Annotated in this window: 50 protein-coding genes, 2 tRNA genes and 1 riboswitch (1 of these 53 running past the window's edge); of the genes, 25 read left to right on the top strand and 27 right to left on the bottom strand. The window is 67.7% G+C overall.

Features of this window, described 5'->3' with window-relative positions; translation table 11 throughout:
* A protein-coding gene (gene hrpA, locus FFS10_RS08775; RefSeq protein ID WP_249931220.1) for an ATP-dependent RNA helicase HrpA crosses the window boundary here: on the bottom strand, window positions 1-3,360 show its 5' portion. The gene continues 477 nt to the left of window position 1, outside the view; 3,360 of the gene's 3,837 nt are visible here — the first part of the coding sequence; the start codon lies at window positions 3,358-3,360; the stop codon falls past the left edge of the window.
* Between the two features lie 144 nt (window positions 3,361-3,504).
* Here hrpA and argA point away from each other — a divergent pair, with 144 nt between their 5' ends.
* Complete coding sequence (argA, locus tag FFS10_RS08770; RefSeq protein ID WP_137893635.1) at window positions 3,505-4,854, top strand: amino-acid N-acetyltransferase; 1,350 nt, start codon at window positions 3,505-3,507, stop codon at window positions 4,852-4,854.
* 15 nt (window positions 4,855-4,869) lie between these two features.
* Here argA and FFS10_RS08765 read toward each other — a convergent pair whose 3' ends face one another.
* The 6 genes from FFS10_RS08765 to FFS10_RS08740 form a co-directional block, all read right to left on the bottom strand.
* Window positions 4,870-5,379: a disulfide bond formation protein B gene (locus tag FFS10_RS08765; RefSeq protein ID WP_171016050.1), complete on the bottom strand. Its 510-nt coding sequence runs from the start codon at window positions 5,377-5,379 to the stop codon at window positions 4,870-4,872.
* A 2-nt stretch (window positions 5,380-5,381) separates the two neighbouring features.
* Complete coding sequence (locus tag FFS10_RS08760) at window positions 5,382-6,470, bottom strand: sulfate/molybdate ABC transporter ATP-binding protein (protein WP_137893631.1); 1,089 nt, start codon at window positions 6,468-6,470, stop codon at window positions 5,382-5,384.
* Window positions 6,471-6,481: 11 nt separating this feature from the next.
* Window positions 6,482-7,387, bottom strand: a complete 906-nt coding sequence (cysW, locus tag FFS10_RS08755; RefSeq protein ID WP_137893629.1) for a sulfate ABC transporter permease subunit CysW — start codon at window positions 7,385-7,387, stop codon at window positions 6,482-6,484.
* On the bottom strand, window positions 7,384-8,265 hold the full coding sequence (gene cysT / locus FFS10_RS08750) for a sulfate ABC transporter permease subunit CysT (RefSeq protein ID WP_137893627.1): 882 nt from the start codon (window positions 8,263-8,265) through the stop codon (window positions 7,384-7,386). Before cysT ends, cysW begins: the two co-directional genes overlap by 4 nt.
* Window positions 8,266-9,258 carry a sulfate ABC transporter substrate-binding protein gene (locus FFS10_RS08745; protein ID WP_137893625.1) on the bottom strand — a complete coding sequence of 331 codons (993 nt, stop codon included), beginning with the start codon at window positions 9,256-9,258 and terminating at the stop codon, window positions 8,266-8,268.
* 275 nt (window positions 9,259-9,533) lie between these two features.
* On the bottom strand, window positions 9,534-10,466 hold the full coding sequence (locus FFS10_RS08740) for a LysR family transcriptional regulator (protein ID WP_137893623.1): 933 nt from the start codon (window positions 10,464-10,466) through the stop codon (window positions 9,534-9,536).
* Window positions 10,467-10,602: 136 nt separating this feature from the next.
* Between FFS10_RS08740 and FFS10_RS08735 the strand changes: the two genes are divergently transcribed.
* On the top strand, window positions 10,603-11,250 hold the full coding sequence (locus FFS10_RS08735) for an FMN-dependent NADH-azoreductase (protein WP_137893621.1): 648 nt from the start codon (window positions 10,603-10,605) through the stop codon (window positions 11,248-11,250).
* A 93-nt stretch (window positions 11,251-11,343) separates the two neighbouring features.
* Here the strand turns inward: FFS10_RS08735 and FFS10_RS08730 are convergent, their stop codons facing one another.
* Window positions 11,344-12,120, bottom strand: coding sequence for a ferredoxin--NADP reductase (locus FFS10_RS08730; RefSeq protein ID WP_137893619.1), 777 nt, complete (start codon window positions 12,118-12,120; stop codon window positions 11,344-11,346).
* 393 nt (window positions 12,121-12,513) lie between these two features.
* Between FFS10_RS08730 and FFS10_RS08725 the strand changes: the two genes are divergently transcribed.
* Window positions 12,514-12,786 (top strand): oxidative damage protection protein, encoded by a 273-nt coding sequence (locus FFS10_RS08725; protein ID WP_137893617.1) that lies wholly within the window; start codon window positions 12,514-12,516, stop codon window positions 12,784-12,786.
* A 23-nt stretch (window positions 12,787-12,809) separates the two neighbouring features.
* A complete protein-coding gene (mnmC1, locus tag FFS10_RS08720) occupies window positions 12,810-14,615 on the top strand; it encodes an FAD-dependent 5-carboxymethylaminomethyl-2-thiouridine(34) oxidoreductase MnmC1 (protein WP_137893615.1) in 1,806 nt (601 codons plus the stop codon).
* Between the two features lie 23 nt (window positions 14,616-14,638).
* Here the strand turns inward: mnmC1 and FFS10_RS08715 are convergent, their stop codons facing one another.
* Genes FFS10_RS08715 through FFS10_RS08700 form a run of 4 tightly spaced genes read right to left on the bottom strand, consistent with a single transcriptional unit; the run spans window position 14,639 to window position 18,726 of the window.
* Window positions 14,639-15,706, bottom strand: a complete 1,068-nt coding sequence (locus FFS10_RS08715; RefSeq protein WP_137893613.1) for an ABC transporter ATP-binding protein — start codon at window positions 15,704-15,706, stop codon at window positions 14,639-14,641.
* 11 nt (window positions 15,707-15,717) lie between these two features.
* Entirely contained in the window at window positions 15,718-16,572 is an 855-nt protein-coding gene (locus tag FFS10_RS08710; protein ID WP_137893611.1) for a carbohydrate ABC transporter permease, read from the bottom strand.
* Window positions 16,569-17,447: a carbohydrate ABC transporter permease gene (locus FFS10_RS08705; protein WP_137893609.1), complete on the bottom strand. Its 879-nt coding sequence runs from the start codon at window positions 17,445-17,447 to the stop codon at window positions 16,569-16,571. The genes FFS10_RS08710 and FFS10_RS08705 overlap by 4 nt, the downstream gene beginning before the upstream one ends.
* A gap of 22 nt (window positions 17,448-17,469) precedes the next feature.
* Window positions 17,470-18,726 (bottom strand): ABC transporter substrate-binding protein, encoded by a 1,257-nt coding sequence (locus FFS10_RS08700; RefSeq protein WP_137893607.1) that lies wholly within the window; start codon window positions 18,724-18,726, stop codon window positions 17,470-17,472.
* A 197-nt stretch (window positions 18,727-18,923) separates the two neighbouring features.
* Between FFS10_RS08700 and FFS10_RS08695 the strand changes: the two genes are divergently transcribed.
* The 11 genes from FFS10_RS08695 to FFS10_RS08645 all read left to right on the top strand — a co-directional run bounded on the left by FFS10_RS08695 (window position 18,924) and on the right by FFS10_RS08645 (window position 30,081).
* Window positions 18,924-19,613, top strand: a complete 690-nt coding sequence (locus FFS10_RS08695) for a response regulator transcription factor (protein WP_137893606.1) — start codon at window positions 18,924-18,926, stop codon at window positions 19,611-19,613.
* A gap of 2 nt (window positions 19,614-19,615) precedes the next feature.
* Window positions 19,616-21,088, top strand: coding sequence for a sensor histidine kinase (locus FFS10_RS08690; protein WP_137893604.1), 1,473 nt, complete (start codon window positions 19,616-19,618; stop codon window positions 21,086-21,088).
* Window positions 21,089-21,137: 49 nt separating this feature from the next.
* The gene (locus FFS10_RS08685; protein WP_137893707.1) at window positions 21,138-22,130 is read left to right on the top strand and encodes a glucokinase; all 993 of its coding nucleotides are present in this window, start codon (window positions 21,138-21,140) and stop codon (window positions 22,128-22,130) included.
* A gap of 112 nt (window positions 22,131-22,242) precedes the next feature.
* The gene (locus FFS10_RS08680; protein ID WP_137893602.1) at window positions 22,243-23,034 is read left to right on the top strand and encodes a sulfite exporter TauE/SafE family protein; all 792 of its coding nucleotides are present in this window, start codon (window positions 22,243-22,245) and stop codon (window positions 23,032-23,034) included.
* 276 nt (window positions 23,035-23,310) lie between these two features.
* Window positions 23,311-25,095, top strand: coding sequence for a nitrite/sulfite reductase (locus FFS10_RS08675; RefSeq protein ID WP_137893600.1), 1,785 nt, complete (start codon window positions 23,311-23,313; stop codon window positions 25,093-25,095).
* 26 nt (window positions 25,096-25,121) lie between these two features.
* Window positions 25,122-25,505, top strand: coding sequence for a DUF934 domain-containing protein (locus tag FFS10_RS08670; RefSeq protein WP_137893598.1), 384 nt, complete (start codon window positions 25,122-25,124; stop codon window positions 25,503-25,505).
* The gene (locus FFS10_RS08665; RefSeq protein ID WP_137893596.1) at window positions 25,505-26,284 is read left to right on the top strand and encodes a phosphoadenylyl-sulfate reductase; all 780 of its coding nucleotides are present in this window, start codon (window positions 25,505-25,507) and stop codon (window positions 26,282-26,284) included. Before FFS10_RS08670 ends, FFS10_RS08665 begins: the two co-directional genes overlap by 1 nt.
* Window positions 26,281-27,240, top strand: a complete 960-nt coding sequence (cysD, locus tag FFS10_RS08660) for a sulfate adenylyltransferase subunit CysD (protein WP_137893594.1) — start codon at window positions 26,281-26,283, stop codon at window positions 27,238-27,240. Before FFS10_RS08665 ends, cysD begins: the two co-directional genes overlap by 4 nt.
* A complete protein-coding gene (locus FFS10_RS08655; RefSeq protein ID WP_137893592.1) occupies window positions 27,240-28,541 on the top strand; it encodes a sulfate adenylyltransferase subunit 1 in 1,302 nt (433 codons plus the stop codon). The genes cysD and FFS10_RS08655 overlap by 1 nt, the downstream gene beginning before the upstream one ends.
* Window positions 28,542-28,640: 99 nt before the next feature.
* Window positions 28,641-28,970: a ferredoxin FdxA gene (gene fdxA, locus FFS10_RS08650; protein WP_137893590.1), complete on the top strand. Its 330-nt coding sequence runs from the start codon at window positions 28,641-28,643 to the stop codon at window positions 28,968-28,970.
* 10 nt (window positions 28,971-28,980) lie between these two features.
* Complete coding sequence (locus FFS10_RS08645) at window positions 28,981-30,081, top strand: NAD(P)/FAD-dependent oxidoreductase (protein WP_137893588.1); 1,101 nt, start codon at window positions 28,981-28,983, stop codon at window positions 30,079-30,081.
* A gap of 66 nt (window positions 30,082-30,147) precedes the next feature.
* Here FFS10_RS08645 and FFS10_RS08640 read toward each other — a convergent pair whose 3' ends face one another.
* The 3 genes from FFS10_RS08640 to FFS10_RS08630 all read right to left on the bottom strand — a co-directional run bounded on the left by FFS10_RS08640 (window position 30,148) and on the right by FFS10_RS08630 (window position 34,753).
* A complete protein-coding gene (locus tag FFS10_RS08640; protein WP_137893586.1) occupies window positions 30,148-30,915 on the bottom strand; it encodes a hypothetical protein in 768 nt (255 codons plus the stop codon).
* Window positions 30,916-30,944: 29 nt separating this feature from the next.
* Entirely contained in the window at window positions 30,945-33,857 is a 2,913-nt protein-coding gene (locus FFS10_RS08635) for a WD40 repeat domain-containing protein (RefSeq protein ID WP_137893584.1), read from the bottom strand.
* A gap of 95 nt (window positions 33,858-33,952) precedes the next feature.
* On the bottom strand, window positions 33,953-34,753 hold the full coding sequence (locus tag FFS10_RS08630; protein ID WP_137893583.1) for a ceramidase domain-containing protein: 801 nt from the start codon (window positions 34,751-34,753) through the stop codon (window positions 33,953-33,955).
* Window positions 34,754-34,928: 175 nt separating this feature from the next.
* On the opposite strand from FFS10_RS08630, the gene FFS10_RS08625 reads away from it, so the two are divergent.
* A complete protein-coding gene (locus FFS10_RS08625) occupies window positions 34,929-36,404 on the top strand; it encodes a sigma 54-interacting transcriptional regulator (RefSeq protein ID WP_137893581.1) in 1,476 nt (491 codons plus the stop codon).
* Window positions 36,405-36,408: 4 nt separating this feature from the next.
* Here FFS10_RS08625 and thiD read toward each other — a convergent pair whose 3' ends face one another.
* From thiD to thiC, 5 genes are read right to left on the bottom strand one after another with little or no spacing between them, the layout of a single operon-like run.
* Window positions 36,409-38,028: a bifunctional hydroxymethylpyrimidine kinase/phosphomethylpyrimidine kinase gene (thiD, locus tag FFS10_RS08620; RefSeq protein ID WP_137893579.1), complete on the bottom strand. Its 1,620-nt coding sequence runs from the start codon at window positions 38,026-38,028 to the stop codon at window positions 36,409-36,411.
* Entirely contained in the window at window positions 38,025-38,855 is an 831-nt protein-coding gene (locus FFS10_RS08615; RefSeq protein WP_137893577.1) for a thiazole synthase, read from the bottom strand. The genes thiD and FFS10_RS08615 overlap by 4 nt, the downstream gene beginning before the upstream one ends.
* Before the next feature lie 34 nt (window positions 38,856-38,889).
* The gene (gene thiS / locus FFS10_RS08610; protein ID WP_137893575.1) at window positions 38,890-39,120 is read right to left on the bottom strand and encodes a sulfur carrier protein ThiS; all 231 of its coding nucleotides are present in this window, start codon (window positions 39,118-39,120) and stop codon (window positions 38,890-38,892) included.
* A complete protein-coding gene (locus tag FFS10_RS08605) occupies window positions 39,117-40,262 on the bottom strand; it encodes an FAD-dependent oxidoreductase (protein ID WP_171016047.1) in 1,146 nt (381 codons plus the stop codon). The genes thiS and FFS10_RS08605 overlap by 4 nt, the downstream gene beginning before the upstream one ends.
* 10 nt (window positions 40,263-40,272) lie before the next feature.
* Complete coding sequence (gene thiC, locus FFS10_RS08600; RefSeq protein ID WP_137893573.1) at window positions 40,273-42,156, bottom strand: phosphomethylpyrimidine synthase ThiC; 1,884 nt, start codon at window positions 42,154-42,156, stop codon at window positions 40,273-40,275.
* 63 nt (window positions 42,157-42,219) lie between these two features.
* Window positions 42,220-42,324, bottom strand: a riboswitch (TPP riboswitch).
* Window positions 42,325-42,450: 126 nt separating this feature from the next.
* On the opposite strand from thiC, the gene FFS10_RS08595 reads away from it, so the two are divergent.
* The 3 genes from FFS10_RS08595 to FFS10_RS08585 all read left to right on the top strand — a co-directional run bounded on the left by FFS10_RS08595 (window position 42,451) and on the right by FFS10_RS08585 (window position 42,979).
* Window positions 42,451-42,526 (top strand) — tRNA-Asn (locus tag FFS10_RS08595).
* Between the two features lie 27 nt (window positions 42,527-42,553).
* A tRNA-Asn gene (locus FFS10_RS08590) sits at window positions 42,554-42,629 on the top strand.
* A 164-nt stretch (window positions 42,630-42,793) separates the two neighbouring features.
* Window positions 42,794-42,979, top strand: coding sequence for a hypothetical protein (locus FFS10_RS08585; RefSeq protein WP_137893571.1), 186 nt, complete (start codon window positions 42,794-42,796; stop codon window positions 42,977-42,979).
* A 14-nt stretch (window positions 42,980-42,993) separates the two neighbouring features.
* Here the strand turns inward: FFS10_RS08585 and FFS10_RS08580 are convergent, their stop codons facing one another.
* On the bottom strand, window positions 42,994-44,112 hold the full coding sequence (locus FFS10_RS08580) for a TGL-type protein-glutamine gamma-glutamyltransferase (protein WP_137893569.1): 1,119 nt from the start codon (window positions 44,110-44,112) through the stop codon (window positions 42,994-42,996).
* A gap of 158 nt (window positions 44,113-44,270) precedes the next feature.
* On the opposite strand from FFS10_RS08580, the gene aat reads away from it, so the two are divergent.
* The 3 genes from aat to FFS10_RS08565 all read left to right on the top strand — a co-directional run bounded on the left by aat (window position 44,271) and on the right by FFS10_RS08565 (window position 46,678).
* Window positions 44,271-45,032 carry a leucyl/phenylalanyl-tRNA--protein transferase gene (gene aat / locus FFS10_RS08575; RefSeq protein WP_137893567.1) on the top strand — a complete coding sequence of 254 codons (762 nt, stop codon included), beginning with the start codon at window positions 44,271-44,273 and terminating at the stop codon, window positions 45,030-45,032.
* Complete coding sequence (locus FFS10_RS08570; protein ID WP_137893565.1) at window positions 45,029-45,781, top strand: arginyltransferase; 753 nt, start codon at window positions 45,029-45,031, stop codon at window positions 45,779-45,781. Before aat ends, FFS10_RS08570 begins: the two co-directional genes overlap by 4 nt.
* Before the next feature lie 81 nt (window positions 45,782-45,862).
* Window positions 45,863-46,678: an IclR family transcriptional regulator gene (locus FFS10_RS08565; RefSeq protein WP_137893563.1), complete on the top strand. Its 816-nt coding sequence runs from the start codon at window positions 45,863-45,865 to the stop codon at window positions 46,676-46,678.
* Between the two features lie 12 nt (window positions 46,679-46,690).
* Here the strand turns inward: FFS10_RS08565 and pbpG are convergent, their stop codons facing one another.
* The 6 genes from pbpG to FFS10_RS08535 all read right to left on the bottom strand — a co-directional run bounded on the left by pbpG (window position 46,691) and on the right by FFS10_RS08535 (window position 54,108).
* Window positions 46,691-47,725, bottom strand: a complete 1,035-nt coding sequence (pbpG, locus tag FFS10_RS08560; RefSeq protein WP_502702711.1) for a D-alanyl-D-alanine endopeptidase — start codon at window positions 47,723-47,725, stop codon at window positions 46,691-46,693.
* Between the two features lie 129 nt (window positions 47,726-47,854).
* On the bottom strand, window positions 47,855-49,393 hold the full coding sequence (locus FFS10_RS08555; protein WP_137893561.1) for a 2-isopropylmalate synthase: 1,539 nt from the start codon (window positions 49,391-49,393) through the stop codon (window positions 47,855-47,857).
* Window positions 49,394-49,615: 222 nt separating this feature from the next.
* Complete coding sequence (gene pssA, locus FFS10_RS08550) at window positions 49,616-50,431, bottom strand: CDP-diacylglycerol--serine O-phosphatidyltransferase (RefSeq protein ID WP_137893559.1); 816 nt, start codon at window positions 50,429-50,431, stop codon at window positions 49,616-49,618.
* Between the two features lie 141 nt (window positions 50,432-50,572).
* Window positions 50,573-51,589 (bottom strand): ketol-acid reductoisomerase, encoded by a 1,017-nt coding sequence (gene ilvC / locus FFS10_RS08545; RefSeq protein ID WP_137893557.1) that lies wholly within the window; start codon window positions 51,587-51,589, stop codon window positions 50,573-50,575.
* A gap of 127 nt (window positions 51,590-51,716) precedes the next feature.
* Entirely contained in the window at window positions 51,717-52,208 is a 492-nt protein-coding gene (gene ilvN, locus FFS10_RS08540) for an acetolactate synthase small subunit (RefSeq protein ID WP_137893555.1), read from the bottom strand.
* Between the two features lie 121 nt (window positions 52,209-52,329).
* On the bottom strand, window positions 52,330-54,108 hold the full coding sequence (locus FFS10_RS08535) for an acetolactate synthase 3 catalytic subunit (RefSeq protein WP_137893553.1): 1,779 nt from the start codon (window positions 54,106-54,108) through the stop codon (window positions 52,330-52,332).
* A 306-nt stretch (window positions 54,109-54,414) separates the two neighbouring features.
* Between FFS10_RS08535 and FFS10_RS08530 the strand changes: the two genes are divergently transcribed.
* The 3 genes from FFS10_RS08530 to FFS10_RS08520 form a co-directional block, all read left to right on the top strand.
* Window positions 54,415-54,981, top strand: a complete 567-nt coding sequence (locus tag FFS10_RS08530; protein ID WP_137893551.1) for an RNA polymerase sigma factor — start codon at window positions 54,415-54,417, stop codon at window positions 54,979-54,981.
* Window positions 54,978-55,424 (top strand): DUF3619 family protein, encoded by a 447-nt coding sequence (locus FFS10_RS08525; RefSeq protein WP_137893549.1) that lies wholly within the window; start codon window positions 54,978-54,980, stop codon window positions 55,422-55,424. Before FFS10_RS08530 ends, FFS10_RS08525 begins: the two co-directional genes overlap by 4 nt.
* A 5-nt stretch (window positions 55,425-55,429) precedes the next feature.
* A partial coding sequence (locus FFS10_RS08520) for a DUF3106 domain-containing protein (protein WP_137893547.1) occupies window positions 55,430-56,036 on the top strand: 607 nt, incomplete at its 3' end.

The following is a 56,036-nucleotide window of genomic DNA, read 5'->3' as shown; positions in this document are numbered from 1 at the left end:
GACGCGGCACTTAAAGTCGGACTCGTTGGCCGGCAGCGGATTGAGCAGGAAGGCGCGCTCCAGCGCCAGATCGAGGATCTGGCCGCGCAGCTCCTCCAGCGTGCCACCGCCCGTTCCGTCGGGCGCTCGCCCGACCTGCATGTAGGCCACGGCCATCTTCTGCAGGTCCGGCAGGTTCTTTTCCAGGTACTTGAGCGCATCGCGCACCTGCAGCGCGCACAGGCGGCGCAAGCCGACGCGGTGTTTCGCCGCGGCCACCTCGGGCTCGTCGAACACCTCGATGGCCACCGCGTCGCCCTGGTCCACCAGGGCCGGGAAGCCGATCAGCGTCTGGCCGCCCTTGCGGATCTCCATCAGCTCGGGCAGCTCGCCGAAGGTCCAGGCCTGGTGGCGCTGCTCGACCGAGGCAGGAGGCGCAGCGGGCTTGGCACCCTCTCCCTTTGGGAGAGGGCCGGGGAGAGGGCTGGCGGGCACCGCAGCCACGCCCTCACCCTGCCCTCTCCCAGAGGGAGAGGGTGAAGACACCTTGAGCGCCGCCAGCGCCTGGAAGGCCCCGCGCGCCTTGGCGCCCCATTCGGCCTTGAGCGCGCCGAGGTTGCGCCCCATGCCGAGCTGGCGGCCATGCTCGTCGGTCACGCGGAAGTTCATGAACAAATGGGGCGAGAGCATGTCGAGCTTGAAGTCGGCGCGCTTGACATCCAGGCTAGTGATCTGCCGCACCTGCTTGAGCAGGGCGTCGGTGAGGCTGCCGTGACCGAAGAGCTCGGGCGCGCCGAGCTGCTCGGCCAGGCGCGCGGCCGATTCGGGCAGCGGCACGAAGCGCGAGCGGGGTCTCTGCGGCAGGCTTTTCAGCAGGGCCTGGAGCTTGTCCTTGAGCATGCCGGGCACCAGCCACTCGCAGCGCTCCTCGCTGACCTGGTTGAGCACGAACAGCGGCACCGTCACCGTGAGGCCGTCGCGGGCGTCGCCCGGCTGGTGCAGGTAGCTGGCCCCGCAGTCCACGCCACCCAGGCGCAAGGTCTTGGGGAAGGCGCTGGTGGTGATGCCGGCCGCCTCGTGGCGCATCAGCTCTTCGCGCGTGAGCTGCAGCAGCCTGGGGTTGCGCCCGGCCTCGTCGCGGAACCAGGCCTCGAACTCGCGCCCGCTGCAGACCTCGGCCGGCAGCTGCTGGTCGTAGAAGGCGTAGATCAGCTCATCGTCGACCAGCACGTCCTGGCGGCGCGACTTGTGCTCCAGCTCCTCGACCTTGGCGATCAGCTTGCGGTTGGCCGCGAGGAAGGGCAGCGTGGTCTCCCATTGCCCGGCCACCAGCGCCTCGCGGATGAAGATCTCGCGCGCGCCCTGCGGGTCGACGCGGCCGAAGTTCACCCGCCGGCCGTTGTAGACCACGATGCCGTAGAGCGTGGCGCGCTCCAGCGCCACGACCTCGGCGGCCTTCTTCTCCCAGTGCGGATCGAGCAGCTGCTTCTTCAGCAGATGCCCGCCCACCTGCTCCAGCCAAGTCGGCTCGATGGCAGCGATGCCGCGGCCGAACAGGCGCGTGGTCTCGACCAGCTCCGCGGCGACGATCCAGCGCCCCGGCTTCTTGCTCAGGTGCGCCCCTGGATGGCGGTGGAACTTGATGCCTCGCGCACCCAGGTAGGCCTCCTCGTCCTCCTGCTTGCAGCCTATGTTGCCGAGCAGGCCCGACAGCATGGACAGGTGGATCTGCTCGTAGGTGGCGGGCGCGGCGTTAAGGCGCCATTTGTGCTCGGTCACCACGGTGAGGAGCTGGGTGTGGATGTCGCGCCATTCGCGCACGCGGCGGATGTTCACGAAGTTCTGGCGCAGCAGACTCTCGTACTGGCGGTTACTGAGCTTATGTTCATTGCCATGGCCGCCGCGGCTGTCATCCAGCCATTTCCAGAGCTTGAGGTAGCCGGTGAACTCGCTTTTTTCGTCGTCGAACTTGGCGTGCTGCTGGTCGGCCTGGGCCTGCGCGTCGAGCGGTCGGTCGCGCACGTCCTGCACCGACAGGGCCGAGGCGATCACCAGCACCTCCTCCAGCGCCTGGCGCTCGCGCGCCTCCACGATCATCCGGCCCACGCGCGGGTCCAGCGGCAGGCGCGACAGCTCGCCTCCAAGCCGCGTGAGCTCGTTGGCTTCGTCGACCGCGCCGAGCTCGGCCAGCAGCTGGTAGCCATCGGCGATGGCGCGGCGCGACGGCGCCTCGATGAAGGGGAAATCCTCCACCACGCCCAGGTGCAGCGACTTCATGCGCAGGATCACGCCGGCCAGCGAGCTGCGCAGGATCTCGGGGTCGGTGAAGCGCGGCCGGCCGGCGAAATCCTTCTCGGCATACAGGCGTATGCAGATGCCGTTGGCCACGCGCCCGCAGCGGCCGGCGCGCTGGTTGGCCGCGGCCTGGCTGATCGGCTCGACCAGCAGCTGCTCGACCTTGCTCCTGAAACTGTAGCGCTTGACGCGTGCCGTACCGACGTCGATCACGTAGCGTATGCCCGGCACGGTGAGCGAGGTCTCGGCCACGTTGGTCGCCAGCACGATGCGACGCCCGCTGTGGCTGTCGAACACGCGGTCCTGCTCGGCCTGCGACAGGCGGGCGAACAGCGGCAGCACCTCGGCGTTGCGCGTGAGCGCGTGGTGCGACAGGTGCTTGCGCAGGTGGTCGGCCGCTTCGCGGATCTCGCGTTCGCCGGGCAGAAAGACCAAGATATCCCCTGCCGCGTTGCCTTGCCAGAGCTCGTCGACCGCATCGGCAATGGCGTCGTTGAGGTCATGCTCGCGCGACTCCTCGAAAGGCCGCCAGCGCTGCTCCACGGGGTACATGCGGCCAGACACCATGATCACGGGCGCTGGCCCCTTGGCGGACGCAAAGTGGTCGGCAAAGCGCTGCGCATCGATGGTGGCCGAGGTCACGACGATCTTCAGGTCGGGCCGGCGCGGCAGGATCTGACGCAGGTAGCCGAGCAGGAAGTCGATGTTGAGGCTACGCTCGTGCGCCTCGTCGATGATCAGGGTGTCGTAGGCCTTGAGCAGCGGGTCGGTCTGCGTCTCGGCCAGCAGGATGCCGTCGGTCATCAGCTTGACCGAGGCCTCGCGGCTGAGCCGGTCCTGGAAGCGCACCTTGTAGCCCACCACCTCGCCCAGCGGGGTCTTGAGCTCCTCGGCGATGCGCTTGGCGACCGAGCTGGCCGCAATGCGGCGTGGCTGGGTGTGGCCTATCAGCTTGCCGCGGGTGCCGGGGGGCTGGTTCAGCCGCCCCCGCCCCATGGCCAGCGCGATCTTGGGCAGCTGGGTGGTCTTGCCCGAGCCGGTTTCGCCGCAGACGATGATGACCTGGTGGCGCTCGAGGGCGGCCATGATCTCCTCGCGCTTGCCCGAGACCGGCAGCGATTCGGGGAACTCGATGGAAAGAGGCGACAGGTCGGCGGACACGGGGGCGGGAACTTCGTGGAGAATCGGCGATTATCCCTGCCAGCGCCCCGCGCTCCCCTGCCTCTCGCCATGTCCACCGTCTTCAACTTCACCTTCGTGCCCTGGTTCCGCTCGGTGGCGCCCTATATCCACATGCACCGCGGCAAGACCTTCGTGGTCGGGGTGGTGGGCGAGGCGATTGCGGCCGGCAAGCTGCAGCACATCGCCCAGGACCTGGCCCTGATCCAGAGCATGGGCGTGAAGATCGTGCTGGTGCACGGCTTTCGCCCCCAGGTCAACGAGCAGCTCAGGGCCAAGGGCCACACGCCCAAGTACTCGCACGGCATGCGCATCACCGACGAGGTGGCGCTGGACTGCGCCCAGGAGGCCGCCGGCCAGCTGCGCTACGAGATCGAGGCGGCCTTCAGCATGGGCCTGCCCAACACGCCCATGGCCGGCTCCACGGTGCGCGTGATCTCGGGCAACTTCATCACCGCGCGCCCGGTCGGCATCGTCGACGGCGTCGACTTCCAGCATTCGGGCGTGGTGCGCAAGGTCGACGTGGCCGGCATCCAGCGCACGCTGGACGCGGGCAGCATGGTGCTGCTCTCGCCGTTCGGCTTCTCGCCCACCGGCGAGGCCTTCAACCTCGGCATGGAGGAAGTCGCCACCTCGGTGGCCATCGCGCTGCAGGCCGACAAGCTGATGTTCGTCACCGAGGTTCCGGGCATACGCATCAAGTCGGACCAGCCCGAGAGCGAGGACAACCCCATCGACACCGAGCTGCCGCTGGCTGCCGCCGAGCAGCTGCTGGCCAGCAAGCCGGCCAGCCTGCGCCCCACCGACACGGGCTTTTACCTGCAGCATTGCGTCAAGGCCTGCAAGGCCGGCGTGGCGCGCAGCCACATCATCCCGTTCGCGGTCGACGGCTCGCTGCTGCTCGAGATCTACGTGCACGACGGCATAGGCACCATGGTGGTCGACGAGAAGCTCGAGGAGCTGCGCGAGGCCACGGCCGACGACGTGGGCGGCATCCTGCAGCTGATCGAGCCGTTCGAGAAGGACGGCACCCTGGTCAAGCGCAGCCGCACCGAGATCGAGCGCGACGCCGACCACTACAGCATCATCGAGCACGACGGCGTGATCTTCGCCTGCGCCGCGCTCTACCCCTACCCCGAGGCCAGGACCGGCGAGATGGCCGCGCTCACGGTCTCGCCCCAGAGCCAGGGCCAGGGCGACGGCGAGAAGATCCTCAAGCGCATCGAGCAGCGCGCGCGTGCCATGGGCCTCGCGAGCATCTTCGTGCTGACCACGCGCACCATGCACTGGTTCATCAAGCGCGGCTTCGTGCCCGCCGACCCCGACTGGCTGCCCGAGGCGCGCAAGCGCAAGTACAACTGGGACCGGCGCAGCCAGGTCCTGGTCAAGAAGCTGGCCTGAGGCGCAACGCCGGCTTCAGCCCGGCCGGCGCAGCTTGCGCGCAAGCAGGCCCAGACCCGCCAGGCCGAAGCCGACGAAGCCGACGAAGGACCAGTTGGCAATCGAGCCGCCGAGGAAGGTCCAGTCGATCTTGGTGCAGTCGCCGCTGCCCTTGAAGATCATGGGGATGGCGCGCTTGAGCGGGAAGGTCTCGATCATGCCGTAGAAGTCGCGCCCGCAGGTCACGATCTCGGGCGGGTACCACTGCAGCCAGCTCTGGCGCGCCGCGACGAAGGCGCCGAAGCCGGCGGCGGCCAGCATCAGCGCTGCGCCCGCGAGGTGCACGCCCCGCTTGCCGCTGCTGGCCGACAGGCCGGCGATCAGCGCGACCGCGATCAGGGCGTAGCGCTGCACGATGCACATTGGGCAGGGCTCCAGCCCCACCACATGCTGCAGGTACAGGCCGAAGGCCAGCATGGCCACGCAGGCCAGGGCGATGGCGGCGAACACGCGCCGCGGGTGGGTGTCAAACCAGTCGAGCAAAATCCTCATCCTTCCACGAACACGCGGGCGCGCCTGGGCGTCAGCACCAGGGTCTCGCCCTCGCGCAGCGCAAGCTCCCGGAACTGGGCCGCGGGCATCTGCGCCTCGATGACCTCGGGGTCCACCGACTGATTCGCGTCCACGCGGTTTAGTTCCAGCCGCGCGATCGGGCCGACCACGATGGCGCGCGCGAGCCGGGCCACGATGCCCGTGGCCCCGGGCGTGTAGCGCCGAACCTCGAGGTCGTGCGGCCGCACGTAGGCGAAGGCCTTGGCGTCCTGCGCGTCGAGGTGCTCGGGCGAATCGAGACGGATCGCGTGGTGGTCGGCGCCGATCAGCACCTCGCCCTCATGGGCGCGGCCATGAAACAGGTTCACGTCGCCCAGGAAGCCGTAGACGAAGGGGCTGGCCGGATGGTCCCAGACCTCCTGGGGCGAGCCGATCTGCTCGACCTGGCCGGCATTCATCAGCACCACGCGGTCGGCCACCTCCAGCGCTTCCTCCTGGTCGTGCGTGACGAAGATGCTGGTGACGTGCAGGTCGTCGTGCAGGCGGCGCAGCCAGCGCCGCAGCTCCTTGCGCACCTTGGCGTCGAGCGCGCCGAAGGGCTCGTCCAGCAGCAGCACCTTGGGCTCCACCGCCAGGGCGCGCGCCAGGGCGATGCGCTGGCGCTGGCCGCCCGAGAGCTGGGCCGGGTAGCGCTCGGCCAGCCAGTCCAGTTGCACCAGGCCCAGCAGCTCGTGCACCTTGGCCTTGATCTGCGCCTCCGAAGGACGCTGGCCGCGCGGCTTGACGCGCAGGCCGAAGGCCACGTTCTCGAACACCGTCATGTGGCGGAACAGCGCGTAGTGCTGGAACACGAAGCCGACCTGGCGCTCGCGCACATGCACGTCGGTCGTGTCCTCGCCGGCGAACAGGATGCTGCCGGCATCGGCCGTCTCCAGCCCGGCGATGATGCGCAGCAGCGTGGTCTTGCCGCAGCCCGAGGGGCCCAGCAGGGCCACCAGCTCGCCGGAACCTATGTCCAGAGAGACGTCGCGCAGCGCGTGAAAGTCGCCAAACTGCTTGCTGACGTTGCGGATTTCGATGCTCATCTTGTATTCCTTCAGCGGGCGGCGCCCGGAACCGGCGGCGCAGACAGCGGCCGTTCGGGCGGCAGCTCGGCCGCCGCCTTCCATTCGCGCTCTTGCCGCCACTCGACCACCGACTTGATCACCAGGGTGACCAGGGCCAGCAGCGCCAGCAGCGAGGCCACGGCGAAGGCTGCCACCGACTGGTACTCGTTGTAGAGGATCTCCACGTGCAGCGGCATGGTGTTGGTCTGGCCGCGGATATGACCCGAGACCACGGACACCGCGCCGAACTCGCCCATGGCGCGCGCGTTGCAGAGGATCACGCCGTAGATCAGGCCCCACTTGATGTTGGGCAGGGTCACATGCCGGAAGGTCTGCCAGCCGCTGGCCCCGAGCACGATGGCGGCCTGTTCCTCCTCGCTGCCCTGGGCCTGCATCAGCGGGATCAGCTCGCGCGCCACGAACGGGAAGGTGACGAACACCGTGGCCAGCACGATGCCGGGCACGGCGAACAGGATCTTGATGTCGTGCGCCGCCAGCCAGGGCCCGAACCAGCCCTGGGCGCCGAACAGCAGCACGTAGACCAGACCCGCCACCACCGGCGAGACCGAGAACGGCAGGTCGACCAGGGTGGTCAGGAAGGCCTTGCCGCGGAACTCGTACTTGGCGATGGCCCAGGCGGCTGCCACGCCGAACACCAGGTTCAGCGGCACGGCGATGGCAGCGGTGAGCAGCGTGAGGCGGATCGCCGACCAGGCATCGGGCTCCTTCAGCGCCTCCAGGTAGGCGGCCAGGCCCTTGCGCAGCGCCTCGGTGAACACGGCCGCCAGCGGCAGCACCAGGAACAGCCCCATGAAGCCCAGGGCCAGGGCGATCAGGCTCCAGCGCACCCAGGGCGCCTCGGTGGTGCTGAGCCGCTTCTTCGTCAGATTGCTCATGCCGCCCCCGATCGCCGGCGCTGCCAGGCCTGCAGGGCGTTGATGACCAGCAGCAGCAGGAAGGAGATCACCAGCATCACGACGGCCACCGCGGTGGCGCCGGCGTAGTCGTACTGCTCGAGCTTGGCCGTAATGATCAGCGGCGTGATCTCGGACACCATGGGCATGTTGCCGGCGATGAAGATCACCGAACCGTACTCGCCGATGGCGCGCGCGAAGGCCATGGCAAAGCCGGTCAGCAGGGCAGGCGCGATCGAGGGGAAGATCACCCGCGTGAAAGTCTGCCAGCGCGTGGCGCCCAGGCAGGTGGCGGCTTCCTCGAGCTCCTTCTCGGCATCCTCGAGCACCGGCTGCACAGTGCGCACCACGAAGGGCAGACCGATGAAGATCAGCGCAATCACCACGCCGGCTGGCGTGAAGGCCAGCTTGATGCCCATGGGTTCCAGGTACTGGCCCAGCCAGCCGTTGCCGGCCAGCAGCGCAGTGAGCGAGATGCCGGCCACGGCCGTCGGCAACGCGAACGGCAGGTCCACCAGCGCGTCGACGATTTTCTTGCCCGGAAAGCTGTAGCGCACCAGCACCCAGGCCACCAGCAGGCCGAACACCACGTTGACCAGGGCCGCGATCAGCGAGGCGCCGAAGGTCAAGCGGTACGAGGCCAGCACGCGCGGCCCGGTGATGGCCACCCAGAACGCGTCCCAGCTCATCGTGAAGGTCTTGAGGATCAGCGCCGACAGCGGGATCAGCACGATCAGGCTTAGGTACAGCAGGGTGTAGCCCAGCGTGAGGTGAAAACCCGGCAGCACGCGCCGCGCCCCGCGCGGGCGCGAACCTCCGCCGGCCGCGCTTGCGGGCGCGGGAAACGTCGCAGCCGTCATTTACTTGACCGTGTACAGCTTGTCGAACTGGCCACCGTCGTTGAAGTGCAGCTTCTGCGCCTCGCTCAGGCTGCCGAAATACTTGGCCACGGTGAACTGCTTGAGCGGCTTGAAGGTGGCGGCGTGCTTCTTGAGCACGGCCTCCGAGCGTGGGCGCATGGCGTGCTTGGCCGCGATCTCCTGCGCCTCCTCGGAATACAGGTAGTCGAGGTAGGCCTTGGCGAGCTCGCCCGTGCCTTTCTTGGCCACGGTGCGCTCGACCACAGCCACGGGGTTCTCGGCCACGATGCTGATCGAGGGATGGATGGCGTCGACCTTGCCGGTGCCGAACTCGCGGTCCACCGAGACCACCTCGGACTCGAAGGTCACCAGCACGTCGCCGATGTTGCGCTGCAGGAAAATGGTGGTGGCGTCGCGCCCGCCCTTGGCCAGCACCGGCACGTTCTTGAACAGCTTGCCGACGAACTCGGCGGCCTGGGCCTCGCTGCCGCCCTTCTCGCGCACATAGCCCCAGGCGGCCAGGTAGGCGTAACGGCCATTGCCGCCGGTCTTGGGATTCACCACGATGACCTGGATGCCGGGCTTGATGAGGTCGTCCCAGTCCTTGATGCCCTTGGGATTGCCGTTGCGCACCAGAAACAGCATGGTCGAGGTGGTCGGCGAGGCATCGTGCGGGAAGCGCTTGGCCCAGTCCTTGGCCACCACGCCGCGGCTGGCCAGGAACTCGATGTCGGTCGTGGTGTTCATGGTCACCACGTCGGCGTCCAGGCCGTCGGCCACCGCACGCGCCTGGGCGCTGGAGCCGCCATGTGCCTGGTCGATCTTGACGTCCTTGCCGGTGGTTTTCTTGTAATGCGCGACGAAGGCCGCGTTGTAATCCTTGTAGAACTCGCGCGCCACGTCGTACGAGACATTGAGCAGGGTCTGGGCCGGCGCCAGCGCGCTGGCGGACAGGGCCAGGGCGGCCAGGGTCAGTTGAAGCGTCTTCTTCATAGCGTTTCCAATGTGTTGTTCGAATGCGATGGAATGGGCTGTGTCGCCGCAACTGGAGACTGTAACAAGGCCAGGCCCGGCGGCCATGCCCCCTGCCCGGGCCCCGAGCCGCGCCAGCCCGGGGCGATCGATGTCCGGGGAAGCTGTTTCACGGCGAGCCATTGTGGGCAATCCACTTTAAGACTCCAACGAATAAATACTTGTTTGTTAATAACCAAATCTAGAGGACTCGGCACGTGATTCGCCTGGACGGGGTCGCCCGCGCCGCGGCGGGCTCAGAGCCGGTTGCCGGCCATCGGCGGTTGCCGCACGCGGTCACCGGCCATGTGCTCGCCCAGGTAGTCCAGGAAATGCCGCACCGCCGGCACCAGGCCTCGCCGCGAGGCATAGACCGCATGCACCAGGCCCGGCGTCGGCGCCCAGCCCGGCAGCACCTCCACCAGGCGCCCGTCGGCGAGCTCGTGCTCGCACAGGTAGTCGGGCAGCACGCAGATGCCCACCCCCGAGAGCACGGAAAACTTGAGCGTGAGCAGGTCGTCGGCCACGTAGCGCGGCCGGTGGCTGAGCAGGTGCTCGGCGCCCTCGGGCCCACGCAGCCGCCAGTTGGCGCGGCCGTCTATGCCCGACATGGCCACCGTGTCGAGCCGGTCCAGTTCCTGCGGACCCCTGGGCTGGCCCTGGCGCTGCAACTGCGCGGGGCTCGCGACCAGCAGAGCCTGGCTGCTGCCCAGCGGCTTGACGATCAGGCTGCCGCTGTCCTCCAGCGTGGGCCGCACGCGCAGGGCCACGTCCACCCCCTCCTCCACCAGGTCCACCACGCGGTTGCTCACGCGCATGTCCACGCGCAGCAAGGGGTGGCGCAGCAGGAATTGCGGCAGCAGCTCGCCGACCACGGTCTGGGCCAGCGTCACGGGGCAGCTCACGCGCAGCACGCCGCGCGGCTCGGTCTGCACCTGGGCCACGGCCTCGGCCGCCGCCTCGGCCTCGTCGCGCACGGCGGTGCAATGGCGCAGATAGAGCTCGCCCACCGGGGTCAGCGAGAGCTTGCGCGTGGTGCGATGCAGCAGCCGCACGCCCAGCCGCGCTTCCAGCTCGGCCAGGCGGCGCGACAGGCGCGACTTGGGCAGGCCCAGGGCACGCCCGGCCGCGGCAAAGCCGCCCTGCTCCGCCACCTCGGCGAAGAACAGCATGTCGTTGAGGTCCTGCATTTGCTTGCTCGCCCATATTGTCCTACCAGAAGAACAATCTATCGCAATTTCGACGACTTATCAAAGATTCACCTCACCCGCACAATCTGTCCATGGCCGCTGAATGTGGCTCCACCCACCCCGAAAGGAAGAGACCATGAAACTGCTTCACATCGACTCCAGCGTCCTGGCCGCCAACTCCGTGTCGCGCCAGCTCACCGCCAGCATCGTCGCCCAGTGGGTGGCCAGCCATCCAGGCACCAGCGTGGACTACCTGGACCTGGCCGTCGACGCACCCAGCCACCTGGATGCCGACTCGCTGGGCTTCCGCGTCGCCCCGGGGACCGAGCTGTCCGAGACCCAGCAGCGCGAAAACGCGGTCTCCGAAGCCCTGGTGTCGCAGTTCCTGGCGGCCGACGTCATCGTGGTCGGCGCCCCGCTGTACAACTTCTCCGTGCCCAGCCAGCTCAAGGCCTGGATCGACCGCGTGGCCCAGGTCGGCCGCACCTTCAAGTACACCGACAAGGGCCCGGTGGGCCTGGCCGGCGGCAAGACGGTGATCGTCGCCTCCACCCGCGGCGGCATGTACTCGACCAGCGACGCCGGCCGCGCCATGGAGCACCAGGAGAGCTACCTGCAGACCGTGTTCGGCTTCTTCGGCATCACCGACGTGCGCTTCGTGCGCGCCGAAGGCCTGGCCATGGGCGATGCAGCCAGGACCCAGGCGCTGAGCGCCGCCGACCTGGAGATCAAGGCCCTGACGGCAGTCGCCGCCAACCAGGCGCAGGCCGCCCAGGCCGCCTGAGTCCGGAACTCCGGAAACGAGAAACCCGGCCGCGGCCGGGTTTTTTCATGGGCAAAGCCCGCGGCGCATGGCCCGGGCCGCGCTGCTTGCCGGTCAGCTTTCGGCGAAGGCGCGCTCGATCACGAAGTCGCCCGGGTGATGGGTGTTGCCTTCCTTGAAGCCATGGCTTTCGGCCATGTGCTTGAGGTCGCGCAGCATCTCGGGGCTGCCGCAGATCATGATGCGGTCCTCTTCGCGGTTCAGCACGGTCGGCAGGCCCAGGTCCTCCTGGATCCTGCCATCCTCGAGCAGCGTGGTGACGCGGCCCATGTTGACGAACTCCTCGCGCGTGACCGTGGGGTAGTAGAGGAACTGCTGCTTCACCAGCTCGCCCAGGAACTCGTCGTGCGGCAATTGCTCGGTGATGAACTCGCGGTAGGCCAGCTCGTCGACCTGGCGCACGCCGTGCACCAGGACCACCTTCTCGAAGCGCTCGTAGGTGGCGGGATCGCGGATCACGCTCATGAAGGGCGCCAGGCCGGTGCCGGTGGACAGCAGGTACAGGCGCTTGCCGGGCAGCAGGTAGTCGATCAGCAGCGTGCCGGTGGGCTTGCGGCCGATGATGATGGTGTCACCGGGCTGGATGTGCTGCAGGCGCGAGGTCAGCGGGCCGTCGGGTACCTTGATGCTCAGGAACTCCAGGTGGTCCGCGTAGTTCGGGCTGGCGATGCTGTAGGCGCGCAGCAGCGGACGGCCCTCGCCGGGCAGGCCGATCATGGTGAAGTGGCCGTTGCTGAAGCGCATGGCCTGGTCACGGGTGGTGGTGAAGCTGAACAGACGGTCGGTCCAGTGATGGACGTTCAGCACGCGTTCTTCGAAAAATGCGCTCATGGTGCTTGGGGGCCGCGGAATGGGACTGAAACGAGGTTCTGGCCCGTCAATGCAAGTCCGCGTCGACAGGAGACTGGCGGCTGCGCGCTGCGCGGGCCGCGCCTGGGCCAAAGAAAGACAAAACGAAAATTATAAAGCTGCCCGCATGCCGGAACCGCTCGGCAGCCTGCGCCGGGCCAGGAAGCGACGGAGCTGGGCCAGCACACACAACCCTGCCATGGCGGCGGCCAATGAAAGATTGATACAGTCCTGAGCTTGCAGCATGGTCGGCTTCCCGATGTTCGGATAATGCGTTCGCAAGGATTGTGGAAGCCTTCCATCAAAACTGGAAATAATTATTTTTCAGACAATCATTTCCAAACCTTATAAAGATTCTTTCAGAAAGCGCTCGACATGGCACGCATGGTCCACTGCATCAAGCTCGGCAAGGAAGCCGAAGGTCTAGACTTCCCGCCCTACCCCGGCGAACTCGGCAAGCGCATCTGGGAGAACGTGAGCAAGGAGGCCTGGGCCCAATGGCTCCAGCACCAGACCATGCTGGTCAATGAGAACCGCCTGAACCTGGCCGACGCACGCGCGCGCCAGTACCTGGCGCGCCAGATGGAAAAGCATTTCTTCGGCGAAGGCGCCGACGCGGCCCAGGGCTACGTGCCGCCGGCGGCCTGAGCGCCTCCTCCTTCTACCGGGCCATGCCCCACGAGGCGCCCGACTGGGCGGGCCAGCCCGTCTGGCGCGTGCTCGATACCGACTGGGCCCTGGGCCAGCGCTTTCTGGCCACCTGGCAGGCCTGGCGCCAGGATCCGCAGCGCCCGTCCCTGCTGCACTACGTCGCCTTCACCGAAGTTCCCACCGACACCGAGCAGCTCACTGCCGACGCGCAAACGGGGTCGGACGCGCCTGCGCTCCTGGAAGCACTGCGCGCCCAATGGCGCGGCCTGCTGCCCGGCTTTCACCGCCTGGTGCTGGAAGGCGGCCAGGTCCAGCTGACGCTGTGCGTCGCCGAGCTCCGGTCTGCCTTGCGCGAGCAGGCGTTCCAGGCCGACACGGTCTACCTCGGGCCCTTGCCGGGCGGCCCCACCGAGGAGCGGCGTCACCTGTTCAAGGCCCTGAGCCTGTGCTGCCGGCGCGGTACGCGCCTGAGCGCGGCGATCCAGGACGCGGCCAGCCGCGCCGAACTGGAGGCTGGCCTCGCGCAACGCGGCTTCCTGTTGCCGCCCTCTGAGCAGGCCAGCGATCCCGCGCACCTGGAGGGCGAGTTCCAGCCGCGCTGGCAGCTGCGCAGGCCCGCCGCCACAGCCCCGGCCTTGGCCAGCCCGGGCCGCTGCGTGGTGATCGGCGGCGGCCTCTCGGGTGCCAGCGTGGCCTACAGCCTGGCACTGCGCGGCTGGCAGGTGGAGGTGCTGGACCGCGCAGCCGAACCTGCCGCCGGCGCCTCCGGCCTGCCGGCCGGCCTGGTGGCACCGCATGTCTCGCCCGACGACCGCGCGCTCTCGCGCCTGTCGCGCTGCGGGGTGCGCGCCACGCTGCAGCGGGCGCGCCAGCTGCTGCGCGAGGGGCTGGACTGGGCGCCCTCGGGCGTGCTCGAGCACCGCGTGGAGGGCAAGCGCGCCCTGCCCGAGGCCTGGGCCCAGGCCGCGGCCCAAGGGCGCCCGCATCCGGGACTGGAATGGTCCGCGCCGGCCCCCGCGGCGCGGCTGCGCGAGGCCCGCTTGCCCGAGACCGCGTCCGCGCTCTGGCATGCCCAGGCCGGCTGGATCAGGCCGGCCCAGCTGGTGCGCGCCATGCTGGCCCAGCCCGGCATCCGGTGGCGCGGCAACCAAGCCGTGGCGCGCCTGCGGCGCGACGGCACCGAATGGCAGCTGCTCGACGACCAGGGCCGTCTGCTGGCCGCGGCCAGCCTGGTGGTGGTCGCGGCCGGCTACGACACGCGCGACCTGCTAAGCGGGCCGGCCGATGCGCAGCCGCTGCCGCTGAACCCGCTGCGCGGCCAGATCGCCTGGGGCCCCATGCCCGAGCGGCCCGCCGCCCGGCAGGTCCTGCCGCCCTTCCCGGTCAACGGCCATGGCAGCCTGGTGGCCGGCGTGGCGGGGCCGCAGGGCCTGGCTTGGTTCACCGGCTCCACCTTTGAGCGCAGCAACCCCGTCGCCGAGGTGCGCGCCGAGGACCAGCAGGCCAACCTCGAGCGCCTGGGTGTCCTGTTGCCCGAGGCCGCGAAGGCCCTGGCCCCGGCCTTCGCGGCCGGGCAGGTTCAGGCCTGGGCGGGGGTGCGCTGCACCCTGCCCGACCGCTTGCCGGCCGTCGGGCCGATCGACCCCGAGGCCCTGCCGGGCTTGTGGGCCTGCACCGCCATGGGGGCACGCGGGCTGACGCTGGCCGTGCTGTGCGGCGAGCTCACGGCCGCCTGGCTGCACGGCGAGCCGCTGCCGCTGGAGCAGAGCCTGGCGCGCGGCCTGCTGGCCCGGCGCTGGCACCGGGCGCAACGCCCCGCAGATTGAGCCGTGCCCGGCCGGTTCCGAGCTCAGGCCAGGCGCCTTCCGTCCGCCCCGTCGAACACATGGGCGCTTTCGGCCTGCCATTGCAGGTGCACGGCATCGCCGACCGCGCCGCGCAGCGCCCCGGGGACGCGGGCCGTCAGCGGGCCGATCGCCGTGTCCACAGTGGCGTAGGTCTCGGGCCCGGTGGGCTCGATCATGGACAGCGTGCCGGGCAGGCCGCTGGCGCCGAAGGACAGGCTCTCGGGCCGCAGGCCGTAGACGAATTCACCGCCGGCCCAGCCCTGAAGCGCGGCCTGCTGCGCCCCGCTGGTCGCGAGTTCGATGCCGTGGGCACTGAGGCCGGCGGCGCCGCGCCGGGCCTCGACCATGTTCATGGCCGGCGAGCCTATGAACTCGGCCACGAAGCGGTTGGCCGGGCGGCTGTAGATGTCGTCGGGCGTTCCGAACTGCTGGACCATGCCGTCCTTCATCACCGCGATGCGGTCGCCCAGCGTCATGGCTTCGACCTGGTCGTGCGTCACGTAGACCGTGGTGGTGCGGGTGCGCTGGTGCAGCAGCTTGATCTCGGCACGCATCTCCACGCGCAGCTTGGCGTCGAGGTTGGACAGCGGCTCGTCGAACAGGAACAGCTTGGGGTTGCGCGCCAGCGCCCGCCCCATGGCCACGCGCTGGCGCTGGCCGCCCGACAGCTGGGCCGGCCGGCGGTCCAGCAGGTGGCCAAGCTGCAGCATCTGGGCCACGCGCGCCACCGTGGCCTCGCGCTCGGCCTTGGGCACCTTGCGGATCTCGAGGCCGAAGGCGATGTTCTGCGCCACCGTCATGTTCGGATAGAGCGCGTAGCTCTGGAACACCATGGCGATGTCGCGGTCCTTGGACGGCAGATGCGTCACGTCGCGCTCGCCGATGTGGACCGTCCCCGAGGTGGGTGTATCCAGTCCCGCGATGATGCCCAGCAGCGTGGACTTGCCGCAGCCCGAGGGCCCGACCAGGATCAGGAACTCGCCGGGATCGATCTCTATGTCTATGCCCTTGAGGATGTGGGTGTTGCCCGCATAGGTCTTGCGGACCTGCTTGATGCTCAGTGCGCCCATGTTCAATCCTTTCAACCCTTGACGGCGCCGGCGGTGAGGCCGCGCACGAAGTATTTGCCTGCGACGATGTAAACGAACAGCGTAGGCAGGGCCGCGATCAGCGCCGCCGCCATGTCCACGTTGTATTCCTTGACGCTGCTCGAGGTGTTGGCCAGGTTGTTCAGGCCCACGGTGATCGGCTTGCTGTCCGCGCCCGAGAACACCACGCCGTAGAGGAAGTCGTTCCAGATCGCGGTGAACTGCCAGATCAGGGTGACCACCAGGATGGGGGTGGACAGCGGCAGCACGATGCGCCAGAAGATCTGCCAGAAGCTGGCGCCGTCGAGCATGGCGGCCTTGATCAGCTCGTCAGGCAGGCCCACGTAGTAGTTGCGGAAGAACAGCGTGGTCGAGGGGATGCCCGCGAGCACGTGGATCAGGATCAGGCCCCAGATCGAGCTCGCGATGCCCAGCCAGCCCAGCACCTGGCTCATGGGCAGCAGCACCACCTGCATGGGCATGAACACGCCGAACAGCATCAGCGCGAACATGGTCTCGCTGCCACGGAACTTCCACTTGCTCAGCACGTAGCCGTTGAGCGCGCCCAGCAGGGTCGACACCGCCACGGCCGGCACCACCATCAGGACCGAATTCATGAAGAAGGGCTGGAGCCCGCTGCAGTCGGTGCCGGTGCAGGCGCTGCCCCAGGCCTTGGCCCAGGCGGCGAAGCCAGGGTCGGTCGGCAGCGACAGCAGGCTGCCTTCGCGCACCTGGTCCATGTCCTTGAGCGAGGTCGCCACCATCACGTACAGGGGCGTGAGGAACCAGGCCGCGAACAGCAGCAGCGCGGCTCCCAGGATCAGCCGGTGCAGGGTCTGGCGCTTCATCGCTTGCTCCTGAGTTCGGAATAGAGGTAGGGCACGACGATGGCCGCCACGGTGGCCAGCATCACCGTGGCGCTGGCCGCGCCCAGGCCGATCTGGCCGCGCGAGAAGGCCATGGCGTACATGAAGGTGGCCGGCAGGTCGGTCGCGAAGCCCGGGCCGCCGGCGGTCAGTGCCATCACCAGGTCGAAGCTCTTGATCGCGAGGTGGCTGACCACCATCAGCGTGCTGAAGAACACCGGCCGCAGGCTGGGGATGATGATGCGCCAGTAGATGCGCGGCAGGCTGGCGCCGTCGACCTGGGCGGCCTTGATGATGGCGTCGTCGATGCCGCGCAGCGCGGCCAGGAACAGGGCCATCACGAAGCCCGCGCTCTGCCACACGCCCGCGATCGCGACGCAGTAGATGGCCTTGTCGGGATTGACCAGCCAGTCGAACGTGAAGCCCGCGAAGCCCCATTGCTGGACCACGCGCTCCAGGCCCAGGCCGGGGTTGAGCATCCACTTCCAGGCCGTGCCGGTGACGATGAAGGAGATCGCCATCGGGTACAGGTAGACGGTGCGCAGCGCGCCCTCGGCGCGCACCTTCTGGTCCAGCAGCACGGCCAGCAGCAGGCCCAGGCCCATGGCGCCGGCGATGAAGAGGAAGCCGAAGATCGCCATGTTGGTCAGCGCCACGTAGAAGCGCTCGTTCTCGAACAGCGCCAGGTACTGGTCGAAGCCGGCGAATTCGTAGTTGGGCAGCAGGCGCGAGGCCGACACCGAGAGGTAGCCGTTCCAGGCGATCAGGCCGTAGATGAACAGGAAGCTCAGCAAGAAGCTCGGCGCGACGACGAGCTTGGGCAGCCAGGGCGTTCGCAGGGCGGTAGGCGCGGACATGGCGGGGCCTTGGGGAAGCGCTTCAGCGCGTCTTGGCCGCCTGGGCGATGCGGGTCATCGCGTCCTTGGCGCTCATCTTGTCGCTGTTCCAGAACTGGCTCACCACGTCCTTGATCGCGCCCTCGGTCGCGGAAGGAACGGCCATGCCGTGCGCGATGCTGGGCACCAGGCCGCCGCTCTTGGCGCTGGCGACGAAGTCCTTGCCGGACGCCTTGGCGCAGTCGTCGAACTTGTCCATCTTCATGTTCAGGCGCACGGGAATAGAGCCCTTGTTGAGGCTGAAGGTCTCCTGGAACTCCGGCGACATGATGGCCGCCGCCAGGTTCTTCTGCGCCTTGACCTTGTCGTCACCCTTGAGCTTGAACATCGCGAACGAGTCGATGTTGAAGGTATAGGCAGCGGCCGTGCCGGGCGCGGCGACGCAGACGAAGTCCTTGCCGGGCTGCTTGCCGGCAGCGACGAACTCGCCCTTGGCCCAGTCGCCCATCAGCTGCATGCCCGCCTCGCCCTTGATCACCATGGCGGTGGCGAGGTTCCAGTCGCGCCCCGGCGCGTTCTTGTCGGTGTAGTCCTTGACCTTCTTGAACGTGGCCAGCACCTTCTCCATGGTCGGGCTGGCCAGCGTGGCCGGGTCCAGCTGCACCAGGGCCTTCTTGTAGAAATCGACGCCGCCCACGCCCAGGGCCACGCTCTCGAAGGTAGTGAAGTCCTGCCAGTTCTGGCCGCCGTGTGCGACCGGGGTCAGGCCGGCCTTCTTGAGCGCCTCGGCGGCGACGAAGAACTCGTCCCAGCTGGCCGGCACCTTGGCGCCCGCCTTCTTGAACGCCTCGGGATTGATCCACAGCCAGTTGACGCGGTGCACGTTGACCGGGGCCGCCACGTAGCTGCCCTTGTACTTCATGATGTCGCTGACCACCTTGGGCAGGGCCTCGTCCCACTTCTCGGCCTTGGCCACGTCGTCGATGTTGGCCAGCACGCCCTCGCGCGCCCACTCCTGGATCGACGGGCCCTTGATCTGCGCGGCCGCCGGCGCGTTGCCCGAGACCACGCGCGATTTCAGCACCGTCATGGCCGAGTCGCCGCCGCCGCCCGCCACGGCGAAATCCTTCCAGCTGTCGCCCTTGGCCTGCAGCGTGGCCTTCAGTGACGCGGCCGCCTTGGCCTCGCCGCCGCTGGTCCAGTAGTGCAGGACCTCGACTTCGCCAGCCTGGGCGAGTCCGGTCAGGGCCAGGACCAGGGCGCCGGCCAGGCGGGTGGATTGCAATTTGATCTGCTGCATGGGGTGTTCTCCGTTCGGGTCTCCATCCTGGGGTCCCGCCGGCTGCGGCCGGCGAGGTCTTGCAGCACCACCTTGTTCCGGTGTGCTGGCCGATGAATATTAAAAATAAATTAATTTATTAATACTAGGTTAAACCCTAGCAGCGAATTAGCCGGAAACCTGGGAAGAGCGACAAGAAACCATTAAGCTTGGCAACCATGAACCTCCTTCTTGCCGAAGACGACGCCCTGTTGGCCGATGCCCTCAGCGCCCAGCTGCGCGGCGCGGGCTTCACGGTGGAGCACGCGCCCAACGGCGCGGTCGCCGAATACCTGCTGCTCAAGCAGCCCTTCGACATCGCCGTACTCGACATCGGCCTGCCCATGCTCGACGGCCTGTCCGTGCTCAGAAAGGTGCGCCAGGCCAAACCCACCCTGCCGGTGCTGCTGCTCACGGCGCTGGACGCGCTGGACGACCGTGTCGCCGGGTTGCAGGCGGGCGCCGACGATTACGTCACCAAGCCCTTCGACTTTCCCGAACTGGAGGCCAGGCTGCACGCCCTGCTGCGCCGCAGCCAGCCGCCCACCGCCGCCTTGCAGCTGGGCCAGCTGCTGCTGGACCGCGAGGCCCGGCGTGCCAGCGTGGCGGGCCAGGCCATCGAGCTCAGCGGGCGCGAGTGGTCGCTGCTGGAGCTGCTGGCAAACCAGCGCGACAAGGTCGTCACCAAGGAGCAGATCAACCAGGCCTGGAGCGGCGAAGGGGCCGAGCCCGCTGCCGGCAACGCCATCGAGGTCTACATCCACCGCCTGCGCCGCAAGCTCGAAGGCTCGGCCCTGGTGATCCGCACCGTACGCGGCCTGGGCTACCTGCTCGAGACCGAGGGCGCGTCGGGCCGCACAGGCGCCTGAACATGGGCCCTTCGCTGCACCGCCAGCTCATGCTGTGGCTGCTGCTGCCGCAGCTGGTGCTGTGGCTGGCCGGCGGCTTCGCGGCTTACAAGCTGGCCGAGCGCTACACCAACGCCGCCATCGACACCAGCCTGTCCCAGGCCTCGCGCGCCCTGGCCCGGCAGGTCAAGCCTATCGGCAACGGCCTGCTGATCGACTTCCCGCGCGCTGCGCAGGACGTGCTCGAGGCCGACCCGGCCGACCGCCTGCTCTACATGGTCAGCACGCCGCCGGGCCAGTTCATCCTCGGCAACCGCAGGCTGCCGTCCCCGCCGCAGTTGGACGCGCCGCGTCTGAACAGCCCCTACTTCTACGACGGCCAGATGGCGCCCGAGGGCGCCGCTGAGACGGCGGCACGCCAGCGCGTGCGCGTGGCGGCGCTCTACCTGGACTGGGGCGACGAAGGCGCGCCGCGCCAGACCATGCTGGTGCAGGTGGCGCGCAGCAGCGCCAACCGCGAGGAGCTGGCGCGCAGCATCCTGTTCGACATGCTGCTGCCCCTGTCCATCCTGGTGCTGCTGATGAGCCTGATCGTCTGGGCCGGCATACGCGCGGGCCTGGCGCCGCTGGCGCGCCTGCGGCGCGAGGTCGAAGGCCGCGCGACCACCGACCTGGCGCCGGTGCAGCTCGAGTCCGCACCGCGCGAGCTGCGCTCGCTGGCGGCCGCGCTCAATGCCCTGCTGGCCGCCGTGCAGCGGAACGTCGCCACCCAGAAGCGATTCATCAGCGACGCCGCGCACCAGCTGCGCACGCCGCTGGCCGGTCTCAAGAGCCAGACCGAGCTGGCCCTGCAGGCCACGACCGACCCCGAGCAGCGCGAGCGCCTCATGCGCGTGCAGCAAAGCGCCGCGCGCAGCGCTCACCTGATCAGCCAGCTGCTGACGCTGGCGCGCGCCGAACCCGAATCGGCCGCCGCCCAGGGGCGCGGCCGGGTCGAGCTGCGGCGACTGGCCCGCGAGCTCACCGCCGAATGCGTGCCGCGCGCCTTGCGCGCCGGCGTCGACCTGGGCCTGGGCAGCGCGCCGCAGGGCGACGAGGCCGCCGAGCCCGAGCTCGTGGTGCTGGGCAACGCCCTGCTGCTGCGCGAGGCCCTGGGCAACCTGATAGACAACGCCATACGCTACGCAGGCCAAGGCGCCGCGGTCACGGTGGCCCTGCGCCGCGAGGACGACCAGGCCGTGATCGAGGTGACCGACAGCGGCCCGGGCTTGGCGCCCGAGCAGCGCGAGCAGGTGTTCGAGCGCTTCGTGCGCGCCACTGACCGGGGCGAAGGCTGCGGCCTGGGCCTGGCCATCGTCAAGGAGATCGTGGAGCGCCACGCCGGCCGGGTGTCGCTAGAGGAGGCCCTGCCCCACGGTCTGCGGGCCGTGATCCGGCTGCCGCTGGCCGGGCCCGCCAGCAGCGCTTCGCCCCCCGACACCGCCTCTGCCAGCTGATGCGGCCGGCCTCCGAATCACCCTGTTCCCCATGCCAGAGACCCACACCATGTCCAGTTCTACCTCCACCGATACCGCCGACGCGGTCGCGCTCGTTGGCGATGTGGGCGGCACCAACGCCCGCTTCGCCCTCGTCCGCACCCCGGGTGGGCGGCCCGAGGCCCCGCTCACGCTGGCGACCGCCGACTACCCCGATCTGGCGGCCGCGCTACAGGCTTACCTCGCTCAGGCCGGCCACCCTGCCGTGCGCGAAGCGGCGGTGGCCATCGCCAACCCCATAGCCGGCGACGCGGTCCGCATGACCAACAACCACTGGACCTTCTCCATCGAAGCCACGCGGCGCCAGCTCGGCCTCACGCGGCTGGTCCTGCTCAACGACTGGGAAGCCCTGGCGCTGGCGGCCCCGGCCCTGCCGGCCGAGGCGTTGTCCGCGGTCGGCGGCGGCCAGGCCGTGGCCGATGCGCCGCGCGCGCTGATCGGCCCCGGCACCGGGCTGGGCGTGGCCTCGCTGGTGCGCTCGCGCCGCGGCGAATGGGTGGCGATCCCGGGCGAAGGCGGCCATGTCACGCTGGCCCCCACCTGCGATCGCGAAGCCCGCATCATCGAGCGGCTGTGGCGGCGCTGGGACCATGTGTCGGCCGAGCGCCTGGTCTCGGGCATGGGCCTGGAAAACCTCTACGCCGCCATTGCCGCGCTGGACGGCGTGCCGGTCCAGGCCTGGAACGCGGCCGAGGTCTGCCGCCAGGGCCTGGCCGGCAGCGACCCGCAGAGCGCCGAGGCCCTGGCCCGCTTCTGCGGCCTGCTGGGCAGCGTGGCCGGCAACCTGGCGCTGACCCTGGGCGCGCGCGGCGGCGTCTACATCGGCGGCGGCATCGTGCCGCGCCTGGGCAACTATTTCGCACGCTCGCCGTTTCGCGCGCAGTTCGAGGCCAAGGGCCGCTTCAGGGATTACCTGGCCCGCATCCCAACCTGGGTCATCCTCGACCCGCATCCGGCCTTGACCGGCGCCGCGCTGGCCCTGCATGACAGCCCCCAGGCCTGACGGGAACAGGGAACGCCTGCGGCCAGGCCGCAAGGGCTTTATGCGCAGAAAGAATATATCAACAACTAAAAAATCGTTTGTTTCCGCATAAAGAAACCCTAAAGTCGTGCCCATGCATGAATTCGGCTTCGTCTTTGCAGGGTTTTTCGTTGGCCTGGTGGTCGGCCTGACCGGCGTGGGAGGCGGCTCGCTGATGACGCCGCTGCTGATCTTCTTCTTCGGCATCAAACCCTACCTGGCGGTCGGCACCGACCTGTTGTTCGCCGCCTTCACTAAGTCGGGCGGCACCCTGAGCCTGGCGCGCCAGCGTCTGGTGCCCTGGCGCGTGGTCGGCCTGCTCTGCGCCGGCAGCATTCCGGCCTCGCTGCTCACCCTCACGGTGCTGCACCGCATCGGCCCGGCCAGCCCCTCGGCCCAGGCCCTGATGACAAACACCCTCGGCGTCGCCCTGCTGCTGACGGCCGCCGCCATGTTCTACAAGGCGGTGCGCGGCAAGCAGGCGCCGCGCAGCCTGGCCCAGGCCGACCTCGCCCAGGCCACGCGCGCGCGCCACTGGAGCCTGCCGGTGCTGTTCGGCGCCCTGCTCGGCACCCTGGTCACGCTGACCTCGGTGGGTGCCGGCGCCGTCGGCGTCACCGTGCTGCTGATCCTGTTCCCGCGCCTGCCGCTGCCGCGCATCGTGGCGGCCGACATCGCCTATGCCGTGCCGCTGACCCTGGTGGCGGGCCTGGGCCATGCCTCTCTGGGATCGGTAGACTGGCCCCTGCTGGCCAAACTGCTGGTCGGCTCGCTGCCTGGCATCTGGATCGGTTCGCGCCTGGTGAACCGCACGCCGGAGCGCCTGATCCGTTCGATTCTCTCCGTGCTGCTCGCCTGGGCCGGCACCAAACTGGTCTTGATTTAGGGCCTGTTCACACTGTTTTTACCAGATGCGTTGCGGATCAAAAAGACCATGCGCAAGGCGCGAAACGCAGCCGGGGTCGGGCCCCGGCGATGTTTCGCAACGCGGCGCATGGCCTTTTTGGCCGCAACCCGAAGGGAACGTGGTAAAAACCGCGCCACTCGTTGTTGCACTCCTAGCCCAGGCAGCCAGCCTGGGCGTCGTCGCGCGCCTAGATTGGCGCGGTTTTAACCACGTTCGCACTGGCAAAAACAGTGTGAGCAGGCCCTAGTTTTCGCCATGTACCAATACACCGACTTCGACAAACAGTTCGTCCGCCTGCGCGCGGCCCAGCACCGCGACCAGCTCGAGCGCTGGCAGGCCGGCCAGCTCGGCGACGACGAGTTCCGTCCGCTGCGCCTGCAGAACGGCTGGTACGTGCAGCGCTACGCGCCCATGCTGCGCGTGGCCGTGCCCTACGGCGAGATCTCCAGCGCCCAGTTGCGCGTGCTGGCCCGCATCGCGCGCGAGTACGACCAGCCCGAGCCCGCCCTCTACGCCGAGGCCCAGGCCAAGCAGGACCAGATCAGCCGCGTGCCCGCGCCGCGCCTGGCCAAGGGCTACGCCCACTTCACCACGCGCCAGAACGTGCAGTACAACTGGATTCCGCTGGCCAAGTCGGCCGACGTGATGGACCTGCTGGCCAGCGTCAACATGCACGGCATCCAGACCAGCGGCAACTGCATACGCAACATCACCAGCGACGAGCTGGCCGGCATTGCCGTGGACGAGGTCGCCGACCCACGCCCCTTCGCCGAGATCATGCGCCAGTGGAGCACGCTGCACCCCGAGTTCGCCTTCCTGCCGCGCAAGTTCAAGATCGCCATCACCGGCGCCGCCGAGGACCGCGCGGCCATCGCCTGGCACGACGTGGGCCTGCAGCTGGTCAGGAACGAGGCTGGGGAGCTGGGCTTCAAGGTGCTGGTGGGCGGCGGCATGGGCCGCACGCCGGTCATCGCCACCGTGATCCGCGAGTTCCTGCCCTGGAATCAGATCATGAACTACCTGGAAGCCGTGGTGCGCGTCTACAACCGCTGGGGCCGGCGCGACAACATCTACAAGGCGCGCATCAAGATCCTGGTCAAGGCCGAGGGCCAGCGCTACATCGACGAGGTCGAGGCCGAGTACCGCCAGATCATGGAGCACGATGGCGCGCCGCACACCATCCCCCAGGCCGAGCTCGACCGCGTGGCGGCCTGCTTCGTGCCGCCCGCCCTGCCGGCTGCCCAGCCCGAGGGCGAGAAGAAGATCACCGAGCTGCTGCGCGCCGCCGGCGACGACAAGGCCTTTGGCCGCTGGCTGGAGCGCAACGTCGCCCCGCACAGGAACCCCGAGCTGCGCGCCGTGACCCTGTCGTTCAAGCGGCTGGGCCAGGCCCCCGGCGATGCCACGGCCGAACAGCTCGAGCGCGCGGCCCAGCTGGCCGACCAGTTCTCGGCCGGCGAGGCCCGCGTGACGCACGACCAGAACCTGCTGCTGCCCTGGGTACGCCACGACCAGCTGCCCGAGCTCTGGCGCGCCGCGCGCGAGGCCGGCTTCGCCAGCCCCAACATCGGCCTGCTGACCGACATGATCTCCTGCCCCGGCGGCGACTTCTGCGCCCTGGCCAACGCACGCGCCATTCCCGTGGCCGCGGCCATCACCGAGCGCTACCAGGACCTGGACGAGCTCTACGACCTGGGCGAGATCGATCTGCACATCAGCGGCTGCATCAACTCCTGCGGCCACCACCACAGCGGCCACATCGGCATCCTGGGCGTGGACAAGGACGGCAAGGAGTGGTACCAGGTCACGCTCGGCGGCTCGGACGGCTCCGACCTGTCGGGCCCGGCCACGCCGGGCAAGGTGGTCGGCCCCTCGTTCTCGGCGGCCGAGGTGCCCGACGTGATCGAGGCCGTGCTCGACACCTACCGAGCCCAGCGCCAGGGCGGCGAGACCTTCGCCGCCACCCTGCGCCGCGTCGGCGCCGATCCCTTCAAGCAGGCCGCCAACGGCGCCCGCCATCCCGAGGAAGCCGTCGCCTGAGCCGCACCGACGATAGAGAATTCACCATGAAACTGCTTGCCGCTCACGAACACAGCGCCGAAGTCGCCGGCCGGAACATCCTGCAACTGGCCAACGACGTCGACCCCCGCACGGTTTCGCTCGAAGGCGTGGACCGCATCGACCTGAACTTCCCCAAGTTCACCGACGGCCGCGCCTACAGCCAGGCCTTCCTGCTGCGCCGCCGCCTGGGCTTCACCGGCGAGATCCGCGCCACCGGCGACGTGCTGATCGACCAGCTGGTGCAGATGCAGCGCACCGGCTTCGACGTGGCCGTGCTGCGCGAGGGCCTGGACGCCAGTGCCGCCCAGCGCCAGTTCGACCGCTACCGCGCCTTCTACCAGGGCGACGCCGTCACCACCGAGCCGCTGTTCTCACGAAAGGCCGCCTGATGAGCAACGTCTCCAGCCTGCTGCCGCCCGCCGGCGGTACCGCGCCGACCGCCATCGAGCTCTACGCCCGCCCCTCCGAGGACTTCGAGGCCAAGCTGGCCGAGGCCCAGGCCGTGCTGCGCGAGGCGGCCCAGCATGCGCCAGCCACCCAGGCCTCCAGCCTGGGCGCCGAGGACATGGTGATCACGCACCTGATCAACACTCTCGAGCTTCCGATCAGCGTCTTCGTGCTCGAGACCGGCCGCCTGCACGCCGAAACCCTGGCCGTGCTGGAGCGGCTCCAGGCCACGTCGAAAGCGCCGGTCCATGTCTATCGCCCGGTGAACGAGGCCGTGGTCCAGTTCGTGAACCGCGAAGGCCTGGACGCGATGTACAAGAGCATAGAGCTGCGCAAGGCCTGCTGCCACATCCGCAAGATCGAGCCGCTCGAGCGCGCCCTGGCCGGCCACAAGGCCTGGATCACCGGCCTGCGCCGCGAGCAGTCGGGCGCGCGCGCCGAGGTGCCGCTGCGCGACGAGAGCGAGCTCGCCGCCAAGGGCCGGCTCAAGTACAACCCGCTGGCCAACTGGACCTGGGGCGATGTCTGGCACTACATCCAGACCTACGACGTGGCCTACAACCCGCTGCACGACCGCTTCTACCCCAGCATAGGCTGCGAGCCCTGCACGCGCGCCATCAGCCTGGGCGAGGACTTCCGCGCCGGCCGCTGGTGGTGGGAGGACGAGGCCGCCAAGGAATGCGGCCTGCACGTCAAGAAGGACGACAAGGCCGCCGCATGAACGCCCGAACCCTAACCGAAGAACTGCTGAAAAGCACAGCCATGAGCAACGAACACCATCTGAGCAACGCGCACCTCGACGCTTTGGAAGAAGAGACCATCTTCATCCTGCGCGAGGTCGCCGCCACTTTCGAGCGCCCCGCCCTGCTGTTCTCCGGCGGCAAGGACTCGCTGGTGCTGCTCAAGTGCGCCGAGAAGGCCTTCGGCGCCGGCCGCATCCCCTATCCGCTGCTGATGATAGACACCGGCCACAACTTCCCCGAGGTGACCGACTTCCGCGATTTCCGCGCCAAGGAGCTGCAGGCCGAGCTCATCGTGCGCAGCGTCGAGGACTCGATGGCGCGCGGCACGGTGCGCCTGGCCCATCCGGGCGAGAGCCGCAACGTGCACCAGTCGGTCACGCTGCTCGAGTCGATCGAGGAGTTCCGCTTCGACGCGCTGATCGGCGGCGCGCGCCGCGACGAGGAAAAGGCGCGCGCCAAGGAGCGCATCTTCTCGCACCGCGACAGCTTCGGCCAATGGCAGCCCAAGGCCCAGCGCCCCGAGCTCTGGACCCTGTTCAACACCCGGCTGCAGCCCGGCGAGCATTTCCGCGTGTTCCCGATCAGCAACTGGACCGAGCTCGACGTCTGGCAGTACATCGAGCGCGAGCAGATCGCCCTGCCCTCGATCTACTACACGCACAAGCGCGAGGTGGTGGACCGCCGCGGCCTGCTGGTGCCGGTGACCGAGCTCACGCCGCCGCGCGAGGACGAGCAGGTGCAGCTGCGCGACGTGCGCTTTCGCACCGTCGGCGACATCACCTGCACCTGCCCGGTGGAGAGCCTGGCCGCCACGGCCGGCGACATCGTGATCGAGACGCTGGCCGCCGACGTCAGCGAGCGCGGCGCCACGCGCATGGACGACAAGACTTCGGACGCTTCCATGGAGAAGCGCAAGAAAGACGGGTATTTCTGATGAGCCAGACCAATTCGACCGCCCCCAACGACACGCAGACCGCACTCAAGTTCATCACCTGCGGCTCGGTCGACGACGGCAAGAGCACGCTGATCGGCCGCCTGCTGGTGGACAGCAAGGCCGTGCTGCAGGACCACCTGGCCGGCGTGCAGCGCCAGGGCGAGACCGACCTGGCCCTGCTGACCGACGGCCTGTCGGCCGAGCGCGAGCAGGGCATCACCATCGACGTGGCCTACCGCTACTTCAGCACCGAGGACCGCAAGTTCATCATCGGCGACGCGCCGGGCCATGAGCAGTACACGCGCAACATGGTCACGGCCGCCTCCAGCGCCGACGCCGCCGTGGTGCTGGTCGACGCAACCAAGCTGCAATGGCAGGACCCGGCCCTGGCCCTGCTGCCGCAGACGCGCCGCCACTCGCTGCTGGTCAACCTGCTGCGCGTACCCTCCATCGTGTTCGCGGTCAACAAGCTCGACGCCGTGGAAGACAGCGCCGTCGCCTTCAAGCACATCGCCGCGGCGCTCAGCGCCTTCGCGGCCGAGGCCGGCATTCCGGTCAAGGCCACCGTGCCGGTGTCGGCGCTCAAGGGCTGGAACGTGGTCGATACCGCGGCCGAGGCCGGCTGGTGCGGCTACCAGGGCCCTACCCTGCTGCAGATCCTGGAAAAGCTGCCGGTCACGGCCGCCGACACCTCGCTGCCCTTCGCCTTCCCGGTGCAGTGGGTCGAGAAGTTCTCGTCCTCCGCCGACACCTCCCAGGGCCGCCGCGTGTTCTGGGGCCGCGTCGCCACCGGCCTGGCCCAGCCCGGCCAGCGCGTCAAGGTGCTGCCCAGCGGCCAGAGCGCCGTGATCGCCCAGGTGCTGAGCCATGTGCGCCAGCCCAAGGACGTTCCGGCCGGCCACGGCGCGGGCATAGCGCTGGACCGCGAGGTCGACGTCTCGCGCGGCGACTGGCTGCTCGCGGTGCAGGACGACGGCTCCAGCCTCGAGCCCAGCCGCGAGATCCGCGCCACCGTGGCCTGGCTGGACGACGAGACCCTGGTCGCCGGCCGCGTCTACTGGGCGCTGCATGGCCACCGCTGGGTCAAGGCCAAGGTCAAGCGCATCGTGCACCGGCTGAACATCAACACCCTGGCCGAAGAGGACGCGAACCAGCTCGAACCGAACGCCATCGGCCACATCGAGCTGGCCCTGCAGGAGCCCCTGGCCACCCTGCCCTACGGCGTGTCGCGCGCCCTCGGATCGCTGGTGCTGGTGGACACGGCCACGCACAAGACCTCCGGGGCCGTGCTGGTCGGCTGAGCCAGGTCAAGCAACCCCTGTGCCGACGCGGCCAGGCCCTGTCCGCCGCGTCGAAATTCCCTAGAATCAAGGGTTTCCTCCCATTTCAGACAGTACAACATGACCCACGTCGTCACCGAAGCCTGCATCCGCTGCAAATACACCGATTGCGTCGACGTCTGCCCCGTGGACTGCTTCCGCGAAGGCCCTAACTTCCTCACCATCGACCCCGACGAGTGCATCGACTGCGCGGTCTGCATCCCCGAGTGCCCGGTCAACGCGATCTACGCCGAGGAAGACGTACCGGCCGACCAGCAGCACATGACCGTGCTCAACGCCGAGCTGGCCAAGCTGCCGGAATGGAAGAGCATCACCAAGCGCAAGCCGGCCCTGCCCGACGCCGAGGAGTGGAAGGACAAGACCGGCAAGCTCGGCGAACTGCAGCGCTGAGCCCTTGGCCATGGATGTCCGGCTCGACCAGGAAGTGATCCACACCGCCCAGGCCCATGAAGGCCCGATCGAGACCGATGCCGTCATCGTGGGCGCCGGCCCGGTGGGCCTGTTCCAGGTGTTCGAGCTCGGCCTGCTGGAGATCAAGGCCCATGTGATCGACGCGCTGCCCTACCCCGGCGGCCAGCCGGTAGAGCTCTATCCCGACAAGCCGATCTACGACATTCCCGCGGTCCCGGTCTGCACCGGCCGCGAGCTCGCCGACGCCCTGCTCAAGCAGATCGAGCCCTTCGGCGCGAGCTTCCACCTGGGCCAGGAAGTGAGCGCCGTGGAGAAGCAGCCCGACGGCCGCTTTCACGTCGCGACCTCCAAGGGCATGCGCTTTCTCACCAAGACCCTGTTCATCGCCGCCGGCGTGGGCGCCTTCCAGCCGCGCCAGCTCAAAGTGGAGGGCCTGGAGAAGTTCGAAGACTCGCAGCTGTTCTACCGCGTGAAGAACCCGGCCGAGTTTGCCGGCAAGAACCTGATCATCGTCGGCGGCGGCGATTCGGCGCTGGACTGGGCGCTGAACTTCGCCGCCGAGGGCCCGAACCGGGCCGAAAACGTGATCCTGATCCACCGCCGCGACGGCTTCCAGGCCGCGCCCGCCAGCGTCGCCAGGATGCGAGAGCTCTGCGAGCGCCTGGAGATGCAGTTCATCGTCGGCCAGATCACGGGTTGCGAGGAAAAGGACGGCCGGCTCAGCGCCGTCAAGGTCACCGGCCCGGACGCTGTGACGCGCGTGGTGCCGCTGGACCTGCTGCTGGTGTTCTTCGGCCTGAGCCCCAAGCTGGGCCCGATCGCCGAATGGGGCCTTCAGATCGAGCGCAAGCAGCTCGTGGTCGACACCGAGAAGTTCTCCACCAGCGTGCCCGGCATCTTCGCCGTGGGCGACATCAATACCTATCCCGGCAAGAAGAAGCTCATTCTCTGCGGCTTCCACGAATGCGCCCTCGCCGCCTTCGGCGCCGTGCCCTTCGTCTTCCCGGAAAAGCGCGTGCAACTGCAGTACACGACCACCAGCACCAAGCTGCACAAGGTGCTGGGGGTCGAGTCGCCGGTGTTCGACTGAGCGGCGCCGCGCCACGACAAGGCGAACCAAGCCCGGCACGCATGGGCTGCTTCAGTTTCGACGGGTCTACTTAGCGAGTATCAGTGCGGCCGTCGGGACGGCGGGCAACAGGACCAGAATCAGCGCCGCGACGAAGTGACGTCGAAGCCGAAGCCCCGGTTGACCTGCGTTCGCCCAAAGCGTGGCGAGAACACCCGTCAACAAGCCAAACGGCACACAGATCATGAATATCAGCGGCACCAGCATATCGCCGTCGTTCTCATACAGCCGCCCGTCCCCCACCATGTCGGTCAGCATGGGCACGATCAGCCACGCCAAGGGTCCCAGAGCGGCCAAGCCGCAACGACCGAGGCCTGTGCTCAGGAACCGTGATGCCCCGCCCGTCGCACCCATGGTCAAGCTGGTTCTCGCGTGGCGTTGGAAGACCTTCGGCCGGAACAGGAAGACGATGAGGGACAGCACGGCCGCGACCAGGATCAGGCTCAGCCAGGACAGGGGGAGCCTTTGCGCGAGGCCGCTCACGGCATCCCATGCCAGCACCATGGGCATGAAGATGAAGATCATCAGCAACGGGAAAAGAATCACCGGACAGGTCAGCAGGAACGTCGCGCCCCATACCACGATCAGCCCCCCCTCGTTGTCGTAATCCAGCCGGCGAACGCCTGCCGTGACCAGGGAGGCGCCGAGCACCCCGTTGAACAACGACAGTCCCAGGCGCACGGGGCCGTCCTGCGCAAACAGACCCAGGCCAAAGATCTGCGTCCACATGCCGAGCAGCAGGAACGCCACGCCGGCCGCGACAAACAGCCTACCGATGAGTTTGTGACTGAACATGTAAGCACCTCCAGAAATCGCGAATCGCATCACGGCCTCTTGATCTCCCACAGCGCCACGATGCCGTCTCGCGTGCAAGTGGCCAGGGTCTTACCGTCACGAGCAAGGGCCAGGGCCACGATGGGGGCGGCATGGGCCAGAAACCTGTCGTGCAACTGGCCGGTGGAGAGATCGAAGAAGGCCACGCTGCCGTCCCTGCTGCCGATGACGACCTCCGCGCCAATGAAGGCCAGCGGAACTGGCAGTTCCGTGGTCGCTGAGAACCTCAGGCGCACTCGGTGAGCTCCGACATCCCACAGAGTCACCTCGCCCGCGCCACCCGCGATAGCCAGCGTTCGGCCGTCGGGTGCGAAAGCGGCCTTAGGATAAGACGTAGCGCTCGGGAGCCTGCCATGCACCCGACGCTTGGCCATGTCCCACAGCGTGACCTCGCTTTCGTCGCTCGCAATCGCCACCGTGCGGCCGTCGGGCGAAAAGGCGACGCCCGTAACCCAACGCCAACGCGGGGACCCGCTGAGGGTGGCTTGCAGTTTCCCACTCGCCAGGTCCCACAGCTTGGCGGTCTTGTCGTCGCTCACCGTGGCGAGCGTGCGACCGTCCGGCGCCATCGCCATGACATGGGTCTGACCAGTGCGCAGCGTCGCACGCAACTGCCCTGTCGAGACGTCCCAAAGCTTCACGTCCTGATCGTAGGCCCCGACCACCAGGGCTCTCCCGTCGGGGCTGAAAACCAGAGACGATACGCTTCCGATGCGGTCCAGCGTGCGGCGAAGCTGACCTGTGGCGGGATCCCATAGTCTTACCGCTCCGCCACAGGTGGATGCGAGCGTCCCGCCGTCCGGCGCAAAGGTCATGGCGTGGCCACCTGAGCCTTGGGTGACATCGCGATGCCCCGCGAAGCGCACGCGTGGGATGGCCAGGGCGCCTTCCTCGTGGTGCATGGGCTGCGGCCCGGCGGCGTAGACCTGGGCAGATTCAGCCCATGCGGGCCACTGGCTTGCATCCCACAGCTTCACATCCGTGTCTGTCGAGCCCGAAGCCAGGGTCCGTCCGTCGGGCGAGAACGCGACTGCGATGACCGCCCGCCCGTGTCCGCGCAAGGCCTGGATCTCCTTGCCGGAGGCGACATGCCACAACCTCACACTGCGGTCGGCTCCCGCCGAAGCGAGGATCTTGCCGTCGGGTGCGAAGGCCACCGACAGCACAGCATCGGTGTGGCCACGCAGAACCGCCAACTGCTTCCCGGATCTCGCGTCCCACAATCTCACGGTCTTGTCCCGACCGCCGGCCGTCGCCAGGATCCTGCCGTCCGGGGCGAAGGCGACACCATCGACGCCGCTCACATGCCCCTCAAGAATCAGGTGCACCCGATTGGCCGCGAGGTCCCATACCCATACGGTACGGTCCTCCTGGCTTGCAGTCGCAAGCATTCTGCCGTCCGACGAGAGCGACAGGGCGTGAACCGATGCGCGCGCTTTGACACCTACCAAATTGCCGGTCAGGGTTGCGCGGACTCGACGGCTGGCGACGTCCCAGAGTTCGACGGGGCGGTCATGACCCGCCACGACCAAGATCTTGCCATCCGGCGCAAAGGCGACAGCGCTGATCGTCCCCCCGTGTTCTCGCAAAGCGGCAAGCTCCCGCCCGCCGACTGCGTCCCAGAGCCTCACGGTGCCATCCCAGCTTCCCGTCGCCAGGACGCTCGCGTGCGGCGCGAACGCCAGGCTCGAAACGCCACGAGTGTGACCGCTTAGCGAGGTAACGAGGCGGCCAGTGACGGGGTCCCACAAGTGCACGCTGCCGTCGTAGCTCCCAGCAGCCAAGGTCCTTCCGTCTTGTGCGAAGGCCAGCGCGTCGACCGGCCCCAAGGGTCCGGACAGCGTCATGCTGGCTTGGCTAGCAGGGTCGAATCGCTCCTTGCCTTCGCTGGCATCCCACAAGCGCAGGCCGCCGCTGTCGTGGACAGTGACGAGCGCCCTGCCATCGGGAGACAGCGCCATGGACCCCACGTCCTCCTCGGATATGGTGCCGATGCTCAGGAGGTTGCTCAACTGCCAGATCTTGACGTCTTGGCGCCCCGCAACGTACAGGGCGCGCCCGTCGGGGGAAAACAGCAGCGACCTGGGAGAGCTGCAGGGTAAAGCCGCGCGCTCCCGACCGCTGGCGAGATCCCAGAGCCGTACGGTCCCGTCGTAGGCCCCCGTGGCCAGCGTCTTGCCGTCCGGGGAGAACCCAAGAGCGTGAACCTCTCCGCGGTGCCCCTTGAGGGCCATCCGCTTTATCCCGCTGGCCACGTCCCAGAGCGTCACCTCCCTGTCCAGACCTGCAGAGGCCAGGGTCCGGCCATCAGGCGCGAATGCCACCGCGTACACATAGCCCGGGTGTGCTGCCAGGCTCGTCCGGATCCGGCGCTGGGCCAGGTCCCAGAGCTTGACGGTACCGTCTCTACTGGCCGAGGCCAGGAGGCGGCCGTCGGGAGAGAACGCGACCGCATGAATCGAATCTCTGTGTCCCTCGAGGGTCGCCCGCGCCTCCCGCGCTACGGGATCCCAGAGCTTGAGCGCCCCATCCCGCCCCCCTGAGACCAGAGTCTTTCCATCGGGCGAAAACGCAACGGCGTACACCATGTCGGAATGCTTGCCCAAGGTCATCCATGGCAGCAAACTCGCCGCATGCCATAGGCGTACGGTCCCATCGCCGCCACCTGTAGCGACCATCGTGCCGTCAGGGGCGTATGCCACACCGAACAAGGCATCCGATCGCGTCGGCGGTGGAACCCTGGCCTGTCTCTGGAAGGAGGTCCGCGCCTCCTGGTCCTGGAAGTACGTCAACCACAAGCCGTTCGCCACGGCGGCCAGGACAGCCAGCACAAGCAGAAGGCCGCCCATGCGCCGCCACAACGGCGACGGGCAGGCCGAACTTTTTCCATGCAACGAAGTCATGAAATCACCTCGCTACTCGAGTTGCCAACTTGACCCTTGGCCGTCTGCTCTCCGAAGAGCAGGCAGGCATTCGGCCATCCCACGCCAATCAGGCTCTAAGCCCTGCGATGCAAAACGCTTTGCTTTCTTGAGCGCATTCGCAGCGTTCTCAGTACCTGATAGACAGCACAGGCCGCACAAAGGTGTTTGAGACTGTGCCCAGAGACCAGCCCGCCCCATGTAAACACCAGAGAATCGAAGCTCTCGAAGACCTTGGCCAAGAGATACCAGAGGGCCGCGACATAAATATCGTTCTCCCGCGTGTAGGGCGAGGGAAACAGGGCTGTGGCCAGGAGAACCAGCGTGATGCAGCCGTATTGCACGACAAGATAAGGAGTCAGGTTCTCGATGCCCAAGGAGGCGCTGATCTGCCAGTAGCCCGCATTCGCCACGCCCCAGGCAATCAGAGGGAGCAGCAGGCGCAGGCCAGCAGAAGGGCCCACGCGCTCAGTGAGCGTCGCCGCCAGCAGCGACATGAAGGCCAAGGTCATCGGCAGGCGGTCCCATAGCAGGCGCGCGTTGTCCGGGGCTAGGTGGTAGTAGGACGAGCCTGCGCCCGTCAGCGCCACGCCCAGGAAGAACAGCAGATAAGGCCAGCGCTCTGTCTGGTTGCGAAAAGCGGATCTGCAGCGCCCATCAGCCGACAGAAAAACCAGTCCGCTCACCCCGATGGCCACGAAGGGCAAATTGCTCATCACGTCGAGGAAATTCGCCATGCCGAACAGCGATCGCTGGTCTGAAAAATCATGGTAGCTGGTGGACTGGGTTGATGTGGGCAACAGGAACGGCAGGACCAGGAGTCCGGCTGCGGTCGCCATCAGCGTGCCCAGGCGGGCGACATATGGGACGGTGATCATGCTCACGCTCCTTCAAACATAACGGCGGTACTTGAGCACAGCGTCCGCATAAGGCGTGCCATGCCGACTCCACGCGCCAAGCTATTGAAAACATTGGATTATTCAAATCCGCGAGTGCGAAAGCTCAGGAGATGACATACATTGAATGATCACGAGACGTACAGAGGATGCCCACATGAAGCGCGCCCTGGCATTGACCCCAGCCGACCGCGATTTCTTTCATCGCTTCGACAACTTCGTTTTCAGCAATCCCTTCAGCGAGCAGCGCGCGCAGTTGCTCGACACCCTCGTCCCGTCCATGAGCACCGCGGCGTTGCAGAAGGACCGTCACGCGCTCAGCGCTGTCGTCGCGCGAAGGCTGGAAGCGTTCGACCGCGATCAGCCCTCACGCTTGACCGATTTCTCGGGCGAAGACAGGCAACTCGTGGAGGCGGCTCATCTGTACCTGACCTACCACCGTTTTCTGGACGACCTGGACCGCTTGCTCGAGCGGCAACTCGAATCCGATACTTCCGTCGAGCTCTGGTTCGCCGAGGATGTCTACGCCTGCATGGGGCAGCGCGGATTCTCGGACGATGCCATTGCGCGCTACCTCTCGTTTTTCTACCAACTGCGCCGCGCCTTCCACTTCATCGATCGCTCCCTTCCCGGCGACAGTCCGTCGATGCGACGCCTGAGGCTTTCATTGTGGGACAACACCTTCACCCACGACATGCACAACTTCAATCAGTGTCTCTGGAATCGCATGGAGGACTTCTCTACACTTCTCATCGGAGAAACAGGGACCGGCAAGGGCAGTGCAGCCATGGCCATAGGACGCTCCTCGTACATCCCCTACGCACCGGCACGCCGATGCTTTGCCGAGAACTTCACAAAAACCTTCATCGCCATCAATCTGTCTCAGTTTCCCGAAACCCTGATCGAGTCGGAACTCTTCGGACACAGGAAGGGCGCCTTTACCGGAGCCATCCAGGACCATAAGGGCGTGTTCGAGCGATGCAGCGCGCACGGAGCGCTGTTTCTCGATGAGATCGGCGAGGTGAGCGCACCGGTTCAAATCAAGCTGCTGCAGGTGCTGCAGGAGCGGACCTTCTCCTCACTCGGCAGCCACGCGCCGAATCGATTCAAAGGTAGGGTGATCGGCGCCACCAACCGGTCGCTGGCCGAGCTTCGCGCCGCAGGTCGGTTTCGCGATGACCTCTTCTACCGCTTGTGCTCCGACGTCATCATTGTTCCGCCACTGCGCATCCGCTTGCAGGAGAGGCCGGGAGAGCTCGAGCAGCTGGTCAGCATTCTTGTCGAGCGCATGCTGGGTGAGCCGAGCCCGACGCTCACCGATCAAGCCGTGTCGGCGCTCGAGCGCGATCTCCCCAAGCCGTATACATGGCCCGGCAACGTTCGGGAGCTAGAGCAGGCCGTACGCCAGATCCTGCTGACCGGCAGGTTCCACGCGAGCCCGGGAAAGCACGTGTCGACGCCTGACGACGATTTCCTGGCGGCCGTGCAAGCAGGCACACTGAGCGCCGATGAGCTGGTCTCTCGCTACTGCGCCCTGCTGCACCGGCGTTATCCGACCTATGTCGATGTGGCGAAGCGAACCGGCCTGGACCGCAGGACAGTCCGCAAGCACCTGTCGCCTCTTGGCTCCTGAGCATTCACTCGAGTTGATCGCCGGGTCGGCACCCGACCATGCCGTACTTCGAGGCAAGGCTCGGGTGCGGCAGAGCCGGCAGCGGCAGAGTCTGGGCATCGGCCCGCCCTGCCGCCAGGGCCTGCTGCAGCGTAGGCACCGTGGCGGACGGGTCGTCCCCCAGCACGCGCACCGCGCAGACCCCGCTGGCGCCGCTGCGCGCGGCCAGGGTCATCTGCTCGGCGCTCAGGATGCCGCCGATCGCCACCACCGGCACGCCGGCCATGGCGCACCACCAAGCCAGGTTGTCCAGGCCCTGCGCGCGCCAGGGCATGGCCTTGGTCAGCGTGGGCCAGACCGGGCCGCAGGCCACATAAGACGGAGCCAGAGTGCGGGCGCGCGCGAGCTCCCAGAGGCTGTGCGAGCTGATGCCCAGCTGCAGGCCGCTGGCGCGCAGTTCCTCACGCCCTGCCGGGCCCAGGGCCTGCAGGTCTTCCTGGCCCAGGTGCACGGCCGCAGCGCCGAGCTCGCGCGCCAGGCGCCAGTGGTCGTTGACGAACAGTCGCGCGCCATGCGCCTGGGCAGCGGCGACGCTGGCGCGGATCTCCTCGGACAGCAGGGCGCGCCAGGCCGCGTCGGGCTGGATCGGGGTCTTGATGCGCAGCTGCACGGTGCGCACGCCGGCCTGCAGCGCCTGGGCCAGGCGCGCTGCGCTGTCGACGATGGCGTAGAGGCCGAGGTCGGGCGCCGCGGACTCAGCGGCGCTGGGCTGCCAACGCGAGAAATCGGGGGCCTCGTCCCAGGACAGGCCGGGCAGCAGGGCCGGGTCGCTGGCGAAGCCGGTGGCCGCGGCGACCGGGCCGCGCCCCTGCCCCGCCGCATAGCCGCGCCGCAGGGCCAGCGTGGTCGCCATCTTGGCCAGCACCAGGGCGTCGGCCGGCACGAAGCCCAGGGCCAGGGCGGCAGCGGCGCTGCTGGCGAAGGTGCAGCCCGTGCCATGGCTGTGCTCGGTGGGCACGCGCGGCAGGGCCAGCCAGCCGGCAGCCTCAGCCGAGGCCATCCAATCGAGCGCCAGGCCATCGTGGTCGGTACTGTCGCCGCCGGTGATGCAGACGGCCTCGGTCCCGGCACGAAGCAATTCGCGCGCGAGTGCCGGCAGGTCCCGAGCTTCGGCGGCCGGCAGACCGAGCAGGCGCGCCGCCTCGGCGCGGTTGGGCGTGATCAGGGTGGTGCGCGGCAGCAGCTCGGCGCGGTAGGCCGCCAGGGTCTCGGCACTGGCGAAGTCGGCGCCGGTGCTGGCGCCGAGCACGGGGTCCACGACCAGGGCCAGCGGGCTCCGCGCGCGCAGCCGGTCCACCCAGCGCGCCACCACGGCCACCTGCTCGGGCCCACCGAGCAGGCCGGTCTTGATGGCCAGCGGCGGCAGGTCCTCGGCCAGGGCGGCGAGCTGCGCGTCGAGCAGCTCGGGAGCGACGGGTTGCACCCGCGTGACCGCCACCGAGTTCTGCGCCGTGACCGCGGCCACCACCGGGCACAGGTGCAGGCCGAAGGCCTCGGCTGCGCGCTGGTCGGCGGACAAGCCCGCGCCGCCGCCTGAGTCGGTGCCGGCGATGCTCCAAATCACCGGGCGGGCAACCCCCGTCATGGCGCGCCGCCAATCAGGAAGGGGTGGCCGGTGACGGGCGTGCTGGCCACGGCGTAGTCCTGCTTGGCCATCACGCCGGCCAGGCGGGCAGTGCGGCCGGCCTCGACGGCGAGGCGGAAGGCGCGCGCCATGGCGACCGGGTCGCTGGCTTGCGAAACGGCGGAATTCAGCAGCACCGCGTCGAAACCCATCTCCAAGGCCTGCGCCGCATGCGAGGGCGCGCCTATGCCGGCGTCGATGATCAGCGTGGTGTCGGGCAGGCGCTCGCGCAGCGTGCGCAGCGCGAAGGGGTTGAGCAGGCCCTGGCCGGAGCCGATCGGCGCGCCCCAGGGCATCAGCAGCGGGCAGCCCACGTCGAGCAGGCGGCGGCAGGTGACAAGGTCGTCGGTGCAGTAGGGAAACACCACGAAACCATCGCGCGCCAGCTGCTCGGCGGCCACCAGCAGCTCGAAGGGATCGGGCTGCAGGGTGTGCTCGTCGCCCACCACCTCGAGCTTGACCCAGGGCGTGTCGTAGAGCTCGCGCGCCATCTGGGCCAGCTGTACGGCCTCGCGCGCGCTGCGGCAGCCGGCGGTATTGGGCAGCAGGCGCGCGCCGGTCTCGCGCAGGGCCTCGCGGATCATGGCGACGAAACCGTTGTCGCCGGCCACGGCCAGCTGGCGCTTGAGGCCCACGGTGACCACGCCGGTGCCCGAGGCCAGGATGGCCTCGCGCAACACCTGGGGCGAGGGGTAGCCGGCCGTGCCGAGCAGGAAGCGGCTGGTCAGGAGCACGTCGCCCACCTGCCAGTGGTCGGAGGGCGCAGGGGTGGAAACAGGCGCAGGCATGAGCGTCCTCGCTAAGGAATTGAAGGTGGACGGCTCAGCCGCCCACGATGGGCTGGAACAGCAGCACGGCGTCGCCGACGACCAGCTGCCGCTCGCGCTGCGCGCGCGGCACGAAGTCGCCGTTGACGGCGGTGCTCACGGCGGCCGGCTCGTGACCCAGCGAGGCCACCAGGGCCGCCAGCGTGCTGCCGGCCGCCACGACCCTGGGCCGGCCGTCGAGCAGGATCTCGACACTGGCTTCGGTGGAAACAACAGGGGCGTTCATGCGCTCACCGCCTCGCGCTCGAGGATGGTGACGGGGCCGGACAGGCCGGCCGTGCTGAGGCCGCTGCCGCGCAGCGCGTCGTCGACCAGTGCCGGCGCCAGCAACCAGCCGTGGCGGAACAGGCCGTTGATGCGCAGGCAACGGCCGCGCCATTCGCTGCGCGGGGCGTTGTCGGGCAAGGCTGGACGCAGGTTGGCGTCCAGCCGAAGGATGCGCGCCTCGGCCAGGGCCGGCACCACGCTGTGGGCCGCGGCCATGAGCTCGACCGCGCTGCGCAACGACACCGGCGAGCGGTCTTCGCTTTCGATCTCGCTGGCGCCGACCAGCACCAGGTCGCCGGGGCGCGGCACCAGGTAGACGCGGTGGCGCGGATGCAGCAGCCGCACCGGGCGCTGCAGGCCATGGCCGGGCGCGTGCAGCCAGACCACCTCGCCGCGCACGCCGCGCAGCGGCCAGTGCGGCGCGGCGCCGGTACCGCGCACGTCGACCACCCAGTCGAAGGCGGCCTGGCTGCCGTCGTCGAACTGCATCCGGCCGTCCTCGCGCAACTCGCGCACCGTGCGGCTCCAGTGCCACTGGACCGCCGGCGCCGCGGCTTGCAGAGCCATCAGCGTGGCCACGGTGTCGATCTGCCCCTCACCGGGCAGCAGCCATGCATGGGCCGGGCCCTGGACCGCAGGTTCGAGCGCGGCGAGCTGGGCCGGGGTCAGAGGCTGGACCGCCCCGCCCGGCTGGCTGGCTTGCCAGACGGGCGACTGCGTCGCCTGCGCCAGGCGCGCGAGCACGCGCTGCGCCGCACCCAGGTCGGGCCGGTGGGCCAGCAGCAGGCTGCCGCGCTCGGCCATGAACGGCCGCTGCGGCAGGGCCGCGACGATGCCGCGCCACAGGGCGATCGAGCGCCAGCCCAGGGCCGCCACCGCAGGCTCGGCGTTGTCGAGCTCGGCCAGGGGACTCAGCATGCCGGCGGCGGTGAAGCCCGCCGCCTGCAGGCTGGCGCCCTCCGGCAGCTCGGCGCGAAAACGCGGCTGCGGCCCGGGTGCCGGATCGAACACGCTGACGCTGTGCCCCAGCGCCGACAGGCGCCAGGCCAGCAGGCGGCCCAGCAGCCCGGCGCCGGCGATGCCAATAGCCAAGGCTTTCATGGCAGCGGACTCAGGCGGCCGGCTGGATCGGGATGTAGAACTCGCCGCCTGCGGCCTTGAACTCGGCCGACTTGGCCGCCATGCCCTCGGCCAGCGCCGCCTCCTCCGACATGCCCTGCTGCGCGGCGAATTCGCGCACCTCCTGCGTGATCTTCATGGAGCAGAACTTGGGACCGCACATGGAGCAGAAATGCGCCTCCTTGCTCGAGTCCTTGGGCAGGGTTTCGTCGTGGAAATCGCGCGCCGTGTCGGGGTCCAGGCTGAGGTTGAACTGGTCGTGCCAGCGGAACTCGAAGCGCGCCTTGGAAATCGCGTCGTCGCGCCCGCGCGCGCCCGGGTGGCCCTTGGCGACGTCGGCCGCGTGCGCGGCGATCTTGTAGGCGATGATGCCCTGCTTGACGTCGTCGCGGTCCGGCAGGCCCAGGTGCTCCTTGGGCGTCACGTAGCACAGCATGGCCGTGCCCATCCAGCCGATCATGGCGGCGCCTATGGCCGAGGCGATGTGGTCGTAGCCCGGCGCGACGTCGATGGTCAGCGGGCCCAGGGTGTAGAACGGCGCCTCGTGGCAATGCTTGAGCTGCTCGTCCATGTTGGCCTGGATCAGGTGCATGGGCACATGGCCGGGGCCTTCGATCATGGTCTGCACGTCGTGCTTCCAGGCGATCTGCGTGAGCTCGCCCAGGGTGCGCAGCTCGGCGAACTGGGCCTCGTCGTTGGCGTCGGCGCCCGAGCCGGGACGCAGGCCGTCGCCGAGCGAGAAGCTCACGTCGTACTGCTTCATGATGTCGCAGATGTCCTCGAAGTGCTCGTACAGGAAGCTCTCCTTGTGGTGGGCGATGCACCACTTGGCCATGATGGAGCCGCCGCGCGAGACGATGCCGGTGCGGCGGTTGGCCGTGAGGTGGATGAAGGGCAGGCGCAGGCCGGCGTGGATGGTGAAGTAGTCCACGCCCTGCTCGGCCTGCTCGATCAGGGTGTCGCGGAAGATTTCCCAGGTCAGGTCCTCGGCCACGCCGCCGACCTTTTCCAGTGCCTGGTAGATCGGCACCGTGCCGATCGGCACCGGGCTGTTGCGCACGATCCAGTCGCGCGTGGTGTGGATGTTCTTGCCGGTCGACAGGTCCATCACGTTGTCGGCGCCCCAGCGGATCGCCCAGACCAGCTTCTCCACTTCTTCCTCGATGCTCGAGGTCACGGCCGAGTTGCCAATGTTGGCGTTGATCTTGACCAGGAAGTTGCGGCCGATCGCCATCGGCTCGACTTCGGTGTGGTTGATGTTGGCCGGAATGATGGCGCGGCCGCGCGCCACTTCGTCGCGCACGAACTCGGGCGTGATGATTTCGGGGATGCGCGCACCCATGGGGTTGCCGCGCAGGCGCTGCTCGCGCGAGGCATCGCCCAGGTACTCGCGCAGCCACTCGCGCTTGCCGTTCTCGCGCAGCGCCACGTACTCCATCTCGGGCGTGATCAGCCCCTTGCGCGCGTAGTGCATCTGCGAGACGTTCATGCCGGATTTGGCGCGGCGCGGCTGGCGCTGCAGCGCTGCGGCCTCGGCGCGCAGCTGGGCGATGCGCTCGGCGTCGCGGTCCTCGTGCTTGGCGCCGTCGTCCAGCGCCACGCGCTGGCGGCCCTGGTAGGTTTCGGTGTCGGCGCGGTCGGCGATCCAGGCGGCGCGCACCTCGGGCAGACCGCGACGCACGTCGATGCTGGCCTGGGGATCGGTGTAGGGACCGGAGGTGTCGTAGAGCGACACCGTCTCGCCATTGGTCAGGAGCACGTCCCGCACCGGCACGCGCAAGTCTTCGCGCGAGCCCTGGATGAAGGATTTGGTGGAGGCGGGGAAGGGTTCGCGGGTGAGCGTCAGCAGCTGCTGGAACTTGTCAGGGGCGTTCATGGGGTCTCCTGGTGAATGGAAACTCCGGCGTTCACCCCTTGCCTGCGTTGGGCACGCGGGCCAGGCCATGACACTGTCTCATCCTTACGCCGGTACTAGCCGGATCAAGTTGGCGGGTTCGGAATTACCGTCTCAGCGCGCCTGTAGCGTGCACCCCGGAGCAGGCTGCATGATAACCGCTTCAGCGCGCTGCGCAAGCGGCGCGAACCCTTCCCCCGGGAATGCGCGTCAGGCACAAAAATTTCGAGGCCAGCCCGGAAAAGGGGTTTTTTAACTTCTATAATGGAAGGCTATTCCCCGATAGCTCAGTCGGTAGAGCGCCGGACTGTTAATCCGTAGGTCCCTGGTTCGAGCCCAGGTCGGGGAGCCAAATCTCATCATCGTCGATACCGAACATTCCCCGATAGCTCAGTCGGTAGAGCGCCGGACTGTTAATCCGTAGGTCCCTGGTTCGAGCCCAGGTCGGGGAGCCAGCCAAAAGGCCTCGCGCAACAGCGCGAGGCCTTTGTTTCTTTCAGACACCAACCCGTCATTGAATTGACACGCCGGACGCGTATTCTTGAGTATGTTGGTTCGGGAAAATGGGAGACAAATTGTGACATCTAACGAGTACCGCATCGAAAGCCGGCATCCAATCATGAATCGGCTGCTGCCGCGCTGCGCACCAGCGCACGCCTACAAGAACCTCTCGATGGCCGTCGCGATCGCTGCCAAATGCGTGCCCAACAGCTTCGGCGACGAAGTCCGCGTGGTGCATGTGCCCAGCGGCGACATCGTGTTCCGCATCCAAAGCCCGCAGGCCAGCGACATCGACGGCGCCTGAAAGCCCGACGCGCCTCAGGCCTCGGACAATTCGATGTCGACGGTCTGGGGTCGCACCCAGCGCGGCGACTCACGCGTCGCATCCATGCAGCCCCCACCGGCATAGACACCACCCGGGTCGCGCAGGCGGAACATGCGCTCGAACACCCTCTCGCGTGCGGCCGGATCCTGAAGGGTCTGCGCCACCAGCTGATCCACGCGTTCCTCGTCCATCTGCAACTCGCCCGCGGCGTCGCGGTAAGTGCCATGGCGCCAGTGGTAGACCTCCACGCACTTTGCCAGCAGGCTGTAAGGCCGCTCGCGCCGCCAGAAATTCGGAAACTGGCCTGCGCCCAGATACACCACCCAGGAGCCCTCGAACCCGGCCACATCGGCTGAATCGCTGTCCGGGTTGCGGAACCAGACCCGGTCCCCCGGGATGTAATAGGTGATGGGCAGCGGCGCTTCCAGCGAACCGTGCTCGCGCAGGAACACCTCGTGAAAGCGCCGCGACATGATGGCGCGGCTCTCCCACTGTCGCTGCAGCCGGGACAGCAGGCCTGGGTTCACCAGCTGGGCCTCCTGGGCAATGGCCAGCAGGATCACGTACTCGGTCGCCCGGTAGCAGGAAAAAGAATAGGCCTGCGTCGCAAGCGCCGGCTGCGTGGCCCTCTGCAGGGCCGGGATCAACGGCCGGCCGGCACGCAGGGTGAAGCCGGACGCCGCCGCGTAGCGCCAGTCCTCGGCCGGGCGCTCGATCTGCGTTGTATGAAAATTCATCGCCGTCCTGCGCGCCGCCTGCACGATGGCCTGGCGCATGCGCACGGCCGATTCGAGCTCCTCCCAACTCGGGAAGACCAGCGGCGACGGGCTCAGCAGCATGGCCAGCAGGATTTCGCGCGCCAAGTCGTCCGCGCAGGCTCGGGTGTCGAGCCGCAGACGGGCGCACAGTTGCAGGGTGTCCGAACCAGGCGCCCAGCAGCGCGCCTCGGCCTCCTGCAGCGCAAAAGCCACTGCATGGGGCGCGTTCGGCTCCGCGGGGCGCAGACGCAGATGCTGCCGCAAGCCCAGCGCGACCATCCGGGCCATGAATGCTTCGACGGCGCGCACCGCCTCCTGGGGGGTGGTGGCCTTCACCACGATGCCGCCGCTCACGGGCAGAGCCCTTTGCTACACCTCATGCCTCGTCTCTCTCCACATGTTGTATTTGCTCACAATATAAGGCCAAGCGCGGCCAGGGCCCACGCCCGCCATGTGCGGCGGATTCCCCAAAGCGGCGATAATATCCCCGCGTACTCTGCCCACAGGTCGCCGTGCACGCCCCCGCCCCGCTCATCTGGCTTGCCCCCCGCGAGCCCTTTCCGCCGATCACCCAAGCCTGGGATGCCGGCAGCCCGGCGCCAGGCCTGTTGGCGGGCGGTGGCAGCCTGGACGTGCCCACCCTGCTCAAGGCCTATGCCCAAGGCATCTTCCCCTGGTTCAGCACCGGCCAACCCATCCTGTGGTGGAGCCCCGATCCGCGCATGGTGCTCGACGTCGCGCGCTTTCGACTGCACCGTTCGCTGCGCAAGACGCTGGAGCGCTTCAAGGCCGACCCGCGCTGCGAGATCCGCTTCGACACCGCCTTCGGCAAGGTCATACGCGCCTGCGCGGCCAGCCCGCGCCTGGGCCAGTCGGGCACCTGGATCCTGCCCGAGATGGCGCACGCCTACGAGGACCTGCATGCCGCCGGCTTCGCCCACAGCGTGGAAACCTGGGTGGATGGTCGCTTGCTCGCGGGGCTCTACGCCGTCGCCATAGGCCGCGCGGTGTTCGGCGAATCCATGTTCACGAGCGTGGACGACGGCTCCAAGCTGGCCTTGGCGGCCCTGGTCGCCTTCTGCCGCCACCACGGCCTGCAGCGCATCGACTGCCAGCAGAACACCAGGCACCTGGCCTCGCTGGGGGCCGCGGAGATGCCGCGCGCGGAGTTCGTGGCCCATGTGGCCCGGCAGAGCCGCCTGGCCGGGCCGGCGTGGCGCTTCGACCCCGTATACTGGAACGAACTCCTGCCCCCGCCGACCGCCGCCAAGTGACGCACCTCAAGGACCTTCCACTCCAGGCGCTGCAGTTCTATGCCACGGCGCCCTACCCCTGCAGCTATCTGCCGGGCCGGCAGGCGCGCTCGCAGGTGGCCACGCCCAGCCACCTGATCCACAACGACACCTATTCCAGGCTGGTGACCCAGGGCTTCCGGCGCAGCGGCATGTTCACTTACCGCCCCTACTGCGACGGCTGCCGAGCGTGCGTGCCGCTGCGGGTCAAGGTCGCCGAGTTCCAGCCCGATCGCAGCCAGCGCCGGGCGCTGGTCCGCCACCAGCAGTTGCAGGCGCGCGTGCTCAAACTCTGCTTCGTGCCCGAACACTACCAGCTCTACCTGCGCTACCAGACGGGACGCCATGCCGGAGGCGGCATGGACCACGACAGCATCGACCAGTACACGCAATTCCTGCTGCAAAGCCGCGTGAACTCGCGCCTGGTCGAGTTCCGCGAACCGGCTGGGGACGGACGCGCCGGCGCATTGCGCATGGTCAGCATCCTCGACGTGCTCGACGACGGCATCTCGGCCGTCTACACCTTCTACGAACCCGACGCCCGGGCCAGTTACGGCACCTACAGCGTGCTGTGGCAGATCGAGCAGGCCCGGCAACTGGGCCTGCCCCACCTGTACCTGGGTTATTGGATCGCCGAGAGCGACAAGATGCGCTACAAGCAGCATTTCCAGCCCTTCGAGACACTGAGCGATGGGCGCTGGATTCCTGGCCCCAAGGTGGGCAGACGCTGACGGCCGGCATGCGCTGGGGCCAGCGATGGCACCAATCGATTTCACAAGATAAAATCTAGTGAAACCAGACAAAATCGGAACATGCGCAAGTCAGACCCCAATCTCCCGGCAACGCCCACCATCCAGGTCATCGAGCGCATGTTCGCGCTGATCGACGTGCTGGCCTCGCGCGAGGAGGCCATCTCGCTGAAGGAGATCAGCGAGAAGACCGGCCTGCATCCGTCGACCACGCACCGCATCCTGAACGACCTGGCCACCGGCCGCTTCGTCGACCGCCCCGAGGCGGGCAGCTACCGCCTGGGCATGCGCCTGCTGGAACTGGGCAACCTGGTCAAGGGGCGGCTGAACGTGCGCGATGCCGCGCTGGCGCCGATGCGCGAGTTGCACAAGCTCACCCAGCAACCGGTCAACCTCAGCATGCGCCAGGGAGACGAGATCGTCTACATCGAGCGCGCCTACAGCGAGCGTTCGGGCATGCAGGTGGTGCGCGCCATCGGCGGACGCGCCCCCCTGCACCTGACCTCGGTGGGCAAGCTCTTCCTCGCGGCCGACGACCCGCAACGGGTGCGCGCCTACGCGACGCGCACCGGCCTGAGCGGCCACACGCGCAACAGCATCACGCAACTGCCGGTGCTCGAGCGGGAATTGGCCAAGGCCCGGCAGTACGGCATCGCGCGCGACAACGAGGAACTGGAGCTCGGCGTGCGCTGCATGGCTGCCGGCATCTACGACGATCAAGGGAAGCTAGTCGCCGGCCTGTCGATTTCGGCGCCGGCAGACCGGCTCGACGAGAGCTGGCTGCCCAAGCTGCAGACGACCGCGAACGAGATCTCGGCCGCCCTGGGCTGCAAAGCCACGGCACCTTCCTCGGCGCAACAGCACCGGGACGCCGCATGAAGCGCGGGAGGATCAGCCGCTGACGCGCGCGGCGGCTGAGACCGAAGAACTGGTTTCGACCCAGCGTCGCACGCGCTCGGCATCGCCGAGGCGGCTGAACTTGCCGGCCGAGTCGAGGAACACCATGATGAGCTTGCGCCCCGCCACCCTGGCCTGCATGACCAGGCACTGGCCGGCCTCGGAGATGTAGCCGGTCTTCTGCAGGCCGATGTCCCACTGCGGGCTCTTGACGAGGCGGTTGGTGTTGTTGAACTGCAGCGTGCGGTTGCCCACCTCGACCTCGTGACCCGGCGAGGTGGACAGCTCGCGCAGCATGGAATCGTTGTAGGCCGCGGCCACCAGCGTCGCCAGATCGCTGGCGCTGGACTGGTTCTGGCTCGACAGGCCGGTCGGCTCCACGTAGCGCGTGTCCTTCATGCCCAGGGCCTTGGCGCGCACGTTCATTTGCGCCACGAAGGTGGACAGGCCACCCGGGTAGGTGCGGCCCAGGGCATGGGCCGCCCGGTTCTCGCTGGACATCAGCGCCAGATGCAGCAGCTCGCCGCGGCTGAGCGAGGAGCCGACCCGCAGGCGGGAGCTGCTGCCTTTTTCGGTGTCCACGTCGTCCTGGGTGATGGTGATCATTTCGTCCAGCGGCAGCTTGGCCTCGCTGACGATCAGGCCCGTCATGAGCTTGGTGAGCGAGGCGATCGGCAGCACCGCATGGTCGTTCTTGCTCAGCAACACCTCGCGGGTATCCTGGTCGATCACCAGGGCGACGCTGGACTTGAGGTCGAGCGGGTCCTGGGTCGCGTGCAGGCCGGCGAGCTGGCCATACGACAGCCGCGCGGGTTCGGCACGCGAGGCGGAGACGGCATTGCGGACCCGCCGCGTCACGGGCACGGCCTTGCGCACGCTCTTGGCGGATGCGGTGGCCACGGGCTTCTTCACGCTCACCCGCTTGCGCTGGGCCGCCTCGGCGTTGAAAGCCAGCAGGGTCGAGCAGACGGCCGACACCACCATGAATTGAAGCAAGCGACGGACAGCGAGATGTTTCACAAGAACCATATTAGTTAACATTTGCTGACCTCGGTAGGCGAATGACACAAGCGAAGTGTATCCAAACTAAAAAAACCGCGCAATATCAATCACTTGCGCGGTTTTTCTAATTGCAGCCCGTAATTATAGGTGTTAACCCTAGCCTTGTGCAGCCACTCTGTCAGCTTTGCTCTGTAACTTGTTGAGCGCACTCAGATAAGCCTTGGCCGAGGCCACCACGATGTCGGGGTCGGCACCCACGCCGTTGACCACCCGGCCGCTGTTTTGCAGGCGCACGGTCACCTCGCCCTGGCTTTCCGTCGACCCGCTGATCGCGTTCACCGAGTACAGCACCATCTCGGCCCCGCTTTGCACATGCGACTCGATGGCCTTGAGCGAGGCATCGACCGGCCCGTTGCCGTCGGATTCGCCGCGCACCTCCTTGCCGTCCACGGTGAAGACGATGGCCGCGTGAGGCCGCTCCCCCGTCTCGCTGTGCTGGGCCAGGGACACGAAGCCGTAGCTCTCGTCCTCGCCGGCCGAATGCTCCTCGCTGACCAGGGCCAGGATGTCCTCGTCGAAGATCTCGCTCTTGCGGTCGGCCAGCTCCTTGAACTTGGCGAACGCGTGGTTGACGTCGCTCTCGCTCTCGAGCTGCACGCCCAACTCCTGCAGGCGCTGCTTGAAGGCATTGCGGCCGCTGAGCTTGCCCAGCACGATCTTGTTGGCTGACCAGCCCACATCCTCGGCACGCATGATCTCGTAGGTGTCGCGCGCCTTGAGCACGCCATCCTGGTGGATGCCCGAGGCATGGGCGAAGGCGTTGGCGCCGACCACGGCCTTGTTGGGCTGGACCACGAAGCCGGTGGTCTGGCTGACCATGCGGCTGGCCGCCACGATGTGCCGGGTGTCGATGCCCACCTCCAGGCCGAAGTAGTCCTTGCGCGTCTTCACCGCCATGACCACTTCCTCGAGCGAGCAATTGCCAGCCCGCTCGCCCAGGCCGTTGATCGTGCATTCGACCTGGCGCGCACCACCGATCTTGACGCCGGCCAGCGAATTGGCCACGGCCATGCCCAGATCGTTGTGGCAGTGCACCGACCAGATGGCCTTGTCCGAGTTGGGGATGCGCTCGCGGAGCTGCTTGATGAAGTTGCCGTAGAGCTCCGGAACGGCGTAGCCCACGGTGTCGGGCACGTTGATGGTAGTGGCGCCCTCGGCGATCACCGCCTCCAGCACGCGGCACAGGAAATCCGGGTCGCTGCGGTAGCCGTCCTCGGGACTGAACTCCACGTCCGCCACCAGGTTGCGCGCAAAGCGCACCGACTGTTTGGCCTGCTCAAACACCTGCTCGGGCGTCATGCGCAGCTTCTTCTCCATATGCAGCGGCGAGGTCGCGATGAAGGTGTGAATGCGCGCGCTGTTGGCCCCCTTGAGGGCCTCGGCCGCCCGCGAAATGTCACGGTCGTTGGCGCGCGACAGCGAGCAGATGGTGGAGTCCTTGATGGCGTGGGCGATGGCCTGCACCGCCTCGAAATCACCGTTGGAGCTGGCCGCGAAGCCGGCCTCGATCACGTCCACGCGCAGGCGCTCGAGCTGGCGGGCGATGCGCAGCTTCTCGTCGCGGGTCATGGACGCGCCCGGAGACTGCTCGCCGTCACGCAAGGTGGTGTCGAAAATGATCAATTTGTCAGCCATGTGATTTCTCCTGTTTCATCGAATCCCGCAACCTGGAAACCAGCCCTGCAAAACAAAAGGCCCGCTGCGGGTGCATACGGGCCTTTGTGGAAATGGTGCGCGCGCGCTACTGTCTCCGCCCGTGTGGCGATAGCAGGAGTAGGGCCAGCGAAATCTTTTCCATGAAAATAAATGTAGCACAGTTCCCGGCCAGCCGGGCATCGCACCTCGAGAGCCCGGCCATCACTTGTGGAGGCCCCGCTCGTCGGGCTCCTCGGTCGAGGTGCTGATCACGCTGGTCTGCAGCCCCTTGGTCTTGCGCCAGCCGTAGACCACGTAGCCGCTCAGGCCATAGACCACGAACAGGCCGAACAGCACGGTGGGCGGGTGGATGTTGATCACGGCGATGCCCAGCGCAATCAGCACGATGACGGCGAACGGCACGCTCTTTTTCATGTGCACGTCCTTGAAGCTGTAGAACGGCACGTTGGTCACCATGGTCAGGCCTGCATACAGGGCCAGCGCGAACGTCGGCCAAGCCACCTCCGGGCCGCGGATCTCGGCCTCGGTCATGATCCAGATGAACCCCGTCACCAGGGCCGCCGCCGCCGGCGAAGGCAGGCCCTGGAACCAGCGCTTGTCGACCACGGCAGTGTTGACGTTGAAGCGCGCCAGACGCAGCGCCGCGCAGGCGCAGTAGACGAAGGCCGCGATCCAACCCCAGCGCCCCAGGCCCTTGAGCGCCCATTCGTAGGCAATCAGGGCCGGCGCGGCGCCGAACGACACCATGTCGGACAGCGAGTCCATCTGCTCGCCGAAGGCACTTTGCGTGTTGGTCATGCGCGCGACCCGGCCGTCCAGGCTGTCGAGCACCATGGCGCTGAACACGCCCACCGCGGCCATGTCGAAACGGCCGTTCATGGCCATCACGACGGCGTAGAAACCGCCGAACAGCGCCGCCAGCGTGAACAGGTTGGGCAGGATGTAGATGCCCTTGCGGCGCTTGCGCACCGCAATGCCCTCCTGGGCTTCGTGATCGGACTCGGTCCCGTCGTGCATAAGAAAAACCTGTTCGTCGATATGGCTTGTGCCGCCGAGGCGACGACTCGCGAGGCGGGGAGCAGCAGTGTAAGCGAGTCGCGCTGCCGACCCAAAAGACAAAGGCCACCGAAGTGGCCTTTGCGACTGCCTGGGGCAGGATCAGTTGCGGGTCTGGTCGACCAGCTTGTTCTTGGCGATCCAGGGCATCATGGCGCGCAGCTTGGCGCCGACCACCTCGATCTGGTGCTCGGCGTTCAGGCGGCGGCGGCTGATCAGCGTGGGCGCGCCGGCGGCGTTCTCCAGCACGAAGCTCTTGGCGTATTCACCGGTCTGGATGTCCTTGAGGCACTGGCGCATCGCGTCCTTGGTGGCCTCGGTCACCACGCGCGGGCCGGTCACGTACTCGCCGTATTCCGCGTTGTTGGAGATCGAGTAGTTCATGTTGGCGATGCCGCCTTCATAGATCAGGTCGACGATGAGCTTGAGCTCGTGCAGGCACTCGAAGTAGGCCATCTCGGGCGCATAGCCGGCCTCGACCAGGGTCTCGAAGCCCGCCTTGATCAGCTCGACGGTGCCGCCGCACAGCACGGCCTGCTCGCCGAACAGGTCGGTCTCGGTCTCTTCGCGGAAGTTGGTCTCGATGATGCCGGCCTTGCCGCCGCCGTTGGCCATGGCGTAGGACAGGGCCAAGTCACGCGCCTTGCCCGACTTGTCCTGGTGCACGGCCACGAGGTGGGGCACGCCGCCGCCCTGGGCGTAGGTGCTGCGCACGGTGTGGCCAGGGGCCTTGGGCGCGACCATCCAGACGTCGAGGTCGGCACGCGGCTGCACGAAGCCGTAGTGCACGTTGAAGCCGTGGGCGAAGGCCAGCGAGGCGCCTTGCTTGATGTTGGGCGCCACGTCGTTCTTGTAGACATTGGCGATCTGCTCGTCGGGCAGCAGGATCATGACCACGTCGGCGGCCTTCACGGCGTCGGCGACCTCGGCGACCTGCAGGCCGGCCTTCTCGACCTTGGGCCAGGAGGCGCCGCCCTTGCGCAGGCCGACCACCACCTTGACGCCGCTGTCGTTCAGGTTCTGGGCGTGGGCGTGGCCTTGCGAACCGTAGCCGATGATGGCCACGGTCTTGCCCTTGATCAGGCTCAGGTCACAATCTTTGTCGTAAAAAACCTTCATGCTGTTCTCCGATGAATGGGGTTGGCGAAATCGCCCTTCGACAGGCTCAGGGCGAACGCTTGTCAACAATCGCCATGCAAAGGTTCGGTCGCGTCGAGCCCGCCAAAACGCGCCCGAACCGTGAAAATCAAACGCGCAGTATTCTCTCACCGCGGCCGACGCCGCTGGAGCCGGTGCGCACGGTCTCCAGGATCGCGCTGCGGTCGATCGCTTCCAGGAAAGCGTCGTTCTTGGACTGGTCGCCCGTCAGCTCGATGGTGTAGCTCTTCTCGGTCACGTCGATGACGCGGCCGCGGAAGATGTCCGCCATGCGCTTCATCTCCTCGCGCTCCTTGCCGACGGCGCGCACCTTGACCATCATGAGCTCGCGCTCGATGTAGGCGCCCTCGGTCAGGTCCACCACCTTCACGACTTCGATCAGCCGGTTCAGGTGCTTGGTGATCTGCTCGATCACGTCGTCCGAGCCGGTGGTCTGTATCGTCATACGGGAGAGGCTGGGATCCTCGGTCGGCGCCACGGTCAGCGACTCGATGTTGTAGCCGCGCGCAGAGAACAGGCCGACCACTCGGGACAATGCGCCTGCCTCGTTCTCGAGCAGGACGGCGATGATGTGTTTCATGTGAGATTCCTCTTTTCGCTGCCCTCCCCCGCACACGGTAATGCGCGGGCTCGGCAGGCAATAGATTCGTCAGGTGTTGAGGTGAAAATCAGGCCCGATCCCCGGACCTGGTCCGGGTGTCTTACAGGTCCTCGGCGCCGAGCAGCATCTCGGTGATGCCCTTGCCGGCCTGCACCATCGGGAACACGTTCTCGGTGGGGTCGGTACGGAAGTCCATGAACACCGTGCGGTCCTTGAGCCGGCGCGCCTCGCGCAGCGCGGGCTCGACGTCCTGCGGACGCTCGATCAGCATGCCGACATGGCCATAGGCCTCGGCCAGCTTCACGAAATTGGGCAGCGCGTCCATGTAGCTGTGGCTGTAGCGGCCGGAGTACTCGATCTCCTGCCACTGGCGCACCATGCCCAGGTAGCGGTTGTTGAGCGACAGGATCTTGATCGGCGTGTTGTACTGCAGGCAGGTCGATAGCTCCTGGATGCACATCTGCACCGAGCCTTCGCCGGTCACGCAGTAGACCTCGCTGTCCGGCTTGGCCAGCTTGATGCCCATGGCGTAGGGAATGCCCACGCCCATGGTGCCCAGGCCGCCCGAGTTGATCCAGCGGCGCGGCTCGTTGAACTTGTAGTACTGCGCGGCCCACATCTGGTGCTGACCCACGTCGGAGGTAACGTAGGTATCGGCGTCGCGGGTCATGTTCCACAGCGTCTCGATCACGTACTGCGGCTTGATGACATCCTGGTTGGCGCGGTCGTACTTGAGGCAGTCGCGCTTGCGCCAGCCCTCGATCGCTTCCCACCAGCCCGCCAGCGCGTTCGCATCGGGCTTGGCGCCGGACTCCTTGATCATCGAGATCAGCTCGGAAAGCACGTCCTTGACGTCGCCGACAATGGGGATGTCGACCTTGACGCGCTTGGAGATGCTCGAGGGGTCGATGTCGACGTGGATGATCTTGCGCTCGTTCTGCGCGAAGTGCTTGGGGTTGCCGATCACCCGGTCGTCGAAGCGCGCCCCCACGGCCAGCAGCACGTCGCAGTTCTGCATGGCGTTGTTGGCTTCGATGGTGCCGTGCATGCCCAGCATGCCGAGGAATCTGCGGTCGGTCGCCGGATAGGCGCCCAGGCCCATCAGCGTGTTGGTCACCGGGTAGCCCAGCAGGTCCACCAGGGTGCGCAGCTCCTGCGTGGCGTTGCCCAGCAGCACGCCGCCGCCGGTGTAGATGTAGGGCCGCTTGGCCGACATCAGCAGCTGCAGCGCCTTGCGAATCTGGCCACCATGGCCCTTGCGCACCGGGTTGTAGGAGCGCATGGTGACCGACTCGGGGTAGCCGGCGTAGGCGGTCTTGTGGAAGGACACGTCCTTGGGAATGTCCACCACCACGGGGCCAGGACGGCCGCTGCGGGCGATGTGGAAGGCCTTCTTCATCACCTCGGCGAGCTGGCGCACGTCCTTGACCAGGAAGTTGTGCTTCACGATGGGGCGCGTGATGCCCACGGTGTCGCACTCCTGGAAGGCGTCCAGGCCGATCGCCGGCGTCGGCACCTGCCCGGTGATGATGACCATAGGGATGCTGTCCATGAACGCCGTGGCGATGCCGGTCACCGCGTTGGTGACGCCGGGGCCCGAGGTCACCAGGGCCACGCCCACGTCGCCCGTGGCACGCGCATAGCCGTCGGCGGCGTGCACGGCCGCCTGCTCGTGGCGCACCAGCACGTGCTGGATAGTGTCCTGCTTGTAGAAAGCGTCGTAGATGTGGAGCACCGCTCCGCCGGGGTAGCCCCAGACGAACTTGACGTTCTCGGCCTGCAGGGCCTTGACGAGGATTTCCGCGCCACGAAGCTCCTGCGAGGCGTGAGCTGCGGAGGCGGCTGCGGCGGATGCCACTTCGGCTTTGGAGATTTCCATGTTCAACCTTTGCGAATTTCTCTGACGAAAAACCTTGGGTGCCCCTTCGCCTGACTCTTGTGAAGTTGCGTCGGGACTTGAGGCCAAGGCCATGGGCGTGCTGCTTGCTCCGCCGGACCGTGACCCGTTTGCTTTTAGATTTGCAGCGCGCATTATCGCACTGCGGCATGCCAAATGATCAAAGCCCGCGGAAAGCGGGCCCGAAATGCCATAATCCGCGACCAAAAATCCCTTCCCGGCACCGGCTTGTCCACCGCCGCCCCGAGTGGCAGACCATTTCCGCCCACCACAAGGCCTCACACGCACTTGGCAACCGAACAAGAACTCTCCGACTTCCTCAAGAGTGTCGAGAAACGGGCCTACAAGCGATGCGTGTACCACGTTCGCGAGGAAGAAGCCGCCCTGGACATCGTGCAGGACAGCATGATGAAGCTCGCCGAGCATTACGGCGACAAGCCCGCCGCCGAACTGCCCATGCTGTTCCAGCGCATCCTGTCCAACTGCATCCTGGACTGGTTTCGGCGCCAGAAGACGCGCAACGCGCTTTTTTCCAACCTGAGCGACTTCGAATCGGCGTCGGATGACGGAGAATTCGACTTGCTGGAAACTTTTGCGGGCGCAGACGACTCAGAGCGCGTGGAAAGCGCGGAAGACAGCACAAGGCGCCAGCAGACTCTGCGGGAGATCGAGGCGCAGATCCAGGAGTTGCCAGCACGTCAACGGGAAGCCTTTCTGATGCGTTACTGGGAGGAAATGGACGTTGCCGAAACAGCGGCGGCGATGGGCTGCTCGGAAGGGAGCGTCAAAACGCACTGTTCGCGGGCAGTCCAGGCCCTCAGCAAAGCACTGAAGGCCAAGGGAATACAGCCATGACGAATCGACACCCCGCTGAATCGCAGCAAGACCGCTACGCACTGAGACTGGCCGCCCGCCTGAGCGAAGGCAGCCAGAACCTGCCCTACGAGATCTCCGAACGCCTGCGTGCGGCCCGCATGCAGGCGCTGGCCCGCCGCAAGCTGATGAAGACCAGGACGGCCTCCGAAGTCGCTCTCTCCGGTGGCGGCGCCACGCTGACCCTGGGTGACGAGGGCCTCAATCTGTGGAGCCGGCTCGGCGCCCTGCTGCCATTGATCGCCCTGGCCGCCGGCCTGTTTGCCATCAACCTGGTCCAGGACGACGACCGCGCCCGCGAAATGGCGGATGTCGATGCCGCCCTGCTGACCGACGACTTGCCCCCAGACGCCTATACCGACCCCGGCTTCCTGCAGTTCATCAAGGTCGCCGGCCCGGCCGCACAAGCCCGCACGGAGCCCTGAGGCCCATGCCTGCGCCGCTGCTCGCCTGTCTGGCTGCCCTGGCGCTGGCCTCGGGCCTGGCCGCGGCCCAGCCCGTGCCGCCGGCCAAACCCGCCTCGGCCGCAGCGGGGCCCGGCGCATCGGTCAAGCCGGCGCCGGGGTGGAATGCGCTGAGCGCCGGACAGAAGCAGGCCCTCAGGCCGCTCGCCGGCACCTGGAACAGCCTGAGCGACCAGCAGCAGCGCAAGTGGCTGGCCCTGTCCAGGAACTTCGCCGCCATGTCACCGGCCGAGCAGGACACGCTGCACAGCCGCATGACCGAGTGGGCCGCGCTGAGCCCCCTGCAGCGCAGCCAGGCGCGGCTGAACTTTGCCGAGACCCGCAAGTTGCCGGCGGACGAGAAGAAGGCCAAATGGGAGGCCTACCAAGCCCTGAGCCCCGAGGAAAGGCACAAGCTGGCCTCGCGCACGGCCAAGCCGGCCGGCGCCGCCCTGGCGGTCAGGCCCGTGCCGCCGCAAAAGCTGGCGCTGCCGCCCGAGGCCAGGTCTGCTGCACGCAGGAACGAGACCCCCGGCACTGCCATCCCGCCCCAGCTGGTGCACCAGAACACCTTGCTGCCGCGCCTGCCGCCCC

The sequence above is a fragment of the Ramlibacter sp. 2FC genome, assembly GCF_005503345.1.
Taxonomy (GTDB): domain Bacteria; phylum Pseudomonadota; class Gammaproteobacteria; order Burkholderiales; family Burkholderiaceae_C; genus SCMQ01.
This window is presented reverse-complemented; position numbering and strand designations above follow the sequence as displayed.

What these genes read in the sequence shown, in the direction of transcription:
- argA (WP_137893635.1), top strand. Translation starts at nt 3,505, where the DNA reads ATGTCCACCGTCTTCAACTTCACCTTCGTGCCCTGGTTCCGCTCGGTG.
- FFS10_RS08760 (WP_137893631.1), bottom strand. Translation starts at nt 6,470, where the DNA reads ATGAGCATCGAAATCCGCAACGTCAGCAAGCAGTTTGGCGACTTTCAC.
- cysW (WP_137893629.1), bottom strand. Translation starts at nt 7,387, where the DNA reads ATGAGCAATCTGACGAAGAAGCGGCTCAGCACCACCGAGGCGCCCTGG.
- cysT (WP_137893627.1), bottom strand. Translation starts at nt 8,265, where the DNA reads ATGACGGCTGCGACGTTTCCCGCGCCCGCAAGCGCGGCCGGCGGAGGT.
- FFS10_RS08745 (WP_137893625.1), bottom strand. Translation starts at nt 9,258, where the DNA reads ATGAAGAAGACGCTTCAACTGACCCTGGCCGCCCTGGCCCTGTCCGCC.
- FFS10_RS08740 (WP_137893623.1), bottom strand. Translation starts at nt 10,466, where the DNA reads ATGCAGGACCTCAACGACATGCTGTTCTTCGCCGAGGTGGCGGAGCAG.
- FFS10_RS08735 (WP_137893621.1), top strand. Translation starts at nt 10,603, where the DNA reads ATGAAACTGCTTCACATCGACTCCAGCGTCCTGGCCGCCAACTCCGTG.
- FFS10_RS08730 (WP_137893619.1), bottom strand. Translation starts at nt 12,120, where the DNA reads ATGAGCGCATTTTTCGAAGAACGCGTGCTGAACGTCCATCACTGGACC.
- FFS10_RS08725 (WP_137893617.1), top strand. Translation starts at nt 12,514, where the DNA reads ATGGCACGCATGGTCCACTGCATCAAGCTCGGCAAGGAAGCCGAAGGT.
- mnmC1 (WP_137893615.1), top strand. Translation starts at nt 12,810, where the DNA reads ATGCCCCACGAGGCGCCCGACTGGGCGGGCCAGCCCGTCTGGCGCGTG.
- FFS10_RS08715 (WP_137893613.1), bottom strand. Translation starts at nt 15,706, where the DNA reads ATGGGCGCACTGAGCATCAAGCAGGTCCGCAAGACCTATGCGGGCAAC.
- FFS10_RS08710 (WP_137893611.1), bottom strand. Translation starts at nt 16,572, where the DNA reads ATGAAGCGCCAGACCCTGCACCGGCTGATCCTGGGAGCCGCGCTGCTG.
- FFS10_RS08705 (WP_137893609.1), bottom strand. Translation starts at nt 17,447, where the DNA reads ATGTCCGCGCCTACCGCCCTGCGAACGCCCTGGCTGCCCAAGCTCGTC.
- FFS10_RS08700 (WP_137893607.1), bottom strand. Translation starts at nt 18,726, where the DNA reads ATGCAGCAGATCAAATTGCAATCCACCCGCCTGGCCGGCGCCCTGGTC.
- FFS10_RS08695 (WP_137893606.1), top strand. Translation starts at nt 18,924, where the DNA reads ATGAACCTCCTTCTTGCCGAAGACGACGCCCTGTTGGCCGATGCCCTC.
- FFS10_RS08690 (WP_137893604.1), top strand. Translation starts at nt 19,616, where the DNA reads ATGGGCCCTTCGCTGCACCGCCAGCTCATGCTGTGGCTGCTGCTGCCG.
- FFS10_RS08685 (WP_137893707.1), top strand. Translation starts at nt 21,138, where the DNA reads ATGTCCAGTTCTACCTCCACCGATACCGCCGACGCGGTCGCGCTCGTT.
- FFS10_RS08680 (WP_137893602.1), top strand. Translation starts at nt 22,243, where the DNA reads ATGCATGAATTCGGCTTCGTCTTTGCAGGGTTTTTCGTTGGCCTGGTG.
- FFS10_RS08675 (WP_137893600.1), top strand. Translation starts at nt 23,311, where the DNA reads ATGTACCAATACACCGACTTCGACAAACAGTTCGTCCGCCTGCGCGCG.
- FFS10_RS08670 (WP_137893598.1), top strand. Translation starts at nt 25,122, where the DNA reads ATGAAACTGCTTGCCGCTCACGAACACAGCGCCGAAGTCGCCGGCCGG.
- FFS10_RS08665 (WP_137893596.1), top strand. Translation starts at nt 25,505, where the DNA reads ATGAGCAACGTCTCCAGCCTGCTGCCGCCCGCCGGCGGTACCGCGCCG.
- cysD (WP_137893594.1), top strand. Translation starts at nt 26,281, where the DNA reads ATGAACGCCCGAACCCTAACCGAAGAACTGCTGAAAAGCACAGCCATG.
- FFS10_RS08655 (WP_137893592.1), top strand. Translation starts at nt 27,240, where the DNA reads ATGAGCCAGACCAATTCGACCGCCCCCAACGACACGCAGACCGCACTC.
- fdxA (WP_137893590.1), top strand. Translation starts at nt 28,641, where the DNA reads ATGACCCACGTCGTCACCGAAGCCTGCATCCGCTGCAAATACACCGAT.
- FFS10_RS08645 (WP_137893588.1), top strand. Translation starts at nt 28,981, where the DNA reads ATGGATGTCCGGCTCGACCAGGAAGTGATCCACACCGCCCAGGCCCAT.
- FFS10_RS08640 (WP_137893586.1), bottom strand. Translation starts at nt 30,915, where the DNA reads ATGTTCAGTCACAAACTCATCGGTAGGCTGTTTGTCGCGGCCGGCGTG.
- FFS10_RS08635 (WP_137893584.1), bottom strand. Translation starts at nt 33,857, where the DNA reads ATGACTTCGTTGCATGGAAAAAGTTCGGCCTGCCCGTCGCCGTTGTGG.
- FFS10_RS08630 (WP_137893583.1), bottom strand. Translation starts at nt 34,753, where the DNA reads ATGATCACCGTCCCATATGTCGCCCGCCTGGGCACGCTGATGGCGACC.
- FFS10_RS08625 (WP_137893581.1), top strand. Translation starts at nt 34,929, where the DNA reads ATGAAGCGCGCCCTGGCATTGACCCCAGCCGACCGCGATTTCTTTCAT.
- thiD (WP_137893579.1), bottom strand. Translation starts at nt 38,028, where the DNA reads ATGACGGGGGTTGCCCGCCCGGTGATTTGGAGCATCGCCGGCACCGAC.
- FFS10_RS08615 (WP_137893577.1), bottom strand. Translation starts at nt 38,855, where the DNA reads ATGCCTGCGCCTGTTTCCACCCCTGCGCCCTCCGACCACTGGCAGGTG.
- thiS (WP_137893575.1), bottom strand. Translation starts at nt 39,120, where the DNA reads ATGAACGCCCCTGTTGTTTCCACCGAAGCCAGTGTCGAGATCCTGCTC.
- FFS10_RS08605 (WP_171016047.1), bottom strand. Translation starts at nt 40,262, where the DNA reads ATGAAAGCCTTGGCTATTGGCATCGCCGGCGCCGGGCTGCTGGGCCGC.
- thiC (WP_137893573.1), bottom strand. Translation starts at nt 42,156, where the DNA reads ATGAACGCCCCTGACAAGTTCCAGCAGCTGCTGACGCTCACCCGCGAA.
- FFS10_RS08585 (WP_137893571.1), top strand. Translation starts at nt 42,794, where the DNA reads ATGAATCGGCTGCTGCCGCGCTGCGCACCAGCGCACGCCTACAAGAAC.
- FFS10_RS08565 (WP_137893563.1), top strand. Translation starts at nt 45,863, where the DNA reads ATGCGCAAGTCAGACCCCAATCTCCCGGCAACGCCCACCATCCAGGTC.
- pbpG (WP_502702711.1), bottom strand. Translation starts at nt 47,725, where the DNA reads ATGGTTCTTGTGAAACATCTCGCTGTCCGTCGCTTGCTTCAATTCATG.
- FFS10_RS08555 (WP_137893561.1), bottom strand. Translation starts at nt 49,393, where the DNA reads ATGGCTGACAAATTGATCATTTTCGACACCACCTTGCGTGACGGCGAG.
- pssA (WP_137893559.1), bottom strand. Translation starts at nt 50,431, where the DNA reads ATGCACGACGGGACCGAGTCCGATCACGAAGCCCAGGAGGGCATTGCG.
- ilvC (WP_137893557.1), bottom strand. Translation starts at nt 51,589, where the DNA reads ATGAAGGTTTTTTACGACAAAGATTGTGACCTGAGCCTGATCAAGGGC.
- ilvN (WP_137893555.1), bottom strand. Translation starts at nt 52,208, where the DNA reads ATGAAACACATCATCGCCGTCCTGCTCGAGAACGAGGCAGGCGCATTG.
- FFS10_RS08535 (WP_137893553.1), bottom strand. Translation starts at nt 54,108, where the DNA reads ATGGAAATCTCCAAAGCCGAAGTGGCATCCGCCGCAGCCGCCTCCGCA.
- FFS10_RS08525 (WP_137893549.1), top strand. Translation starts at nt 54,978, where the DNA reads ATGACGAATCGACACCCCGCTGAATCGCAGCAAGACCGCTACGCACTG.